Origin of the sequence: Thermosipho globiformans (assembly GCF_003990895.1) — a bacterium.
Classification (GTDB): Bacteria; Thermotogota; Thermotogae; order Thermotogales; family Fervidobacteriaceae; genus Thermosipho; species Thermosipho japonicus.
Map to the genome: position 1 here is coordinate 1 of NZ_BHXD01000007.1, position 57671 is coordinate 57671.

A 57671-nucleotide genomic window follows, 5' to 3' on the forward strand; every position below is an offset into this window, starting at 1 on the left:
AGGCTAAAGCAGAGGATAAAGATGAGAGGAATGAATGAAAGGACGCTAAAGGCACAGATTACATATATGTTACTAGGGCAGCAGTTAACAATGTTAATAGACACACTCTCTGCTCATCCTAAAATGATTAGATTGATTGAAAAATAATTTTTACATTGGCCAGGGTGATTATATCATATATTTTTAAATATTGCCTTGACAAACAAAAATTATTTGTTAAAATTTCATCAAAAGGAGGAAGAAAATTGCAAGAAATTGTCTTCAAGAATAACACTTCAAGGCATAATAAATTTTTCTTAAATGTAAATATGATGATAATGTGCGGCATGTGGAAAAGCTGGCCGCCATTATCTTTTGCTGTATAACTTTTAATTAGTAGAAATTAACTAATAGCAAAAAGGCGGTCAGTAAAAACTGGCCGCCTTTTTTATTTTAAATAAGGGGGTGTTATTTTGAAAGTTATTAAACTTGGTGGTTCCATATTTAAAGAAAAGGACTCCTTTTTAAAAGTACCACCATTACTCGATCAAGACAACCTAGTAATAGTTGTCTCGGCACCATACGGGGTAACAGATTTACTTTTAAACAATCAAATTAACAAAAAGCTCCTTGAAAATATCTATCAAAAACTTGCCGAACAAATGGGGTTTGAATCAGAAAAATTAAAAGAAAGAGTATATGAAATCATAAATGAAACAGACTATGAAAAAATAATATCTCACGGTGAAAGATGTAATTCTCTAGCACTTAAATTATTTTTAGAAAAGGAAGGTTTCAACGTTGAAGAAAAGCTACCTGAAGAAATAGAACTTAATCTAACAAAAAATGGTGAAAAAATAGAACTAAAAAGAAGTATAAAATCATATTTTAAAGAGAAAAAAATTTACATTGTTCCAGGTTTTTATGCTATACACAATGGAAAAATAAAAACTCTTGGGCGAGGTGGAAGTGATTATACAGCAACAGCTTTGGCAAACATATTAGACGCAGAAAATGTAACTCTATATAAAGATGTAAGTCAATTATTCACTTGTGATCCTAAGCTTGTTAAAAATCCTTTCCCGATTACAAAAATTTCATATGAAATCGCAGAACTTCTTGCATATTTTGGGGCAAAGATCATTCAATACAAAGCAATTGCCCCTGCAAAATCTAAAAATATTCCAATAATAATTAAGGGATTAGATAAAAGTGGATCTACTATTATAGGAAAAGAAACTAACGTCGGAGTTTTATCAATAAGTTTCCTAAAAGATCTTCTATTTATAAACGGAAAGTTGAAAAAAATACCAAAAAATGTAAAGTACATAGATATATTTCAAAACAATGCAAACGTAATAATTGAAAAAGAAAAGTTTGAAAGTATAAAAGATAACTTTTCATCAATAAGTATAAAAGAAAACTTGTCACTTATACTGGTTGGTGGAGATTTAGACATTGGAAGAAAACTCCTTATCTTAAATAGCCTCTACTTTCACAAATTTAACTTTTGGTTACTTAAAGATGGAAAAAATTTTTTAATTCTTCTAGTAGAAAATAAAAATCTCAAAAACATTCTAAATGTTATACACAATATCTTATTTGCAAGGGAGGGGGTTATATGAGAAGTTTTGAGGAAATCAACGAAAAAATTAAAAAAGGGAAAGTGGTAGTTTTAGCAGCAGAAGAAGCTGTAAACCTTTCTAAAGAAAAAGGTGTAAAGTACGTATATGAAAACGTTGATGTGGTAACTACTGGGACCTTTTCACCAATGTGTTCATCCGGTGTTTTCTTCAACTTTGGACACACAACACCTCCAATGAGAATGGAAGAAATAAAGTTAGATGGAGTCACTGTTCATGGAGGCCTTGCAGCTGTTGATGGATTCTTAGGTGCAACTCAAGAAGATGGAATTGGTGGTTCTTACGTCATTGAAAAACTGATCTCCGGTCAGGATGTATTTTTATCTGCCAATGCAAAAGGAACAGATTGCTATCCCAGGAAAAAAATAGAAGGTTACATAAATAAAGACATAATAAATGAATTCTATTTTTTTAATCCACGAAACGTATATCAAAACTACTCGGCTGCTACAAATGGTTCTAATAAAACTATATATACATATATGGGAAAATTGCTCCCAAATTATTCAAATGTCACTTATGCTACTTCAGGAGAGTTAAGCCCACTTTTAAAAGATCCAAAGTTAAAAACAATAGGAATAGGCACTAGAATATTCTTTGGAGGAACTCAAGGATACGTTGTCTGGCAAGGAACTCAGTACAATCCAAACACAGAAGACATCCCCAAAAAACCCTCTAGAACTCTTGCAGTAATTGGAAATGCAAAAGAAATGTCAAGAGAATATATTAGAGCAGCAAAATTTAAAGGATATGGAGTTACTATATTTATAGGAATTGGTATACCTATCCCTATACTAGATGAAGAGATAGCTTATTATGTAACCCGCTCAAACTCAGAACTTATAACAACGGTAAGAGATTACTCAAAACATGATAAACCTATAGTAAGAGAGGTAACTTATCAAGAATTAAAAAGTGGTAAAATTGAGTTAAACGGTAAATATGTAAAAACTGCTCCTATTACCAGCATGAATGTATCAAGAAAAATTGCAAATGAACTAAAAAAACAAATTTTAAACAAAGAATTTTTCCTTACAAAACCAGTCGCCTCTCTTCCATCAAAATCTGATTACAAAAAATTAAACATAAAAAGTAATAAGCAAGAAAAAGTAATAAAAAATAAGTGCGTAAACTGCGGTTTGTGTACAGGATACTGTAATGCTTTATACATAGAAAATGACACAGTAAAGTTTGAAAGAACAAAATGTACAAATTGCGGACTTTGTAGCGATGTGTGCCCCGTTGGAATAGAGCTTCCATGGGGGCTGATAAATTGAAAAGGTTTTATAGAAATTTTATGGGAAACAATCTTTTTTCGTTTACCGTAAAGTACAAAGAAAGCGATCTTTGGATTGCATTAGACAAAAAAGAAACAGGACTTTCAGTTCTAGCTTACAACTATCTTGTTTTCTTGAGAAAAGAACTGGAAGAATATGCAACAAATACTTTTCTTACATCTTTAAAACCAATTGCATTTGATGAGAATGCTCCCAAAGTAGCAAAAGATATGCTTAAAGCTTCAAAAAAGGCAAATGTTGGACCAATGGCGGCTGTTGCAGGTGCTTTTGCAAAACATATTGGACAATATATTAAAAAGCTAGTAAATCCAAAAAAACTTTTAGTAGAAAATGGTGGAGATTTATATATTTATTCACATGAGCCAACAACTATACTGATACTTTCAACTAATACTAATTTATACCTAGAACTACCACCTGGAGAGTTTGGGGTTGCAACATCTTCGAAAAAAATTGGACATTCAAAAAATTTTGGCAAAACAGATACAACTACAGTTGTATGCAGTGACCCTGTCCTTGCTGATGCATATGCTACAGCAATATCTAATAAAATTAAAAATGTACATGATGCAAAAAATTTACTTTCAAGAAATTTTGAAGAGATCCAAGATATAGTCGTTACAATAGATAATAATATAATCATAAAGGCTATACATAAAGTAAGGGGATGAAAAAATGAAAATATCTCAAATCAAAGACTTTTTTATCTCAATTGAAGTAATACCGCCACTTAGAGGGCATAGCGCAGATAATTTATATAAAGCAATAGACAAAATAATGCCGTACAATCCAGCATTTATAAGTGTAACCAAACATCCTCCAGAACTTGAATACTATGAAATAGATGGCCAAATTCTTAAACTTCCAAAGGTTAAAAGGCCAGGAACAATGGGAATTGTTGCTGCATTAAAGATGAGATACAATGTAGATGTAGTTCCGCATCTTACCTGTATTGGAAACAGCAAATTTGAGCTTGAGGAATTATTAATTGATCTAGATTTTCTTGGAATAGATAATGTATTTGTTATTCGTGGAGATAAAAAGAAAAACGTAATAAAAAAAGAATGGCAGTATGATTATGCTTACCAGCTTGTTCAACAAATTTCTGATATGAATAAAGGAAATTACTTGTATCAAACTGCTAAAAAAACAAACTTTTGCATTGGGGTTGCAGGCTATCCAGAAAAACACTATGAATCTCCAAATCTAAAAACTGATATAAAGTATTTAAAGAAAAAGATAGAAGCAGGAGCACAGTTTGTAATAACTCAAATGTTCTTTGACGTAGAAAAGTATTTCAACTTTGTCAAACTTCTAAGGAATGAAGGAATAACCGTAAAAGTTATACCTGGCCTTAAACCTATTCTAAGCTACAAAAGTGCGTTAAAAATACCCGGAACTTTTTATGTAGATATTCCTGAAGAATTGATTGAAAAACTAGATAATGCAAGAACTCCAAAAGAGCAGTTCTGGACAGGTGTAAAATATACCATAAAATTAATTGAAAAACTAAAAGAAAAAAATGTTCCAGGAATCCACTTTTTTACAATGAGCAATACCGATGCAATTGTAGAAATATTAAAGCACATATAGGAGGAATTAATGTGATTTATATCCCCGAAAAATTTGAATATATGCCTAAAAAGAAAATAGTCCTTGCAAGAGCATCTACAAGATATGAAAAACTTGATGAAGAATTAATCAAAAAGATAAACGATCTTTACCTTGAAGGTCTTTTTTTATCAACTCCAATGATCTGGTATAAAACATTTAACATAGAAGAATTACCAAAAAGTATAATTCCAGGAAAATTTAAAGGTGTTAAAAAAATGACACTTTTTATCTCCACACTCGGAGAAGAAATAGATAAAAAAATAGAACATTACACAGAAAACGGAGAAGTATTTTCTGGAATGATTCTCGATGCATGGGGTTCAGAAGCTCTTGAAACATTAAATGATAATTTTGATAAAAAGCTAAGGCAAAAATACAAAGATGGGACAATGAGATTTTCTCCAGGATATGAGGATGTAGACATTAGAGAAAATAAAACTATCATTAATTTATTAAAAGTAAACAAAATAAAGGTTTTAGAAAGTGGCATTATGCTCCCAAGAAAAACAACAACATGTATGATAGGGTGGTGGTAAAAGTTGAATAGAAAAGAATTTTTACAAATGCTTAATGAAAGAATTTACTTTCTCGATGGTGCATACGGCACAGAATTCTTCAAAAAGGGATTTAAAGGTGTTATTGAAACTCTAAACATTACAGATAAAGAAATGGTCTTTGACCTTCAAAAAGCATATGTTGATGCAGGTGTGGATTTTCTACTTACTAACACTTTCAGTGCAAATAGGCTAAAACTAAAATCTTTAAAAGTTAGTTATGACATAAAAGACATAAATTATAACGCGGTAAAAATTGCAAAAAAAGCAGTGGGACAAAAAAATGTTTATGTTTTAGGTGATATTTCATCTACTGGATTTTTAATAGAACCATTAGGTGAGATTTCATTTGATGATGCATATGATGTTTTCAGAGAACAAGGTGAAATCCTATTAAATGCAGGCGTTGATGGCTTTATAATAGAAACAATGTCTGATTTAAAAGAGCTAAAAGCTGCAATTCTTGCACTAAGGGATCTTTCACAAGATATACCAATAATTGCTCAAATGACTTTTGAAGAAAATTCAAAGGCTGTTACAGGAACAAGTGTTGAGATTTATGCAAACTTACTAAATGATTTAGATGTAGATGTCATTGGAATAAACTGTACATTAGAACCCGAAAAATTATTATCAGTTTTTAAAAAACTAGCTCAATACTCCAAAAAACCAATCAGTGTAGAACCAAACGCAGGAAAACCCAAACTTCAAAGGGATGGAAGTATTGTATACAAAACCTCTCCAGAAAAGTTTGCAATTTACATGGAAGATTTTGTTGAGGAAGGTGCAAATATTGTTGGAGGATGCTGTGGAACTTCTCCAGATCACATAAGATTAATGGTTGAATTTTTAAAGAATAGAAAACCAAAAAAAAGAAAAATTATAGTTGAAGAATTTGTCTCAAGTAGAACAAAATTGCAAAAGATCTCCCCATTTTTAATCATCGGTGAAAGAATTAATGCAGCAGGTAAAAAGAAATTCCAGGAAAAAATAAAGAACAAAGATTTTAGTAAAATTGTTGAACTTGCGCCCATGCAAGAACAAGAAGGTGCTCATGTTTTAGATGTAAATCTTGGAATAGAAAAACTGCTTGATAAATCACATTTTAGTCTTGTTGTAAATACTCTTGACAAAATTGGAAGTCTTCCTCTATCACTTGATATTCAGGAATTTGAATTTATGGAAGAAGCTTTAAAAGAATACGTTGGAAGACCAATAATAAATTCTTCTACTGCTAAAAAGGAAAAACTAGATAATGCAATATATCTACTCAAAAGATACGGAGGAATACTTGTTCTTCTCACAATGAAAGATAAAATTCCTGAAACTGCAAAAGAAAGATTTGAAATTGCAAAAGAAGCTGTAGAATATCTTGAAAAAAATGGAATAGAACGCAATCGCATCTTAGTTGACCCACTTGTTCTTCCAGTTGGTGCAAAAAAAGATCCAAAAGTCACAGTTGAAACAATTGAATTATTATCAAAGGAAGGTTTAATGACATCCATTGGACTTTCAAATTTAAGCTTTGGAATGCCAAATAGAGAAGCTTTAAACGCTTCATTTCTTACACTATGCTTAGACAAAGGACTTAATGCAGCTATATTAAATACAAGTGAAAAATGTACAATGAACGCTATTTTTGGAACACTTATACTAAAGGGAAAAAAACTTGCAAAACAAGAAATTCTAAAAGAAGATCCTCTTGTTGAAATGATCCTTAAAAAGAAAGAAAAAGAACTAAAACAAGAAATTGAAAGATTACTTGAAGAATATTCTCCTCTTCAAATAAGTCAAAATATCCTTTCAAAAGCTATGGAACACATTGGAGAGCTATATTCAAAAGGTGTTATATACCTTCCACACCTTATACTTGCAGCTGAAACAGTAACTCCTATCTTTGAATACTTAAACTCACTCCTTGAAAAGAGTGACAAGCAAAAAATAGGCACAATAATTGTTGCAACAGTTGAAGGCGATGTTCACGATATTGGCAAAAAGATTGTTGCAACATTATTCAAAAGTTCTGGATTCAACGTAATTGATCTTGGAAAAGACGTACCAGCTTCAAAAATATTAGAAGAAGTAAAAAAACACAAACCAGATATACTAGGACTTTCTGCTATGATGACAACAACTATAGGAAGGATAAAAGAAGTAAAGGACTTACTCGAAAAGGAAGGTATAAAAATTCCGATAATTGCTGGTGGAGCATCATTGAATAAGGAAATTGCTGAGAATTTTGGTGTATACTACGCAAAAAATGCAAGTGAAGGGCTTAAACTTTCCAAAAAAATATTAAAGAGGTGATAAAGATGATTTTTGAACTTGCAAAGAAAAGAAAAACTACAAGAATATTTTTAAATAAAAAGGTAAATATTGAAGATATAAAATATGCTATAAACGTAGCAAAAGAAGCTCCATCAGGTATGAACAGTCAACCGTGGCATTTTGTGATAGTAGATGATAAAAAACTAAAAGAAAAAATTAGAAGAACTGTAGAAGAAAAAGAAAAAATATTCTACGAAAAATCAAAAGGAAAACTAAAAGATTTTCTTAATAAATACAATATAACTTGGCAAAAAAGATTTCTAACAGAGGCTCCTTATTTAATTTTAGTCTATTCAGACAAAAGATTTCCATTTTCAAAAGAGTCTACTTGGATATCTGTGGGATACCTACTTTTAGCACTTGAAGAAAAAGGACTCTCAAGTCTTACATATACGCCACCAAATCCTCAAGATTTTAACTTTTCAACTTATAAACTGGAAGTAATTATACCAGTAGGATATGGAAATGATCCAAAACCAAAGCTAAAAAGAAAAGACCTAAACGAAATAATATCATATAACAAAATTTAATATTAGAAATCCCCCCAAAGAATTTCAACGGGGGGGATTTATTTAGATATAGTCTTTATTTTTCTTGTATGATATAATTTGCTTGTCGGGGGGTGAACAAATGAAAATTGCAAAATATATACTATTAACTATTATTTCTATCATTGCAATTGTTATTATACAGCTTTTTATTAGCGGATATATACAATGGTATTTCAATGGAATGTATGAAATTACTTCTGCTAAAATAGAGCAAATAATGGATGAAGATGGTATAGTCCATGTACATGAAGTAATTAATTATAAAATGAGAAAACCCTTTAGAGGAGTATACAGATACGTTGAACAAAGTAGAGCTGTAAAAATAGAAAACGTAAAACTGTGGATTGAGAATGTCGATGGCGAAAGAGTTGAATTTTTAAGAAAAAATAACAGAGAATTTGAAGCAAGAGTATGGGTATCTAATACTCCCATATCACCGCAAGAGATTGAAAACATTGAACTTCACGTTGTATATGATGCAAAGTACGTGCTTGAAAATGGAAGTGATATTTCACAAGTCTTTAGACAATTTTGGGGGCCAAAATGGGATGCTCCAGCCAACAACATAACCGCAAAATTTGTCTTCCCTGAAGATTTAACTGTAGAAAAAATATACACCCACCCAAAAATAAATTATTCAAGAAATGGTAATACATTCACCTTAAACATTAAAAAATTTCCACCCTATACGTTTGCAGAAGCAAGATTTATATTTCTTCCAAAAAAGCTGAAATACTCATATGAAAATCCCACTCTTAATTTAAGAGAAATAGAAGAAATTGAAAAAAGTTATTCTACAAAAGTTTTTTTAAGTAGAATATTACCCCCTATACTTACAATTTTATCAATCACTCTTTTGATTCTTATATTCAACTTTTTTGGAAGAGAAAAGGAAATTCCATACAGTGGAATATATGAAAGAGAAATACCGTATAACGATTCTCCAGATATTGTTAACACAATTGTCGTAAATCAATTAAGTAAAATTGATTCCGATGGAATTAGCGCGGTAATCATGGATCTTTACAAAAAGAAATACGTGGAACTTGATAAAGAAGGAAAATACATAAAAATCCTTGACAGAGACGGCAATGATTTAAGTGAAACTGAAAAATTTTTCTATCAGCTATTAAAAAAATACTCAAACGAAAATATCTTTTCTTTCTCGCAGCTAAAAAAAACTTTATCAAAGGATAAAAAACTTGCTAAAGACTTTCTTGACGAATTTAATGCATATAAGTCTCTTGTTCTAGATATTGCAAAATCAAGAAAGTACTTATCAGTTGTTGGTACTTACCTTTCCTATTTAATTGGAATATTTTCTATAATTTCTTCAATTTTAATATTCTTTTCTTTTTCAAAAATAAACTTTTTATATCAAAGTGTTTTTTCAAGCCTGATTTTTGCAATAGGTGCAGAGGTATTCATTTTACCAAAGGATGTATTTGGTAGTTGGTCAAAAGAAGGAAGAGAATATTATCTTAAGTGGAAAAATTTTGAAAAGTTTTTAACTGATTATTCCCTTCTTTCACAGTATCCTCCAGAATCTATAATCTTGTGGGAAGATTATCTTGTGTATGCAACAGCACTTTCTATAGCCGATAAGGTTGAAAAACACTTGAAAAAATTGATACCTAAAGACATCAACACAAACGAAACAGTGTATTATTATCCATATAGAAGATTTGGAAGACAGTTTTATGTCGTTTCTACAGTTGCACATTCAACAGTCTATGGAAACCCCTCAGGAAAAGGAGGATTTTCAGGCGGAGCCGGTGGTATTGGTGGAGGCTCCGGCGGTGGCGGCGGCGGAGCTTTTTAATACAATAAGGAGGTGAGTTCTTTGATTTGGATTATTCTAGGTATTATATTATTAATTCTTTTCTGGATTATTGGCACATACAACTCTCTAGTAAAACTTAGAAAGATGATAGAAAACGCTTGGAGTCAAATTGACGTTCAACTTAAAAGAAGGCATGATTTAATCCCAAACCTTGTTAACAGTGTAAAAGGGTATATGAAATTTGAACAGGAAACACTTGAAAAAGTTTTGCAAGCAAGAGCTTCTGCTATTTCAAGCAAAGATATTAGTAAAAAAATAGAAGCAGAAAATCAACTTACTGGCGCACTATCAAAACTTCTAGCTGTTGTAGAAAATTATCCTGACCTAAAAGCTAACGAAAATGTAAGCTCTTTAATGGAAGAACTAAGAAAAACAGAAGACAAAATATCATACGCAAGACAATTTTACAACGATATAGTAATGAAATACAACACAAAGATTTCAGTTTTTCCTTCAAACATAATTGCTTCCATGTTTAAATTTAAGGAAGCTCCATTTTTTAAAGTTGAAGAAGCAGAAAAAGAAGTCCCAAATGTTGACTTATCTTTTTAACATATAATTTATATCATTTTTACCTTTTTCAATCTCTTTAATGATAAAATTTTTGAAAAAGTTTGGGGGGTGTTTTTTTGAATACTGTTGTTGTCCTTGATTATGGATCCCAGTACACTCAACTTATTGTAAGGCGTGTTAGAGAAAAAGGCTATTATGCTGAACTGCTTCCTTGGGACGCTTCAAAAGAAGAAGTTCAAAACTTAAATCCTGCGGCAATAATCCTCTCCGGTGGTCCAGCAAGTGTTTTTGAAAAAGATGCACCATTCGTTCCTGACTATATCCTAGAATTGAACATTCCTATCCTTGGAATATGTTATGGCCTTCAATCACTAGTCCACAAATTTGGGGGGATAGTGGAAAAATCTCCAAAAAGAGAGTTTGGACATGCTGTATTAAAAGTAAAAGATGATCCTCTATTTGAAGGCTTACCTAAAGAGTTTGACGTATGGATGAGCCATTCAGACAGAGTCGAAAAATTACCAGAAGGATTTTTTGTTATTGGAGAGAGCGAAAATTCACCTTATGCTGCAATACGGAACAAAGATGGAACCATATACGGTGTCCAATTTCACCCAGAAGTTACTCATACAAGTTTTGGAGACAAAATATTGGAAAATTTTGTCTCTAAAGTTGCAAATATGAAAAAAAATTGGAAAATGTCAGACTTTATTGAGGAAAAGATAAGTGAAATTCGAAAAGTAGTAGGCAATGACAAAGTAATTTTGGGACTTTCTGGTGGAGTTGATTCATCAGTTGTTGCATTGCTCCTTGACAAAGCAATTGGAAAAAATTCAATTCCAATATTTGTTGATACTGGTCTTCTAAGACTAAACGAAAGACAAGAGGTGGAAGAAAATTTTAGAAAATTGGGAATAGATATAGTCGTTGTTGATGCAAAAGAAAGGTTTTTAAATAACCTAAAAGGAGTTGAAGATCCCGAAGAAAAAAGAAAAATAATAGGTCATACCTTTATAGATGTATTTTATGAAACTTCAATGAAACTTCTTGAAAAGCATGGAAATATAAAGTATCTTGCTCAAGGTACACTCTATCCAGACATTATTGAAAGTAAAGTTAACGAACGAAAAGCTGCTGCAAAGATAAAAACACACCACAATGTAGGTGGACTTCCCGAAAAGTTACCTTTTAAAATTATAGAACCTTTTAGATATCTCTTTAAGGATGAGGTAAGAAAAATTGGAAAGATTCTTGGACTTCCTGATGAAATGATAAATAGGCATCCATTTCCTGGACCAGGACTTGCAGTAAGGATTATAGGAGAGGTAACAAATGAAGCTATAAAAATACTACAACATGCAGATCATATCTTCATTGAAGAGCTAAAGAAAAATGATCTATATGATAAAGTATGGCAAGCATTTGCTGTATTTTTGCCTATTAGATCCGTTGGAGTTATGGGAGACTATAGAACATATGATAACGTTATTGCTTTAAGGGCTGTTAATAGCTTCGATGGTATGACAGCAGATTGGTCAAAACTTCCATATGAATTTTTAAACAAAGTTGCAAAAAGAATAGTCAACGAAGTAGAGGGTGTAAACAGGGTAGTATATGACATAACTTCTAAACCACCTGCAACAATTGAATGGGAATAAATAAAGGCGGCCTTGAGGTCGCCTTTATTTTACCTCAAAATGTTTAACTTCAATTCCACTTTTTTCTAAACGCTTTAAAAAGCTTGTAACTTGCTCAATCATAGAAATATTATGATTTTTTTCAAGTAATACTAAAAACGTATTATTATCTTTCTTTGATAGCACATCACCTTTTCTCAAAAATCTAGAAATATCAACGCTGTTTTCAAGAGTAATATATATTGGGATGTAAATTGGATCTCTTAACTCAAAATTTTTTTCTAATAAAAATCTTGCAAAATCATATGAAACAATTATATTTTCTTTATTATCAAAAACTTTAGCATTCTTTATTAATTCAAGCATTTTCTCATGAGAACTTACATAGGTTAAATAAAGTAAATATTTGGATTTTTTCAAATAATCACTTGTAAGAGATATTAAATAATATATCACATCAAAAAATAATACTTCATACGTGTTTCTAAAATTTTCCACCCATACATTATACACTCCCTCAAGAAAGTTACCTTTGTAAATACTAATAGCTTTTTCCCCATATTTATAGTCTTTATTTTCTAAAAAATTTAAAGCATTTTTTTCAAAATCTTTAGCATCACATTCTATCTTTTCTCCAGAAAACTTTATTTTTGAATCCTTACAAAATATTCTCCCCAACTTTTTTATTTTTTTATTTATTTTTGTAAGATAAACAGACAACCTCTTATTTGAGACATATTTGTCATCAAAATACCATATGTCTTCCAAAAGCCTTTCTCTTGACAAATATCCTTCATGATTTTTTATTGCAATATAACTAATTATTTCCTTTTCTTTATCAGAAAATTTAATACCCTCTAACCCTAAAATGGCAAATTCCCCAAGTGTTTTTATATACAATTTAAATCACCTCGCACACATATATTATATTATCAAATTGTTAATAAATAATTAAATATTCTAATTTTATCAAAATTTTGATAGTATTCACTTTTTTAATTAAACTTCAAAATCAACAAAAAAGAGTTAAAGGTGATGCTTTATAAAAAATTATTTTTATTATTAATTTTATTGCCCGTTAGTAAATTTTTTAAATTTCATCTTTTAGAATTTTCACGAAAGATTATGGAACGAAACTATGTACATGTAAAATTGGTCTTTGAAAATTGAATGAATTTACAAAGAAAGGGGGGCAAAAGTGCTAAGAAAATTATTTTTTATACTTTCATTTTTACCATTTGTAATTGTTTTTTCGATAAATGGACCTCCTATTCACAAAAGCAACCAAGCAATTTCCTTGTCAAAAGAAATAAAAGTAGATGTCTATCAATGGATTGATATTAGTCTTGAATCAACACCTATCATAATTACTGATAAAGACTATTCATCTTCATACATAACTGATAATGCTGAAGAAAATGGTTCTCCTTTTTTTGAAATGAGTTTTTCTTCAAATGCTAATGTAAACATTACTCTTGAGTTTCTAGATGAATATTTTAAAGATTTTCTTGGAAACATTATAGATGAATTTAATATATCATTCATAATGAAAAATTGTAATGCTAATGACGAAGATAGCAACTTACAGGTAAACAACTATTCAAACAATAATTCAGGATTTTTCCATATTTATGTTACGGGAGATTATATCAAAGAAAACAATTATACTGTTATTTTCCCAAGTGCAAGCTCAGGTAAAGTTATTATGAAACTACTAAATTTAGATGCATCTTGGACTGGAAAAACAAAAGCTGGAGTATATAAATTACCAATAAGGTTTACATTTAATCCAACAGTTACTTTTTAAAAGAAAAAACTATAAAAACTTAGAGGAGGGGGATTTATTATGAGGAAACTTATGGTAATTTTATTGGTGGCATTGGCGAGTATGTTTATTTTTGCAGATACTATACATGTAACCAATAACAATGCAGTAATCAATCAAAATATTGTTGTTAAGGTTTATCAATGGATAGATCTTACCTATGAATGGTTATTAACAGATTATAACATTGAAGATTACCAAAATTATCCTGCCACAATTGACGTTCTTAATTTCACTGTTACCTCAAATAATGACGTAGAAATAACAGCTAATGTTAACATTCCAGAAGATTTACAAGCTATAGATGCCAATGTTTTATTTGATGGTGCAGAACCTGAAGGAAATACAATTCCAGCAAATGACTCAACTGAACACACTTTAAGTGTCCAAATTAATAGTATCCCTCAAAATTTACCTGCAGGCACATATGAAATACAAATTGAATTAACCTTCTCTCCAACAGTTACATTCTAAAATGATTAAATAACTAAAATAACTTTTTCTCAAAGCCAGGCCACCAAGCCTGGCTTTATTTAAAATAAATAGAAAGGGGCGAATCATTTGAAACAGCTAAAATATTTAACTTTCATCTTTCTTTTGTTATCATTTTCAATAGCTTTGTCTCAGAACGCCCCAAAATCAATTCATACAAGCTCATTAAATGGACTAAAAATAGAGGAAAATATTAAAATTAGAGTTTTTCAATGGATTGATATAAATATAGAATCCACACCCATAGTTATATCCCAAAAAAACTTTTCTAAATTCTATTGTAATTTTAATTTCTTAGAAATGAATTTTCATTCAAATGCAGATGTTAAAGTAGAAGTGCAATTTTTATCTAAGAGTTTTAACAACGAATTAGGTGAATTTTTAAATAACTTCATAATATTTTTCTCAAGAGGAAATTTTTGCAAATCGTATTATTATATTACACTTGAAGACTTTGGAGTTTCAAATATTAATCCCTATAAAATAATACGACTTCCAAAAGCAAAATCCGGAAAATTTGTTTTATCACTAAAATTTGTCGAATCTGATTTTTTAGGTCAAACAAAGGCAGGAATTTATAAATTACCAATAAAGTTTACTTTTTCACCTACCGTTAAATGGTAAAGTCGGGATTTTATCCCGACTTTCTTATTTTCTTTATTTTGCAAAAAATGTTATACTTTAGTTAGGAGGATTGATAGCATTAGAATAATTAATAATCCAAGAATAAAAGATATAAATATAGAATATTTTGGAAAAGATACTTCCGGCTTTGAAAGTTTTTATTCCATAATACCAAGTGAATTTGAAATTATTTCTATAAAAAAGCATAAATTTCAACATATATGTTACTTAAAAAAGAATGATAAAATCTTAAAACTCCAAGTGTTTTTTAGTAAAAAACGTGAAGCTACAACAATAAAAATTTTAGCTGCAACTAGCAAAGAAGTTGCAAATGAGTTTGTCGAAAATATCCTTTGTATAAAGGTTTATATAGACGGTAGCTATTCTTCAGAAACCAAAAAAATTGGATTTTCAATAGTAATACTTTCACAAAAAATTGAAAAATTCTACAAAAGTATAGAAAATGAGGAACTTGCAAAACACAGAAATGTAAGTGGAGAAATCCTTGCTGTTTTATACGCTCTAGAAATTGCAAAGCAAAAAGGATTTAAATGCATAACCTTATATTACGACTATGAAGGCCTCGAAAAATGGATAACTGGCGAATGGAGGACAAAAACACCTCTTACGAAAGCTTACAAAGAAAAATTTTACAATTATTCAAAAGATATAAAGGTAAAATTTGAAAAGGTAAAATCCCATACAGGTGTAAAATACAATGAACTTGCAGATAAGCTTGCAAAGCAAGCAGTAGAAGCAAATAAATCTAATATAGATTTTGAGGTGGTTATATGAAAAAAGTCTTGCTTATTAACGGCAGCGGAAGAAAGGGAAGAACCTTTGAACTTTTAAAAAACGTTGCAGAAAAGCTTCCGTATGATTAGAGTATATACACTTAAAAGAGTATGATATTAAAGACTGTCTTGGATGCTACAGGAAGTTCACTAAAAAAGTTCTCCAATATCTTGAAGATGTTGTAACAACATGGGGAATGATCCCAACTAGGAAAATAGGTAAACGAGTCTCCGAAAAAAGAGTAGTAAGCAAAAAGCAAATAAAAAAATTTATACCACTGAAAAGATACATTGGATTAACTAAGTTAATAAGATTTCAGCTACAAAAACAATGACAACAAATCTACTTGATATAGATTAAAATTACTGGATTGAAAAAGGATTAATTAAAAAAATTATCACTATAGCTTCTTTACAGATCCCTTTTCATATTCATTTTCAATTTTATTTGGAAAATTTATTTCAAATAAAATCTCTAAAAATGCAAAAAAGGTTAAAGAGCAAAGACTAGACAAAATCAAGGAATAATAGAGGAATTCCACGTGGGAATTCCTCTATTCAAGTTCTAATACAATATTTCTTTCTTTTTGAACTGTCCCTTTTACTTTAAAATCAACTGGATGTTTAAATATAGGGCCATCATATACAAAGGTATGAAATTCTCCATTTTCCCCACATGCATCTATTCCGATTTTTTCAAATTCATCTGCAAGATCAAACGTTAAATCTTTTCCAAGGTACTTTTCAATACCCAAATCTTTTTTAACCGCAATAATTTTTGCCTTAAAACCAAGCGAAAGAAATTCATTTACGACATCTTTTCTTTTTTTTAACCATAGCGGTTCAAAAACTTCCACATCCTTTTTTGAACATACATTTTCCACCCAATCAAGATGTTCTTGGAGATCAATATCTCCAAATATGCCAACTCCACCTTTGACATACTCATCAAGAAAACTCAAAAAATTGTTTTCATATTCCTTCCAACTGCTACATTTTGTAATTAATCTAATGCCAATACTTTGCGCTTGTTTTTCTAGTAAACTTTTTGGAAGGCCATGAGCTCTTGAGTGAATACAATCTTCTGAAAGCATAGTAAAAAGATAATCCACCTTTTTGTACTTTTTTAGACCATAGTAAAGTGCAAGCATCGAATCTTTTCCACCACTAAATGAACAAAATACCTTCATCCTATACCTCCAATCTTTTTACATATGGAACTTTCAACCCTATCTTTTGTAAAACTTTTACCTGTGAAAATACATAATCCGGTGTTCCATGCAAAGCAACTGTTTTGTTGTCAATAATGTAAATATAATCTGCCCAGTCAAAGGCAAAATCACTATCATGAGTAGAAATAATAACACTTTTTCCTTCCTTTGGAAGTTCTGAAATAATTTCTTGGACCTTCAAAAATGATTTGTAATCAAGGTAAGCTTCTGGCTCATCTAGAAAGATATATTCTGGCTCCATTACAAGAATGTCTGCAATACTAACTAATCTTTTCTGCCCATAACTCAAAAATTGTGTTGGCTTATTTTTTAAGTGTTCTATTCCAAGGCGTTTAATAATTTCTTCAACCTTTTTCTTTACTATGTCTTCTTCAAAGCCTAGATTAAAAAGTCCAAAAGAAATATCTTGATAAACCTTTGCAGCTAATAGCTGTGTGTCTGGATTTTGAAACACAATACCTACATGTTTTTTTAAAAGCCCTGGATTTTTAACTTCCACGTTATCAATAAACACTTTTCCTTTTTTTGGTTTCAAAATACCTGAACATAAAAGCATCAAAGTTGTTTTACCACAACCATTCCTGCCAAGTATTGCTATTTTTAAACCCTTTTTAAACTCTAAACTTATATCTTCAAGGATGTAATTTTTTGATTCATACGAAAAATACACATTTTCAAGCCTTAACATAAAAAACCTCCAAAACAATAAGTGCAATTTCAATTACAAAAAGAATCAAGATATACATATTTATTCTATATTCCTTCAGGATCCTTATAGTACCGTTATAATTCCTACTTGTAAGTCCTATATAGCTTTCCTCAGAATATTTAATAGACCTAGAAAAAGCTCCGTACATAAGGTATTTCATACTGTTAATTGTATTTCTAAAACTTGAATAACCAAACCTTGCTGTTTGTGCAGTAATCATCTGCTCAACTACTTTGAGAAGTATATAAATTGCACGGTATATAAGAAATATTAGATCTTTTAACATTCTAAAATGTATAAAAGAAATAATATCAACAACTGGAGTTGTAAATATTAGAAAAAGTATACATGATGTTCCTGCAACACTTCTAACAAAAACCTTTAAACCTCTATGAATTGTAAGAGATGAGAAATCAAAAAAAAGAGTTAAACTTGAAAGAAAAATAAACAAAACAATCACAAGGAAAAATTTCAAAAAATCTGTTATCTTAATTTTCCCCAAAAAACACAGTAAAAATATAGAAACAACAACCAAAAGATTTACAAGATTGCTAAACCAAAAAGTGAGAAAAAGCAAAGAAAAAGAAAATAAAATTTTAGGTAACGGATGAACATTTGAAAATCTATTATTGTACGATATTTTTTCTGCTATCATTTTTTACCTGCCTTTTTCCTTTTAAAAATCCAAAATAGTATCCTATTATTAAAGCTCCAATTGCTGCCTGCAAGGAAAATAATAGACTTTCAATTTCTCCACTTGGTGGCTCCCAAATCGGTGAAAACCATGGCGAATAATCTTGATTAATTTGAGATATTGCCTCTTCTGCCATACCATCTGCACCTGCAAATTCAGCACCACTGTTAATAATCAAAGAAACTACTACTATGACTAAACTTACCACTAACATGTATATGTGCTTTTTTTCCATTATTTTTCACCTCCAAGAGCAAGCTCCTCGTTGTATTTTAGAATCATATCTAAAACTACAACGGTCAAAAATCCTTCAATTATTGCAAGTGGAACCTGAGTTACAGCAAAAATTCCAAGAAATTTTGCAAACGAATACCACATACCATATGCCTTATCTGGGAATGCTAATGCAAGTTGGAACGAAGTTGTTACATAGGTTAACAAATCCCCCAAAAATGCTGCTAAAAACACTGCAAGTGTTCTTTTACCTGTTTTCATAATTAGTTTATACACAAAATAACTTACAAGTGGTCCAACAATTGCCATTGAAAACACATTAGCCCCAAGAGTTGTTATACCACCATGAGCTAGAAGAAGAGCCTGGAACAGTAGAACAATAGCACCAAGCACGGTCATGGTAGTAGGACCAAATATTATCGCACCAAGGCCTACACCAGTAGGATGTGAACAACTTCCTGTAACAGAGGGTATTTTCATTGCAGAAAGCACGAACGCAAATGCCGCAACAAAAGCAAGTAACATCTTTTGTTTGGGATTTTCTTTTAATATCCTTCTAATAGCAAAAAGTCCGTATGCAAAAAATGGTATAGAAAGTATGTACCAGAAAGTGGCATGGGCTGGTGGCAAAAAACCCTCCATAATGTGCATGCTAAATCCAAATGATGGAACTACAAAAACAAGTAATAAAACCATCAAAAACCTCATACCTTTCCCTCCTTAAGTTTTTTTGAAAATTTTTCAAAGTAATGTACCGTTTTTTCTATGTCTTCCTTTGTATGAGAAGCTGAAATAAATAAACTTTCAAAAGGTGAAGGGGGTAATAAAATACCGTTTTCGTACAAATACTTGAAAAGCTTTTTGTAAATTTCAACATCAGAATTCATTACCTTTTCATACGAATCAACCTCTTGACTATTAAAAAAGAAAGAAAGCATACTTTTTATTCTATTAACCTTAACATCAAAATCACTTAATGCACTGACAATCCCTTCTTCAAAATACTTTCCTAATTCGTCTAATTTAGAATAAAAATCTGGATCATTTTCAATGATTTTAATAGTTTTAATTCCAGCTGCAAGTGTTAGAGGGTTTCCAGATAATGTACCTGCTTGATAAACTGGCCCTTGTGGAGATATTAACTCCATTATTTCCCTTCTTCCACCGTATGCTCCAACTGGAAGTCCTCCGCCTATAATCTTTCCAAGGGTTGTAATATCTGGAAGAACATTGTAATAACCTTGTGCCCCATTAATGGATACTCTAAATCCAGTTATAACCTCATCAAATATCAATAGAGACCCATATTCTTTGGTTATCTCCCTAAGACCTTCTAAAAATCCTTGCTTTGGAAGTACAACTCCCATATTCCCTGCAACAGGTTCAACAATAACGCATGCTATATCTTCTCCGTATTTATCAAATAATTCTTTTACACTTTCTATATCGTTGTACCTTGCAACTAACGTATTTGAAACTATCTTCTCAGTAACACCTTTTGAGCTTGGAGTCCCAAATGTCAATGCACCAGATCCTGCTTTTACTAAAAGTCCATCTGAATGTCCGTGATAACATCCCTCAAACTTTACTATGAGTTCTCGATTCGTATACGCCCTTGCAAGCCTTATAGCACTCATAACTGCTTCTGTTCCAGAATTCACCATTCGTACCATTTCAATAGATGGAATATGCTTTACAATTAATCTTGCCATTTCTACTTCAAGTTCATGACATAACCCATAACTGGTTCCTAGCTCTGCTTGTTTTTTTATTTCTTCAACAACTTTTTCGTGTGCATGACCTAAAATAAGCGCACCCCAGGATTGTATGTAATCTATGTACTCTTTGTTATTTATGTCTATCAATTTACTTTTTTTAGCACTCTTAACAAAAATTGGTTCCATTTCCACAGATTTAAACGCCCTCACTGGACTGTTTACGCCACCTGGCATATATTTTTTTGCTACCTCAAACATCCAACCCCTCCAAATATTTTTTTATCTTTTCTTTTAAACTTTTTGATCCTTTTGGAGAATTCCCAAAGCTTGAAATTGAAACTATAAAGTTTTTGTATTTGAAAAAAGCTGGCATTAAAAAGTCACAATATTCTTTACTTGTTGCATTATTTACAAGAATATTTTTATTTCTTGCATCTAGAAAAATTTGCTTATTTGTTTTCTCATCATTTGTTGCAGCAATAACTATGTCAAAGCCATCTAAATCTGAAGATTCATATGCTTTTCTCACAAGCTTTATACCTTCCATCTCTTTTATCTCTCTACAAAAATCCTTTGAAATTACTGTTATTTCAACTCTTCCAAGAAGATATTTTATTTTTCTTGCTGCAACCTTTCCTCCACCTACAATCAAGCATCTCTTACCTGTTATGTTTAAAATTACTGGCAAGTAATCCATCTTGCAACATCCTTTGCATGATAAGTTATGATTATATCCGCTCCTGCCCTCTTCATACTAGTTAAAATCTCCATCACTATATCTTTTTCATTTATCCATCCCATCTTTGATGCAGCCTTTACCATCGAATATTCTCCACTCACATTGTATGCTGCAACTGGAAGATTAAACTGTTCTTTTGCAAGATGTATTATATCTAGATAAGAAAGTGCAGGTTTTACCATTACTATATCTGCACCTTCTTCAATATCAAGCTCTATTTCCCTTAAAGCTTCTCTTTTGTTTGCATAATCCATCTGGTAGGTTTTTCTATCTCCAAAGGATGGTGCAGAGTGAGCCGCATCCCTGAATGGACCATAAAAAGAAGATGCGTATTTTACACTGTAGGACATTATAAGAGTATCTGTAAATTTATGTTCATCAAGCTTTTTTCTAATTTCATAAACTCTTCCATCCATCATATCAGATGGTGCTACAATGTCAGCTCCAGCTTCTGCATAATTCAGTGCAATATCAGCCAGTATAGTCAAACTCTCATCGTTTAAAATCACACCATCTTTTACAAGTCCACAATGACCTTCTTTTGTATATCCACACATACAAACATCTGCAATCAATATAATATCCTCAATTTCTCTTTTTATTTGCCTAAGTGCCTTTGGAATTATCCCGGAAAATGCACACTCTAAACTCTTTTCCTCTGGCACTCCAAAGAGTATAAAACTTTTTATACCATATGATCTTGCTTCTTTTATCTCTTCAATTGCTGTATCAATAGAATATCTAAAAACACCTGGCATCGAATCTATTTCCTCTTTTAACTTGTAACCATCTTTAATGAATAGAGGATAAACTAGATCATCCACACAAACCTTATACTCTCTTACAAGACTGCGTATAATTTCATTTTTTCTCAATCTTCTCGGCCTCTTTATCAAGATCTATCCCCCTTTTTCAATATTTCCTTGCAAAGTTCTTCATAAGTGTATTTTTGTGGCATTATTTCAACTTTGTATCCATGATCTTCTATGCACTTTTTAGTGACAGGACCAATCGCGCATATCTTTTCTTTATTAAGTTTTGCCATTTTAAGAAAGAATAAAAATGATGATGGGCTTGTAAAAACAACATAATCCATTTCCTTTTTCAGTACTTCGTTTAAAATACTATTCATTCTATAGTTCTCAATTGTTTGATAAACCTCAATCTTTTCTATGTTTTCCTCATTTATATCCTTTCCCAAATTCGACGTTATATATGCTGCCTTTTTTGTTTTATCAATCATTTCAAATAATTTCTCAGAAAGTTCTTTTTCTGGAATAATATCAGCAAATATACCAACTTTTTCAAATTCTTTTGCAGTCTTTTCACCAATTACTGCTATCTCTGCTTTTAAACTTCTTAAGTCAATTCTGAATTTCTTTAGCCACTTTAAAAACAACCGCACACCGTTTTTACTTGTAAATATCAATGTCTCATATTTACCCAAATTTTTTGCAAGATATTCAAGTTTTTCTACATTTTCTTTAATATAAAAGGTTGGAACAAAATAAAGTTGTGCACCACTTTTTTCTAAAATTTCAAAATCCTTACTATACTGAGTTGTAATTAATATTTTCTTTCCAAATAACTTCCCATCTTCAAACCAATTTTTTCTCTTCTTTACCACATCGCCAACAACCAAAAGCGAAGGTGATTCAAATAACTTTTCGTTAAGATCCTTAATCGATGTCAGATAAGTTTTTTGTAGATTTGTCGTCCCATTATTTATAACCGCACAAGGTGTGTCAGGTAAAAACTTTTCAAGGAGTTTTTCTTTTACAAAATCTATGTTTTTTGAAACCATTAGAAACACTGTGGTGCCACTATCTTCGTAAATTTTTGTATTTTTGCTATGTCCTGTATAAACATGAAAGTGTGAAGAAATACCCCTTTGTGTAACAGGTATACCTGCGTAAGCTGGTGCTGCAACTGCTGAAGTTATACCTGGAATTATTTCTACTTTAATTCCTCTTTGCGTTAAATAGTCAAATTCCTCCCCGCCTCTTCCAAATACAAATGGATCTCCACCCTTTAACCTAACAACTATACTTGCCTTTCTTGCTTCATCCTCTAAAATTTTGTTTATCTGCTCCTGAGTTTTGGAATGATTTCCTGCAACTTTACCAACATATATAAGCTTTGCATCATCTTTTGTAAAATTTAAAAGATTAGGATTTATCAGTTGATCATAAACCACACAATCAGCCTCTTTTAAGACTTCTAGCCCCTTTAAAGTTATTAATTTCAAATCTCCAGGTCCTGCACCAACAAGATAAACTACTGCCATCTTATCTCCCCTAACACTTCGTATGCTCTATCTTTATCAACTACCAGTCTTTCTCTTTTCTCATTTTTAAATATGTCAAAAATCAATTGATCATCATTTTTTTCACAGTAAAAACCAAACGGCGTGTTACAATCAAAACCTGATATAGAAAGAACTTTCCTTTCTATTTTTGAAACATATTCTGTATCAGAATCTACAATTTCATCTTTTACCTTTTCAAATAAAGGTAAAAACTTAGATGTAAATTCAAGTGCTAAAATTCCTTGACACGGTGCTGGAACAACTTGTTCTATCGAAAAATAATTAGTAATTTTTTTCTCAAGCCCAAGTCTTTTTAATCCCGCTGCAGCAAGTACAATTCCATCAAGCTCACCGACTCTTTTTAGCCTTGTATCAACGTTTCCACGAATGGGTACTATTTCAATATCGGGTCTTAAAATACTTAATTGAAGCATACGTCTTTTACTTGAAGTACCAACTTTTGCACCACTTTCTAACGAAAAAAAATCCTTTTCTCCAACAAACACATCCCTTGCATCTTCTCTTTTTAATACTGAAGTTAGATACAGTCCATCCGGAATCTTACTTGGCATATCCTTCATACTATGAATTGCAATATCAATTTCACCATTTAAAAGAAGCTTTTCAATATCACTTACAAAAACTCCTTTTCCTCCTATTTTCTCAACTGGCTTTTTTACAATATCCCCCTTTGTTTTGATTGGTATAACTTCAAATGAAACATTCGATAACTTACTTTTTAACTTTTCAACAACCATATTAGTTTGTATTAAAGCTAGTTTGCTTCCACGTGTTCCAACCTTTATTTTCATAACTTTTCACCCTTTAAATACTGGATATGATAACTTGCCATTCTATTTGCACATCTTCTAAGACTTTCCTTTATCTTTTCAATATTTTCTTCATTCCCCACTTTGTTAACTAGTCTTAAAAACTCTTCTTCCACAACAATGTCTCTCATCTTTATTACATCTTCTATCTTTTCTTTCAAATTTCTTGAATAATACCAATTCAAAAATTTCTCAATTCTTTGCTCCAAAATTTTTTGCATTATATCTATCTTTTCTTTTCTTAATAACCTATACTTTTCAGATATCTTTTGTAGATCATCAAGGGTGTATAGATCATGCAATTTTGAAAGCTTTGGATCTATATTTCTTGGCATTGAAAGATCAATAAATAATATTTTCTTTCTTGAATTAACTTTTTCTTTTTCAACAACATAGTGTGGAGCATTAGTAGCACTAATTACAACATCACTTTTTGAAATAAATTCATACTTTTTTGAAAAATCAACCAAATGTACTCCCGGATATTTATTTTTAATTTCTAACGCTTTGGACTTTGTTCTGTTAGATATATATATATTTGCATTTTTATCAACAAGGTATTTAACAACCTTTTGCCCCATTTGGCCTGTACCTATCACAAAAATGTCTTTTTCTGAAATTTTTCCTCTCAGTTCCTCAATCAACTTTACAGCAATATAACTTATTGAAAGTGGAAATTTTGAAACCCCAGTTTTTTCCCTAACCTCTTTTCCAACTGAAATTGCTTCATTAAATATTCGTTTCAACAATTTTCCTTCACAATAATTTTTGTACGTATTCTTTACTTGTGAAAGAATTTGATGCTCTCCAAGAACCATGGAATCAAGCCCTGATGAAACTTTAAATAGATGTCTTACAACATCAAGCCCCGTTCTTTGTATCAAATATCCCTCTACATTTTCATCTAAATCAAAAGGTAGTTTTTTTAAATCTCCAACAAAATATATCTCTCTTCTATGGCACGTTTTAAGCACGGCAACTTCATCTACTTTACTTTTTAAAAGCTCAATAATTTCCTTTTCGTCAAAATCAAACTTTTCCAAAATGTAAAGAGGAGCATTTCTCCCAATACCTATCATTTTTAGATCACTCAACATCCTTTATCACCCTCAATAGCTCGTCTATGCTTCTTACCTTTTTCCCACTAACTTCTTTAGGTCTTTTAACAATAATCAAATGTATTCCTAGTTGTTTTGCAGCTTCTACCTTTTCAAAGAGATTACTCTCCTTTGTAATAACTACCTGGGCCTTTGTTTCTTTAAACAAAATATGATTAAGCTCCTTAGAAAACGGTCCTTGCATGGCTATTATATTTTTGGGAAAAATATTTAAATCTTCACAAACCTTTATAGATTCAACCGTAGGAAGAACCCTTACAAAAACATTCTTTGAATCAATCAAATCCTTATACACTCCCAAATTCTTAGTCCCAATGGTTAAGAAAATATTGTCAAAATCATAGCATTTTTCTTTTGCCTGATTATGATTTTCTACATATACTGCATTTTCATATAAAACTTTCTCTTCTTCCTCTAAGTACCTTATATAACCCACATTTAGTTCCTTTGAAACTAAAAAGGCTATTTTACTAATAACAGTTGCAAAAGGATGAGTTGCATCGACTATAACTTTGATATTGTTTTTCAAAATTAAACTCTTTAGACTTTCACTATCAAGTTCTCCATATACAGTCTTTAAATTTTCATTTTCATTTATTAATTTTTTTCCATACTCTGTTTTTGTAGAAACTAGCACTTTATATTTTCTTGATAGTGTTTCTGCGACTTTTCTTCCTACACTTGTTCCAGATAAAACAAGTATCATTTGTACCACCTTGGTGTAATTAATTTTCCAAAATTTTCGTATGTATATTTGTTTCCAACTATTATTGTCGTATTCATGTCTATAAAATCGATGTTTTCAAATATTTGAGAAAGCTTTATTATTCTCATACTAAAATCTGTCCTGTAGCAATTTTTTACTAATGCAACTTTTGTTTTAGCTGGCTTGTTATCCATAATAACCTGAAATATTTCTTTTGTCTTTTCCAATCTAACCTTGCTTATGGGGTTATATATAACCATCACAAAATCTGCCTTGCAAGCAAGTTCAACTCTTTTCTTTATCTCTGAAATATCCACGTTATAATCTGAAAAGCTCAAGACAACAAAATCATTGCTTAAAGGCGATCCCAAAATACTAGCACAGGCATTTAAAGCAGAAATACCAGGAATAATTTCAACATCATCCGTTAAATTTAAAATTATACTCGAAAGGCTGTAAATACCAGGATCTCCCCCACAGACAAGACAGACATCTTTTCCTTCCTTTGATAACTCCACTGCCCTTTTACATCTTTCCTCTTCTTGCCCCATTTTGTATTTGTATATAACTTTTGATTTTATTAACTCTTTAATTTGCTCTACATATTTTTCATAGCCAATTACCACATCACATTTTTCTAACGCATCCTTTGCCCTAAACGTTAAATACTGCAAATCACCAGGTCCAATTCCTACAAGTTTTATCATCACATATCACCTATCCTGATAAATTGAAAGTACCATTCCATCTTTTTTTGAATAAAATAACTCTTTCCCCATATTACTTTCAAGATACCCAACTGGCTTTGCAACAGCCCCCACACCAATCACTCTTTTTACAAACTCTGAGCTTTCAAACAAACTTTCAACCTTTTTAATATCCTCAACCGAATAAATCTTAAGCGGTACATTTAAATACTCTGAAAGCTTTAGCAGTGCATCTTCTTTCTTTTTTAATTCAATAGTTGCAATTGCTCTAATGCTATTTTTTGACAAATTTGAAAATACAAGCGAGTTTTCAACAAATTGCAAAAGCTTTTTAAATTCTATATTCTTCTTGCAACCTATGCCTAATACTAGATTTTTTGGCCTTAATATTACATGTGGTTTTTTAGAAAAAACAACTTTGTTTGTAATATAAACCTGGGCTGCTGAATCATTGTAGCTCTTACTTTCAATCTCTATGTCAAGCTCAGGATCTACTATGAAATCAACAGGTGCTTTGTTTACTATAGCTGCACTAACCTTCGATAGATCTTCGCGCCTTTCTATTTCAAAACCATACCTTTTGGCTATCATATCAATTGACTCAATTTCATTTACATCTGATGCAGTAGTTATTACAGGTACAGCGTTTAAAATTTTCGAAAGCTTCTTTGCAAGTTCATTTGCCCCACCAACGTGTCCAGATAGGAGACTTATAACAAATTTTCCTTTTTCATCTATTACAACTACTGCTGGATCTTCAAATTTGTTTTTCAAACAATCTGCTATAACCCTTACAACGATACCTGTTGCCATGATAAATACAAGAGCATCGTACATATTAAAAATTTTCTTTACAAACCTTTTCAAAGGAAAATTTATAATTTTTGCTCCGTTAAATTTAAAATCTTCCTTTACATATACATCACATTCTATAGAATTAAAAAGTTTTTTGGAAAGCTCTGCACCGTTTTTAGTTATCGAAAGAATTGCTATCTTCATATTCTGACCTTCTATACATATGAGAAAATGCTTTATCATATAATTTCGATCTTGTCTTAATATCTTCCAAGAAACGCCCCACATATATCAACGCTGTACTTTCAATACCACCGGCTTTTTCAACAATATCTTCAAGTGTTCCACTTACGATCTTTTCATCTTTCCAGCTTGCCTTGTACACAATTGAAATTGGTGTATTATTTGGATAATTCCTCTTTAAAATATCAACAATCTCTTTCAGGTATTTTACACTTAAAAACAAAACCAAGGTTGCATTGTGTTTTGAAAGTTTTTCTAGATCTTCTGGAACATATGTTCTCTTACCATACCTTGTAATAATGACTGTTTGGGTAATTTCAGGAACTGTAAGTTCTCTTTTTAAGCTTGCAGCACCGGCAAATATCGAACTTACTCCAGGAATGATTTCGTATGGTATACCTTCTTTTTCCAAAAGCTCTATCTGCTCATTTATTGCTCCAAACAGCGATGGATCACCAGTATGAAGCCTTGCTATATCTTTATCTTTATATCGCCTTATAACTTCTAATATTTCTTTCAGCGTCATCTTCGAGCTATCATATACTTTTGCATTTTTATCTGCAAAGTTTAATATCTCTGGATTTACAAGAGATCCTGCATAAATAATCACCTGACAATTTTTTAATATCTTATATCCTTTTAAAGTTAAAAGCTCCGGATCACCTGGGCCTGCTCCAATAAAATAAACCATTTATTTTACCCCTCGCTTTGCAAGAATTATCGAAAGATACCCAATACCTTCAGGAAAATCTTCTACAAATACCCTTTCATTTTCAAAGCCAAGATTTTCAAAGATGTACACTTTAAAACCATTGTCTTTTAAGATCTCCAATATTTCCAAAAAATTTCTGTTGGGCTTTATAACCACTATATTGTCAAAGATGTTAACTGCTTTTTCTAAAAGTTTCAAATTAGTTCCTGGAACAACTGAAATACCTTCGTCTTTTAACGCAATTGGCAAATTAATCTTTGATGCTGCAAAAGAAAAAGAAGTAATCGTTGGAAACACTTTTACCTTTATTCCGTAATTTTTTACAGCATCCATTATTTGGAGAAATGTGCTATAAAAAAGAGGATCACCGATTGATACAAAAGAAACATCTTTATTTTCTAAAAGTGGCTTTAAAATTTTTGAAAGATCTATTTTTATGTCTTTCCTCATTGGAAAATCAATAAACTCTATATCTTTTTGAATGTATTTCTTAACCAGCTCTGCGGCAATTGACCCGCTTTCCGTTCTTGGGCAAAATATATAATCAGAACTTTTAAGTGCCTCAATAGCCGCCAATGTGATATTATCTTCTGGGAAAATTCCCACTCCAAATAGTATAAAAATTCACCTCCAAACGGTAATTATAAATATCGGGTTTCTTGCTAAAAACATTCTTTTTTTATGTAAGCTTAATTTTGTTATTCCAACCTGTATTATTTCTTTCTTCTGCTCTTTATAAAAATTATCAATCGTATACAATGTTTCAAGAGTAATAGAAGTTGCCACGATTATTCCACCATTTAAAATTCTTCTTTCTACAGCCGTTAATATTTCAAGCGTCTTATCTTCACTTCCACCTATAAATACCTTTGTTGGAGAGGAAAGAGTTTCAAGAACTTGTGGGGCTTCTCCAAAAATTACATCAATATTTTTTGCATTTGTCCGCTTTATATTTTCGTTTATTGTCTTTACCCTCTCTAAATTTTTTTCAATAGCAAAAACCTTCTTGCACAAAAAGGATGCTTCTATTGAAACTGCTCCACTTCCCGCACCTATGTCCCACAATATATCTTTTTTATTCAAGTTAAGCTTTGAATACACAATTGCCCTTATTTCAGATTTAGTAATAGGTGTATTTTCATGCAAAAAAAATTCATCTTCAAAATACATAAGATCTACTCCCCTAAAAGAAGAACAAGGTTTATTCCAAATTCATATTCATACTCTGCAAGTTCTCTCAAAGTAAATCTATAAATCTTTTCATTTTCGTACGAAAGATTTTCTCCTACAAAGATTACGTAATCTGTACAACTTGCTTTTCTCAAATCTTTTGCTATCTTTTGCGGTGTGTTTACCTTATCAGTAAAAATAAATATCTTTTTGTAGTTTAATATTTCCTCTAACTTTTCTTTTCTTCCATGAAAGCTCACAACTTTTGCATCATTAAGAGATACTTTTAATTTAGATGCCATGTATTGAACACAACTAATCCCGGGGATAATTTCTACTTTTTCTCTAAAGTTTTTAAGTAACGTGTTAGCTATTCCATATAAAAGTGGATCACCAGAGGCAAGAACTACTATACTATCTCCCAATTTATCAATATTTTTCAAATCAAAATTTTTACCATACGGTATTTTTTTTGCCTTTGTATCAAATTGTTCAAGCAATCTTTTACCGCCTACCAGCACTTTTGCTTCTTTAATTTTTTCAAGAGCATAAGAAGTTAAAAGTTTTGGATTGCCAGGTCCAACTCCAACTACTGTTATCATTTAAAATCACTCCAGGTCTTTGCAAGATGCCCTTTTTTTAGAGAAAATATCTCAACTTCTACCTCAAGACAACCTTTTACGTATTGAATACATTTTTCTTTGATCCTTAATGCAAGATTTTCAAAAAAATCTTTTCCAACTTTTCCTTCTATCAAATCTAGTATTTCTTCAGTTGTGTTTGCATTCATAACTTTTTCGAGGATGCCTTTATCAAGTCCATACAATGAAAGATAAGCTGTAAAAATTTCATTTCTTGCATCTGCAATACGACTATATGTATTGAAAATTCCACCCGCTATCTTTATCATTTTTCCAATCTGACCCACTAGATATACTTTTTTTATTTTATGTTTGCACGCAGATTCAAGAGCAAAACCAACATAATTTCCCATAGTAACAAGTGGCATCTTAGAAGAAAGAGTTGTAAAATTTTTTCCATAATTTCCAAATACAAGACAAATTTCATTACTTTCACTGCTTGCCATTGAAATTTCAAGATCTATTGTTTTTTTATACGCCTCATCTGACAACGGCTCTACTATGCCGGTAGTACCAAGTATTGAAATACCTCCAATTATTCCAAGTTTGGGATTAAGCGTTCTTTTGGCAATGTACTTCCCTTCTGGTGCAAAAATTGTAATTTTTACATTTTCTCCTTCTGGTAAAACCTTTTTTACTTCATTTTCTATCATCTTTCTTGGAACAGGATTTATTGCATAATCTCCTACTTGTAGTGGAAGACCTTTCTTTGTAACTATCCCTATCCCCTCTCCCCCGGTTATTAAAAACTCTTTCGATTTTTCTGCTTTTGCATAGATTATCATGTTGTGGGTAACGTCTGGATCATCACCTGCATCTTTTCTTACCCCACAAATAACTTCACCTTCTTTTCTTTCTATGTAAAAAATATCGAGCTCTATCTCTTTTCCAATTGGAAGAACTATTTTTACACTCTTTAAAATTTCATCGTTATAGAGCATGTAAGTTGCTGCTTTTGCTGCTGCAGTTGCGCAAGAACCTGTTGTGTAGCCATACCTTAATTCCTTTTTCATCTTACTCCTCCAACAATCTAAAGAGGGCATTAACAATTGCAACTGCTACTGTACTTCCGCCTTTTCTACCTTTTGTAGTAATAGAAGGTACATCAAGCAAATTTAAAACTTCTTTCGACTCTTGTGCTCCAACAAAACCTACAGGAACACCTATAACTAGTTTTGGTAAAAATGATGAATTTTCAATATATGAGCAAAGAGTAAATAATGCAGTTGGTGCATTTCCAATTACAAAAATATCGTTATTTTTCTCCTCAATTGCCTTTTTCATCGCAAGAATTGAACGTGTACAATTGGATATTTTTGCTTGATTTATTACATCCTCATCATCTATGTAGCATTTCACTTTTACGTTATACTTTTCCAAGAATTTTTTACTGATTCCAGCCTTAATCATCTTTGTATCAACTACTATATTGGCACCGTTTGTCACAGTTTCTTTAAAAACTGATATAGGATCATTTTTAAATCTTAAGAGTTCTTCGAATTCAAAATCGGCAGTTGCATGGATCACCCTTGTTACAATATCTAAGTAACCTTGTTTATGTTCTTTTTTCAAATTTTTTCTTATAATTAAAAAACTCTTTTTCTCTATTTCAAAAGGATCAGTATACTTCACTTTTTTCAATCCTTTCAAAAAGAATATCTGAAACCCTTTTATCGTATAAAATAGGTTTTAATATCTTGAACTTTATTGGATATTTTTCTAAAATTTCTGGAATATCTTTTTTTATATGCATTCCTTCAAATAAGAAAAGTGGAAGAACAACTATTTCTTCTACTTTTTCTTTCAAAAATTCCTTTACAGCATCTTCAATACTTGGCTCGTTAAATTCCATAAAACCTAGTTTGCAGTTTTTGTATTTTTTTTGTAAGTCTTCAAAATATCCGTATGCAACCTCTTTTGTCTCTTGAACTCTACTACCATGAGCAATCAATAATATACCCTTCATTTTACATCCTCCAAATTCTGGTCGATTCCCTTTGAAACATTGGCCGAATCAAAGGTAGCCATCTCCCTTATCATCTTTATAGCTGCCTCTATAATTGGCATTGAAAGAACCGCTCCTGTTCCTTCTCCAAGTCTCATATCAAGATCAAGAATAGGACGCAGATTTAAAGAATCCAATATAACTTTGTGTCCTTTCACATAGGATTTATGCCCACTAAATGCATAATTTATAACATCTTTGTCTAGATAATAGGAAATTAAAAATGCTGAAGTGGTAGGAAAACCATCAATTACGACAGGAACTTTAGAATGGGCTGCCTCAAGTATGAATCCTGCCATTTCACCTATACAGTATCCTCCAACCTTTGAAAGAACATCTATTGGATCTTTTGGATCAGGTTTGTTAACTTCAATTGCTCTTAATATTGCCTCTTTTTTCCTTTTAATTCCTTGGCTATCAAGTGGTGTTCCAATATCAATAATATCGTCGATACTGTATCCAAATGCAACAGCAATCGCTGAAGCTGTTGTGGTGTTTCCTATCCCCATATCTCCCACAGCAAGAAGGTCTGCTCCTGCCTCTATTGCCTCTCTTGCTATTTTTTTACCAAATTCAATACACTTTTCTGCTTCATCTCTACTCATTGCAGGGCCTTTCGTAAAATCTTTTGTACCGTAACCGACCTTCATTTTTATCAAGGAAGGGTTATCTTGAAAATCATAATCAACACCTGCATCAACTACATAAACCTTTGCACCAACATGTCTTGAAAAGACATTTATTGCGGCACCACCATTTAAAAAGTTAAAAACCATTTGATAAGTAACATCCTTAGGATATGCAGAAACTCCATTTTCTACAACACCATGATCCGATGCAAAGACATATACTCTCTTGTTATTAAACAATTCTGGAATTTCTTTGTTTTGAATAAGTGCCATCTTTAGTGCAATGTCTTCTAGATATCCAAGACTTCTAACCGGTTTTGTTAAATTATTTAGCCTATCAATAACCTTTTGTTTTAAATCCACAAAATCCCCCCTTTTGAATATATCTAAACAAAAATTTCCACAAAAAGCCCCTAGCTTTTGTGGAATTGCTACACCTTAGGCAGGTCTCCCGGCTCCCGGATCAACCTACTCTCCACGCCTTCCCAGGAAATACTCCCAGTGGCATCCTGTGGATTTCGTCCCCGGTTACGGTTGCTGGGCAGCCCCGGCCTTTCACCGGCGTTCCCTTTTAAACCGCTTTGGTACCCAAGGTGTTAACATTATATTCAATTTTCTGTATGCATTATACCACCAATTTTCACCTTTATCAACTTAGACTTCTAGCTATAAACTTTGATTATCTGCAAATCTTGATTTAAAAGCACAAATTTTGCAGGATATCCTTCCTTTATTCTTCCACCATCTATACCTATGCTCTTTAAAGCGTTATAAGAAGATACTTTTGATAAATCCTTTAATGAACAATTAGTAACTTTTTTAAAGTTTCTCAACCCATCACTAAATTTTAAAGTACTCCCAGCAAGCGTACCGTCTTCAAGCCTTGCTATGCCATCCTTGACTTTAACCAATAACCCACCAAGGTCATATAATCCATCCTTTAAACCTGTTGCAGAAATACTATCTGTTACAAGAATTATCCTATCAGGCCCAAGCAATTTATATACAAGTCTTAAGAAATCTTTTGAAAGATGTATTAAATCCGGAATAATCTCAACAAATGGTTTATAAAGAAACACGCCACCAACAACACCTATTTCTCTGTGATGAAGTTGTGGTAAAGCATTTGGAAAATGCGTTATTCTATTTACTCCAGCCTCATACGCTTTCTTGAAAATATCAAATGTTGCACTTGAATGCCCTATAGATGCTGCTACTTTATTTTCTTTTAGTATTTTCAAAAGTTCAAAAAATCCTTTAATTTCCGGTGCAACTGTCATAATTTTTACTTTTTCAAGATCTATAATTTTTCCATTAAAATCAGTGATATACTCTTTATTCTGAGCACCAGACTTCTCTTTATTTATAAATGGCCCTTCAAGATGTAAATAAAATAGTGAAGAATGCTTTGCTGAGGAAAAAGTATCAATAATCTCTTTTAACTTTTTCAAATCAGAAGAAACCGTAGTTGGAAAAAGATAGGTAACACCTTCTTTTTCAACAAGATCTGCCCATTGTTTAAATTCTTCTTTTGTACTCTGCATACAATCTATTCCCATGAATCCGTGTGTATGTGTATCAGCAAACCCGGGCATTAAAACGTATTTAGGAGTACAATCGTATCTTCTTATACTCAATATTTTATCTTCAAACTCAACACTTCCAGTAAATTCTCCATCAATAGGATCCACAATAAGGACATCATCTATTATCATATTTTCACCTTCAGATTATCACACTTTTTGAAAGTTTTTCTGGTCTATCTGGGTTTAAACCTTCAACTATTGCCTTCTTAAATGAAAGAACTTGAGAAAATATCATTTTTAAAGGTGTTTCAAGTCCATTATCATATTCTATATCAATATCACCATTTCTACCTAGAAGTATTACTTTTGTATATTTTTCGAGATCTTTCTTTAGCATATACTCGTTTTCTGTATCTTTTGAGTTTATAACAACAAGGGAATGTTCAGAAATTCTTGAAACAGGGCCATGTCTATACTCAAGTGGCTCATGATATTCTACAAATTGCTTTGCCATTTCTTGCATCTTTAATGCACCTTCTTTTGAAATACCATATTCCTCATCAAATCCCAAAAAGATAAAGTGATTATATTTTTTTAAGTCAAGATTTTCTATAAATTTCTCAGATTCCTCCAGTATTTTACTTGCCTTTTCAACAATACTATACCTTTTTACTAGAAAATGCAAAATGGAAACAAAGGAACCAGTCATAACTATGCTTTCTTCGTGTAAAAAGTCAAACACAAACGTTTCATCACAAACCTTTTCAAGAGTTGTTTCTTTTTCGCATGTTATACCAATTGTATAAACTCCCTTTTCTTTAAAAATCTCTGCTGCTTTTACAGTTTCAGTTGATTCCCCGGTGCGCGAAATAAATATACCTACATCAGCATCTGGAACATAGTTAAAAGTCATAACCTTTCCACCAGTTAAAACTTTGGTTTTGATCCCAAATTTTTCAAGGACAAATGAAGCAGTCAAAGAAAGGTTAAATGATGAACCACAACCAACAAAAATATATCTTTTATCTTTGTTAAACTCAAAAGAGTAGTCTTCAATTTTTTTTAAAAGTTCTGGAATATGTTTTATTTCAGAATATGTATAGTTCATCCTTTTAAAGCCCCCTTTGTAATTCCCGAAATTATATGTTTTTGGAATGCAAGAAAGATTATTATAACCGGTAAACCTATTATAGACGATGCAGCCATCAATCTTGGCCAATCTATCTGATTTAGTTTCTGATACAGGGCAAGTCCAACCTGTACCGTTCTCATTTCTCTTGAGTTTGTCATAACAAGTGGATAGAAAAGGTCATTCCACGTTGCAATAAATGTATTTATAGCCATCACCGCTATTGCTGGTTTTGAAAGGGGGAAAATTATTTTAAAAAGAATTTGGAATGTATTTGCACCATCTACATAAGCTGCCTGCTCCAATTCTATAGGAAGTTGTTCTATATATTGTTTTAACAAAAATATACTAAACGGTGTTACAAGCATAGGAACCGTGAGAGCAAAATATGTATCGATCCAACCTATATTTTTCATTATTATAAATATTGGAATAATAGTAACCTGAGGTGGTATCATCATCGTTGCAAGAACTATTGAAAAAAGCACATTTTTTCCAAAGAACTTTCTTCTTGCAAATGCATATGCAACCATAGTAGAAAATATTATATTTCCGATAACCACTATCGTAGAAACTATTAAACTGTTAAGAATATATCTTGAAAACATATCTTCTTTTAACACATTGATAAAATTAAGCAATGTTGGAAATTTGTATTTTACCTTTACATCGTCAAGGTAATACTGGCCATCAAAATTAAAGACCAATTTTGATACATACTTTAAGTTTATTCCCTTCAGGTCTTTATAATCAATAACATATTTTTTCCACTCACCAGTTGCCTTAAAGTTTTTTGAAACACTCTTTGAAAAAGCATCCCTTATTTCAACTGAAAAATCTCCTTTTCCTTTTACCCAGAATTCTATATACTTTGCAACACGTAAATCCAATTTATCAACAAGAAGCTCTACTGGCCCACTTGCCAGAATTGATCTAGTGCTTTGTGGAGATTCATTTACGATTGAAATTTTTCCTTTTGATTTTACTTTTCGTCTTAAATAACTCATATATTTAATTTCAAAGTCATTTATATACCTCTCTTTAATAACCCTAGTTAGATTACCACTTGGAATAACTGCCGTATAAAACATGGAAAACATAGGAAAAAGAGAGATTATAAGCAAAATAAACATTATTGTTAGCAAAATCGCCTTCTTCATATACTTTCACTCCTAAGTAATTTTCCCTGTACCAGTGTTACAAGGAAAATAATTAACACAAGAACGTATGCAATAGCAGATGCATATCCCATTTCAAAGTTTCTAAACCCAACTATGTACAAGTAATGCACAATAGTTTGAGTTGAATTCATAGGTCCTCCGCCTGTCATGGTAAAGATTTCAGAAAAGATTTGAAATGATCTAATAGTATTTAACGCAATAACAAAATATAAAGTTGGCTTTAAAAGTGGTAGTGTTATTTTAAAAAAGATCTTTGATTTACTTGCACCATCTATTGCTGCAGCTTCATATAATTGCTGCGGTATACTTTGAAGCCCTGCAAGAAAGAGTATGGTATAATAACCAATAGCTGCCCATACATCCATTATCATTATGGACAAAAGTGCAGTTTTTGTATGTGCAAGCCAGCTAGTAGGAATGGGATTCATTCCAAAAAACTCCAACATTTTATTGAAAAATCCATCTGCACTGTAAAGATACATCCATGTGGTTGAAATAACCACCATAGAAACAACTGTTGGAAGAAAAAAGCCAGCTTTAAATAAATCCTTTAACGGTAGAAATTTACTGTTTATTAAAACGGCAAGTAATAGAGAAATCACCGTTGTAAAGGGAATAGTTCCTACAACAAAGATAACCGTATTTTTAAGCGCTATTAAAAATACTTCATCGTGAAACATGCGTATATAATTTTTCAAGCCTACAAAATTAAAATTGGGACTTAAGGCAGAATAGTCTGTAAAGCTCATGAAAAATGAGTAGGCAATAGGAAAAACTCCAAAAACTGCGAATAGTATCAAAAAAGGTAGCAGAAGCAAAAACGTTTCAACATTGTACCGTGTTTTTCTCTTCAAAATAACCACCCCAAAAATCCCCTGCCTTTTGGGCAGGGGAAATTTTTATTCTTCTCCGTCTAAAATCTTTTGAATTTTCATGTTGTACTCAAAGAGTGTAGTATCAATATCTGCATCTTGGAGTATTATTTTTTCAATTGCTTCGGTTAATACTGCCTGAACTTTTGGCCATGCAGGAATGGATGGGACAGGTTTTGCATATTTGTTTTGCTCATAGAATACTTTGTGCATTGGATGGTCTTCAAACCATGGATCGTTTCCTGCATCAACGTGAGATGGGAATATTGCCGGCCAAATCATTGCAACTTCCATTGCAATATCTGGTCTTATAAGAAATTCTACAAGTTTTTGTGCTTCTTTTTTATGTTTGGAATGCTTCATTATTGCAAGAACTTCTGCTCCTGCAAATGATGCATGTGTACCATACCATGCTGCTGGCTTTGGTATAAATACAACGTTAAATGGTGTTTCTGGATAATTTGTTTCAAGATAGTCAATATCCCATGCACCGCTAACATATAACCCTATCTTTCCTTCACCAAATGCTTTTGCAAGATCTGCTTGTTTTGTCTTTAAAGAAACCTTAGATAACGCCTTATAAAATTCTGCAGTTTCTTTTACCTTACAAGAAGTAAGAAGTGCCCTCTTTCCATCTTCTGTAATAATATCTCCGCCTGTTCCCCAAACTGCTGGTAGGAACCATTGTTGCCATGGACTATAATTTTCTCCAGCTGGCATCCCAAAACCGTAGATATCGTCTGATAATTCATTTATCTTTTTTGCTGCTACATAAAGTTCTTCCCAAGTCTTTGGAGGATTGTCAGGATTAAGACCAGCTTTTTCAAAAAGTTCTAAGTTGTAAAAGAGAGCTCTTGTTCCAAGAAGCCATGGAACTGCCCAATAGCTTCCCTGATAATATACTGTGTTCCATCCGACATAGTCTTTACCATAATTTTTGTAAAAGCTATCCATACTCTCAAGTGCATTTCTTTCTGCAAAATTTGCAACCCAGGTGTTTCCTAACTCTACAACATCTAGATCTTCTCCTCCAGCTATTGCAGTCACTATCTTATCAAATCCGTTAGCCCATGAAAGTTGTACATATTCCACTTCAATATCTGGATTTTCTGCCATGAATTTTTCAAGCACCTTTTTTGCATGTTCATCGTTCATCATAAATCCCCAGAATGTTAGCTTCGTCTTTGAAAAACTAAGTAGTGCAACTACAGCCAATAAAACTACCAAAATACGCTTCATAGTAACCCCTCCCCTTTAAAAAGTTGTAAAACATGATATATTGAAATAAGCTTTGAAGAATACGGATTTACATATTCAACATCTTTTTTCAATACATCTCTTAAAAAGACATAAATAACACGCTTTGCATCAACATTTTCTACTTTGTCTAAAACAAAATATATAACTGTATCTTCATTACTAATTTCTGAGCTACTTGTATAAATTTTTGAGTTTTTAAATTCTTCGCTTATTAAAATTCGCAAGTATTTAAGATCCTTCTGGGAAGTATCTGCAAGGCTGAGATTTTTTGCCTGTGGGATTAAAAATGATGGATTTTCAACAGGAGAATCTAATTTAAAATCAATTGCTTGCTTTGCAATTTTAGATAAAAATCTTGTAGGATAAGTATCTGATATATATTTTTCTTTTATCTTCTTTATTTTTTCAACTTTTTCTTTTAAAAGTTCAATATCTAACTCTCCATTTTTAACCATGGAATTAAAGGTTTCTATCAGATAATAATGATTTTCAACATCTCCAATAAGGATTATGTCTCCATCTGCCTCAAAGAATTTTTTTATGACCTCTTTAGGTGAATAATTTTTGTAGAGAGCCTTCATTTCAAACGCATCTGAGATTATTAAGCCATTATATCCAAATCTTTCTCTTAAAATCCCCTTTAAAATCTTCTTTGAAAGAGTAGCAACTACCTCATCTAATTTTGGGTACATAACATGTGCAGTCATTATAAAATCAACATGTTTTGATAGTTCTTTAAATATCATCATATCTTCATCATTTTCATTAAAATCAAAAACTACTGGAAGAGTAAAATGGGAATCCTCTTTTGCTTTTCCATGACCTGGAAAATGTTTTAAAGTAGGGGCAATATTTTCATCTAAAAGCGATCTAATAAACTCCAGCGCACGCATATTTATAATTTCATGATCATCAGAATATGCTCTAAACCCTGTAACATGGCTCGAATTTTCATGTTTTACATCAACAACAGGTGCAAAGACCATATTGAATCCGTGCAGCTTTAACATATGAGCAAGATAGTTTCCATATTCGGATGCTCCTCCCGCCTTTCCAATTGCCATATTCCCAGGTGATGGAAATATATTTGGAACTGTTTCAAGTTGCCCTCCCTCATGGTCACTTGAGATAAAAAATCGATATCCTTTATCAAAGAGTGAATATATTCTTTCCATGTTAATTTGTAGTTTATACACATCATTCATATTCTCAGGATACAAAATTACACCACATGGATTAATTCTTTCAAGCAAATCTTTATCAAACTGATTTTGAAAGCCTATAAAGAATAAATTACCAAAATCATTCATTTAAAATCACCTTCTTACAAAAATATTCAATTCCTTCTTCTTTTAAAAACATATTTTTTAACACATTTATTGCCGCACCCTCCGCATTTACAAATTCCTTTGCATCTTCAATAATTATTTTCATCTTTCTGTTCTCATACATATATACTTGCTCTACTACAAAATCTCTTAATTTTTCTATACCTGAAATTAAAGTAATATTTCCACCTACAACCACAACTTCTGGATCCAAAATACTGGAAAGTTGACCTATCTTTTTTGAAATATCCTCAAAAAATTCATCTAAAGAAACCGATTTTTTCAAAAATTCTTCATATGAAATCTTTTTATTATAAATACTTTTATTAAGCTTGTATTCACCAGAAAAATTGCTGTGACCATAGTACGGTTTTCCATCAATAACAATTCCAACGCCAAGACCAACAGGTTCATTAACATAATATGGAACAGACAATTGGAAATAAACTATATTTTTACCTTCAAGACTATACCTTGTTGCCCCACAAATAGAATCCTTTTCTACAAAAATTGGTATGTCCAATAAAAGAGTCTTTTCAAGGTCAAAATTTTTTAGAGAAAGAGCCTCAGAAAAAACAACCATATTATTTTCAATAATACCTGGAATAGAAATTCCAACCCCCAGAATACCTTCATTTTCTTTAATAATTTTTCCTAAAATCAAATCTATATTTTTTTCATTAATTTTTTGCACAATCTTTTTTTTCTCTAGAACATTAGAAAACAAATCAGTTTTTACATATTCAATGCCATCTTGCTCCACAGAAATTCCCAAAATATGTCCCAACTTTTTATTAAATGAGTAAACAATCGTTTTTCTTCCTCCCAAATTTGATGGAGATAGCTCATCCGTTTTAATCAAAATATTTTTTCCTCTAAGTTTTGAAATATTTCTCGACACAGTGGATTTTTCTAAACCCAAATCCAAAGAAATATTTTTTGCAGTAATAACTTTATTTTTCCAGCTATAACTTATTATTCTTTTCAAAGAATCTGTAATCATTCTACCTACCCCTTTATGTTAGTTGGTTGTTTCAATCAACTAACCTAATTATACAAAAAAGACCCCCATATCTGTAAAGTCTTATTTTCGAGAATAAAATTCTTCCTAAATTAATTAAAAAGAAAATTCTCTCATTTTCTTTCATATTCAAAGAAAAAAGCCCTCATTTAAGAGGGCTTTCGTCAAAACAACTTCTTATTACCACCACTTTTGAAGATCAAATGTTAATTTAAGATTATTTCCATCTTGTGTAACTTCAGGCATTCCGCTTTTTTGAACATCTGCAAGTGCAATATCATTTTTTGTATATTCAATAGTTACAGTGTACACTCCACTTCCACTATCAGCTACAGTTACCGTAAATCCATCTGGAATTGAGTTAAGATATTTTCCTTTTAAATCATTATCCACATCCAAACTTGTTGGGTCATCAGGATTATTAGTATTAAACCAATTTTCTACCGCAGACTTTATAGCCCTAAAGTTTTGTGCTACTTGACTTGCTTTTGCTTTCTTTACCGCGTTTAACGCAAGTGGTGTTGCAACTGAAAGTAATGCGGCAATAACTGCCAAAACGATCAAAAGTTCAACTAAAGTAAAACCTTTTTTCATCTTCATATGTTCCCCTCCCTTTAAATTTAGTAAATAACTTTCTGAAAATATTTTACCAAAAAACTTTATTATCATCAAATTTAATAAAAGATTTATATTTTAATTCATTTTGTTTAAATTGTACATTTTTATTTACTTCTAAACCTTATATATACTAAATAAATAAAAATGGATGTTTATTATCTATTTATTATATTATCGACCAACAAATTAAAATTTTGATTGAAATTTATATTTAGATTTTATCATAAATCTTTTGAAAATCGAAATACAAGTTGTCTTAAAACGATTTTTTGTGTTTTTTGTTTTTAATCAATGTTTTTTATAGTTTTTAAAGTATATTATTAATGTTAGAATATTAATGACTAATACAAAATAAACAGGAGGGATATCTCATGTGGGAAAATGTTAAAAAGACTGACCCTGAAATATATGATGTTATATTAAAAGAATGGGAAAGACAAGAATACGGACTCGAACTTATTGCTTCAGAAAATTTTGCATCACTTGCGGTAATTGAAGCAATGGGAAGTATTTTAACTAATAAATATGCAGAAGGATATCCTGGAAGAAGATATTACGGTGGCTGTGAATGGGTAGATGTTGCAGAAAAACTTGCAAGAGATAGAGCAAAAGAGCTATTTAATGTAAAATACGCAAATGTTCAACCACATTCAGGATCACAAGCAAATATGGGAGCATACTTTGCCGTTTCCGAACCTGGAGATACTATAATGGGAATGTCGTTAAGCCATGGAGGCCACCTCACCCATGGTGCTTCTGTAAACTTTTCTGGAAGAATATATAACGTCGTTCCATACGGTGTAAATCCTGAAACAGAAGTAATCGACTATGATGAGGTTAGAGATCTTGCCTTAAAACACAAACCAAAGATTATAATCGCTGGCGGAAGTGCATACTCAAGAATAATTGACTTTAAAAAATTCAGAGAAATTGCAGATGAAGTTGGAGCATATCTCATAGTAGATATGGCACACTTTGCAGGTCTTGTTGCAGCAGGAATATATCCAAATCCTGCAGAATATGCTCATATAGTAACAAGTACTACTCACAAAACATTGAGGGGTCCAAGAGGTGGTATGATATTAACCAATGATAAAGAATTGTACAAAGCAATAAACAAGTCAATATTCCCAGGAATTCAGGGTGGGCCATTAATGCATGTAATTGCTGCAAAAGCCGTTTGTTTCAAAGAAGCATTAACAGATGAATTTAAAGAGTACCAAAAACAAGTTGTGAAGAACACAAAAACACTTGCAGCAGAACTTGAAAAAAGAGGCTTGAGGATTGTTTCAGGTGGAACAGACACTCACTTAATGCTCGTTGATCTTAACCCACTAAATGTTACTGGAAAAGCTGCAGAAATTGCACTTGGAAAATGTCACATTACAGTAAACAAAAACACTATTCCAAATGAAACAAGATCTCCATTTATCGCAAGTGGTATAAGACTTGGAACACCTGCACTTACCACAAGAGGAATGAAGGAATCAGAAATGGAAGAAATAGCAGAACTTATTGTAGATGTACTAAAACATGTAAAAGACGAAGAAGGAAATGTAGATGAAGAAATCATCGAAAAAACACAGAAAAAAGTAAAAGATCTTTGCACCAGATTCCCACTTTATGAAGGAAAAATCAAGTTATAATAAATAGATGCGTCCCAGCTGGGACGCATTCTTATTTTTTACCTTTTAAGAAATCTTTATCTGGATAATACTCAGATTTTTCTGTTTCAAGACAAATTCTAAACTTAACTTCTCCAACTTTTTCATTTTTTGTATAAATAGTAAATGCCTTGTCCATAACACCTTCTACAAAATATTCTCCACCTTTTAATTTTAAAGCAGTTGGAATAAGAAAATCATCTAGTTCAAGTTCTAGATCATCACTTACGAATATCATGTTATCAAGCATTCCTGCCGTTATTGCAAACATCTTTTTTTGATTTGTTGTAAGACTCGTTTCTGTTTTTCTAAGAAGCAAACAATCTGGATCATTCCACCAAAGCTTTTTGTTCATAAAATACCTTGTTATTGTATTACGAAGCGCGCTATATGCATTTGGCCCCAAGTTATCTGGAATTTTTGGATCATAATAAGGTGCTGTATCAGGACCAATTCTCATTCCATCAACATAACCCATTGACGGAAGAAGAGGGGCTCCACACCCAAGGATAAAATTATCATTTACCGTTTCCCTTATTTTTTCCATTCCAAGTCTATATGCACGAACGGGAGATATATTTTTATATCTCTTTCCAGGAATTGCACCTGCAAATAAGAAATCTATTTTAAAATATTCAAATCCTGAATCTTTCAGACCTTTAAAAAGAGTTTTAATAAAATCTAAAACTTCTGGATTACTTAGATCAAGTGCATAGATATTTTTCCCCCAATTTTGATATGCTACCTTTGGATTTCCATCATCATCTTTTACAAGCCAATCTTTGTGCTCTTTAAAAATGCTGGAAGTTTCAGATACACTAAATGGAGCAAGCCATATTCCAGGAACAAATCCAAATTTCTTTATAGCCCCTGCCATTTCTTTTAATGATGGAAAACTTTCTTTTGGCTGCCAATCTCCTATGTCTTTTTGCCAAGAGTCATCTATTTGAAAAACTTCAAATGGAAATTTTTTAGCAAGTTTAAGATTTTTCAAAACATCATTCCAAGTAAGTTTTTCAAAATAATAATACCAACTTGACCAACCTACAGGATCCCAATCCTTAAATTGTGGTTTGTTATAATCTCTAAGTAGTTCTCCATATTCTCTCAAAAGCATATCAATATTTCCACTCAAAACAACTAGTGGTTCTGTTTCAATATAATCTTCAAATTCTTCTTCAAAATAATCGATATATCCTTCTATTTTTCCATCCTTTATTAAAAAATAAGGATGGCCGATTTTTGAAGACAAAAAACCGTATAATTTATCTTTTGTAGCTATAAAATAATCACTAACAATATAATCTAGTAATAACTTTGGATTTGGATTTAGTGAAAACCTCGCTTTTTCAAGAAAATCTTTTGAAATATTAAGCTTTAAATCCTTCGGTATAACTTTTGTCGGTCCCCAACTTTGCCAATTATTGATCAAAATATAATTATCACTTAATACTTTTTCAAATACTTTAACTTTTCCAGGCTTTCCTTTAATTTTCTTTGATATCACTTTTCCATTCTCAAGTTCTTTAATTATTTCCATACAATCCCTCCAAATATAATTTAATTATATTCTACCATTTTTGGCTGTTGAATTGTAACACAATGTATCATACTACCATAACAGGCTTTCTATAAAAAAAGAGAGGATAATACTTTTTGTATTTCCTCTCGAATTTTTTGGTATCATCTCTGAGATATCCATAAAATGGAAAAAATTTCATGTTTTAAGTGCTTTTTCCCCCAAAATTCTCAACGAATTTAAGAAAATTCTACGATACTATCACATAAATTTTCTAAGAAATTCCGGGAGTGCGAAACAATCAGAATTATAGACTCACTTGATTTACTTTTTATCAGTTTTTTTAATGTTCTAATCTTTGCTCCATCCAAATAAGTTGTTGGTTCATCTAAAAGATACAGATCTTTATCACATTTTGCAAATGTTCTTACTATCAATATCCTCTGTCGTTCTCCCCCGGAAAGGTTGCGACCGCCTTCTTCCACTTCTTTTTCAAGTGAGAGATCATCAAGAAATTCCAGTAGCTTATTATCAAGAGATTTCTCTTCTCCAAGAAGTATGTTTTCTTTAACCGTTCCCTTGAATAAAATCGAATGTTGAGGAAGATAACCAATTCTGCTATAATACGAATTTATCTCGATTTTACTCAGAGGCACGTCGTTGACAAAAACATAGTTCTTTTCTATACCTAAAAGCCCCAGAATAATCTTTATTACCGTGCTCTTTCCTATTAAATTTTGTTATAGAAAATTTTTGCTTCAAAAACACCCTAAACATCTCCATATCCTGGATGTATTCCTTCAACCTACTTACAAACTCTGTCTACGATTCAAGAGCTTTGTATGTTAAGATTCTGATCTTAGGATTCACATAGCGAGCCAAGATTAAAAAATCACCAAAGGAAGGATTGATACAACAATGGTCAAGAAATTAAAAAAGCCTAACAGTTGTGGACAAATAAAAAAGTTAATAATTTACTTTTCAAACAGCATGGCTCCAGTATTCCACCAGAGCCATGTTCTTTTAATCTTACTTGATATCTTTCTTCGTTACAGAATTTTATGTATTCTTCTATTAACTTTTTGTATTCTTCTTTTGTTTTTTCTTTGTTTATTTTTACCATTTCTTCTTTAATATGAAAATCTTTTGCTAGTTTATTTATTATCTTAAGTTTTCTTTTTTTACTTCTCTTTCTTCAAGTATCTTTCCTATCAAAAGTTTTAAGTAAACACACCCAGCTATTAATCTCTCCACAATCGAACTCTACTTTCATGGACATTTAAGAGAGAAGCATAATCTTCTTAGGAAGTTTTTCATCCATGTAAAGTCTAATGACTTCCTGTTTTATATCCAAGGAATACAATGCTTTTGACCTTTCTTAGCTAAAGACCCCCCCTTGTTGGTTATATTGTACCACTTAGGGGGGTTTTCATTCCTTTTTATCTTGTCTTTTTTCTTGAGTTCAGTGCAAAAGCTAGTATATAAGTGAAAGAATTCAAGAAAATACTCAAAAATCCTTGAGATTAGAGAAAGATCTTCCATTAAATAAAATCTATTTCACCTACATTGAAAAAATTCCAGCGATGTTATAGAAACTCACTTCATTTCCCTGTGGTTTATGCCAGTAAGAGTGTCAGATATTTCTATCAGAGATCTTTTTCGATTCACTTACATACGTTTCTATTATTTTTCTGAACGTTTTGTTGTTTTGCATTAAATCCTCGAATTCCCCAATCGCAGAAATCCTACCATTTTCAAGGAAGACTATTTTGCTGGCAATGCCGATGATGTTTGGTTTGTGCGAGATCATGACAGCCGTTCTTTCCTTCAGAAATTCAGATAGCTTTTCCAGCAAAAACTTCTCGGTTATTGTATCGAGGTTTGTGAGAGGTTCGTCCAGAACAACAACGGATTTATCTGCGTAAAAAAGTCTGGCAAGTTGGATTCTTTGTTTTTCTCCCCCTGAAACGAAGCTTCCGCCTTCCCCTAACTTTCTTCCTTTCAAGTGTTCTATTCCAAGTTCTTTTATCACTCTATTTAGTTTATCTTCATCATACTTCCTTCCAAGAATTATGTTGCTTTCCAGTGTATCGTTGAATATACCAACATTTTGAGAGTAAAAAGCTACATGTTCAAAAACGGCTGAAGGCGGCAATCGTTTCAAATCATTTCCAAGAAGTTTTACCACTCCCCCGTAGTTCTCTTCCAGACCGAGCAATATGTTTAGCAAGGTAGATTTCCCTTCTCCGGAAAGTCCCACTATGGCAACGATCTCACGGGGTTGTATCTTGAAACTGATCTGTTTTAAAATGGGTTTCTCCGGGTCGAAACCGAAAGCGACATCTATCAGTTCATATATGGGACTTCCAGGAATGGGTTTTATTTTAGAGCTCTTGAAGGTTTCCTCGGCTTGCTTCACCTCATCGAAATAAGCAAGTACAGCATCCAAGTTTGCTGATACTCGCGTGGTAACACGAGCCAGCTCCCGGAACATGTACAGAGGCGCCGCTACAAAAGAAAAGTAGCTCCACAACGCCCATATCGTTCCCACGGTCATCTTTCCACCTATCACCAGATAAGCTCCGTAGACCAGAATGAATAGTCGTGTGAAATATTCAGGTAGATTCACCATCAGTTTGTCGAATCTTGAGCGGGGAAGCTCTGCCCTCAAAACAGTGTCTGCTATCTCCTGGTACATCCCTTCGCACTCTTTCTGAAACTTTTTCTGAGCTCCCCCTGCAAGAACTTCGTGGATATTTTCAAAGGTTTCGGTTATGAAACTAGTCACGCGCCGAATCATCTCGTATGTCTTCGCATACGGTTGCTCTGTTACCTTACCAATGATGTTCAAATAAATTCCAACTATCACAGCGTTGGACACAAATAAAATAAAGAAGGTCTTGCTCCACACGAAAACCGTCGCTAGAATGAATATGCTCCGGATTATCACTAAGGCGTTTTCGAAAAAACCGTAATCTAACAGAATGAAAGCGTCGTTGAGTTGATGATTGATCAAAGTGGCATAATAGGCAGAACCCTTTTGCTTGAGCTTCTTCCAGGGAAAGAAGAACGATAGGTTAAAGATACGACTGGAAAGATCCGCAACGGCTCTGTATTTTGCCCTCAAGTAGATCTGATCTCCAACGTATGTCAAAACGAATGATGTAGCGTAGACCAAGCCGAGAAGGTAGAGCGTGTTCAGTTTCAGTTCCAGTTTTGTTAACCCATCGATAACATCCCGCACAAGAAGAGGAACAAAGAAATCAAAAGCAACAGAAGATGTCGCAAGAATCCCCCCAATAACTATGAGTACCAGAAATCGTTTTCTGACCAAAGAATAAAAGCGAAAGATTTTTCGGATGCTCTTAAGATTCATGCTTTTCCTCCTCCAGCATGTTATTAATAATGATAACTAACTGACGATGAGAGTGAGGAGGAAGAAGTTCTTCCTCCTCATTCTATGCTTATCCCGTTAGCTTTGAGTCTTTACAGCAGGCACCGCTCAAACAGCAAAAACCTGCAAACTGAGCACACTCCCATTCGTGGATACCAGAATCACTGTTAGTTTTTAAGGCCCTTCGTAAGATTTTCATCTTGCTCACCTCCTTTCCCAAAGTCATCTCCAAAAATTTCAATGTATTTGTGCATAACAAAAGATATATCTTTTTCCCTAAAAAAACAAGCACCTTTGCCAGACAACAATCTAACTCGTTTACAACCACCCATACAAATTGGAAGAAGTTTACAATTTAAACAATCAGAGTATTTCTCAGGGTCATCAAATATGGAGGACTTCCATTTTTGGAGGTTTTCTTCATTATAAATTATCTCACCATTGGGTTGTAGATAACCTATACTATGGTTTTCGTCACCAACAAAAGTGTCACATGGAAACAACCATCCATCCGCTCCTATTATGTAGCTATATCGTCGTTCTGCCTGACACCAGCAAGGGGTAGGAGCCGGTAGCAATTCAAGTACCTTTCCATATGGTGAGAGCCAATCTACTTCCTGTCGCATAGATGCCAACATTTCCAAAGCTTTTAATGAGAGTTGTGTTTGCTGTTTTAAACCCTCTTCAAAATTAAAAATGTCGCTCACCATACATTGGATATCATTCCTGGTAGTTTCAAAATTGTATACTGGACGAAAATACATGAAAAATCGAGGATCGTTTCCAAAATCCTTTACAAACTTTTGAAGCAAATTATTAACAGATTTGAGATTCGTTTTGGTGAAATTCACTCTGATCGCCATTTTGAAATTCAAATCTGTATTCGAAATCTCGACCAAATTTCGATAGATCGTTCGAAAAGTAGGGCTACCATTTTTAAGTACACGAATTTTGTCATGACTCATTTCGTCTCCATCAAGAGTTACTTGAAAATCCGTTACCCCCAATTCAACGAGATTTTTGGTCACATCTTTGTTTAGAAAATATCCGTTAGTTACAATCGAGCTACTCACTTTGATGGGAAACCTTCGACATAACACTTTCAACTTTTCATGAAAATCTTTGATTCCTTGAACTGCAAGAAGAGGTTCTCCTCCGAACCATGAGATTCTCAAGAAAGTCTCATCTCCGGATTTGCTGTTCTCCATAACATGCTTCTTTATCAGATTCAATATTGCTTCATAGATCTCTGGCTTCATAATTTTGTTTCGCTTCCGATATTGAAAACAATAAGGACATGCAAAATTACAAGCTTCAGCAGGAAGTATTGTCAAATAAACAAAACGGGGATCATTTATATGTTTCAAATTCCAAGAGCGAATATCAGAGATTTCGTCATCGTCTTTAGAAACAAGAAATCCCTCGTCTTTCAAAGACGAGAAAAGTTCACTATTCAAATCTCGTGTTTCATTTAAAAGTTTGAAGAATTCATGTGTTGATTTTTTATCCAATATCGCAACTGCACCTGTTCTTGCATTGTATAAAAGTAATCCACCATCCTTTGTCCTAATTTTGAAATTGTAATAACTCTCTTTGATCATTGCTTGCACCTCCTCATTATTTTTTATGTATCATCTAAAATGCCAACAATCAATTTATCTCATGATCAAAACATAACGTTGAATACTGTTAAATGTCTCAAACATCTCGTTCTTAATATTCATGGAATCTAAACATCCTACCCTCTTCGCTTGACTATCAATTCCTATCAAGACTCCCATCCTTTCCCCACCAACTCCTTCACACCAACGCTGTGCTTACTCGAGGGAGACGGTAGGCTGTCCGTCGCATCATTTGTCCCCGTCTCAACAGCAAAGATCAATCCACATGCAAAGATAAGAATGATCATAATCGCAAAAATCTTTCTTATTCTCCCGCCCCATCGGCAAACACTAACACAACCTATATGGTTTTCAAGTTCAACATCAAATATGTTAGTGTTCTGAATTTAGATTTTAAAGACTTTTCCGGTGTGTAATATTTTTTGTAACCTGAAGCACTTGATTTTTTTCGCGTATAACAGAAACATTCAATTAAAACCTCCTCTCTAACAATAGAGTATGAATACCTGCTTCCTTCTTTGACATTGCTTGATAACAACCACAACTACATCTGCAGGCAACAGTACCTTAAGGCACATCTGTGATAATTCCGCAATCCTCATTTAGCAGGAATGTGTCTCGTTATCCGCATTTGTCTTATCACTGAAGATGAATGCAGGTAAAAGTAAGAGTATTAGAAATCCAGATAAAAGAATTCTCATGACTTCCCTCTTGACTCATTACCGGAAATCTTTTTTCTCTCTTAAACTTTTATCAGATCTTATATGGTTTTCAACTTTTGCCTGTTCTGAAATCCTCTTTAGAAGGCCATTTCTAGCACAAAATTTTTATGGGGTTTGAACAATTCGATTTTTTGAGGTATAACTATAAAGAGATGATTAAAAATGAAAGGCGTGGAGAGCCTGAAAGAAACTTTAAAGTACGGTGCGTTTTCTCTTTCAGTGATAAATTATCTATTAAGAAAATTCTACGATACTATCACATAAATTTTCTAAGAAATCTCGAGAGTGCGAAACAATCAGAATTATAGACTCGCTAGATTTACTTTTTATCAGTTTTTTTAATGTTCTAATCTTTGCTCCATCCAAATAAGTTGTTGGTTCATCTAAAAGATACAGATCTTTATCACATTTTGCAAATGTTCTTACTATCAATATCCTCTGTCGTTCTCCCCCGGAAAGGTTGCGACCGCCTTCTTCCACTTCTTTTTCAAGTGAGAGATCATCAAGAAATTCCAGTAGCTTATTATCAAGAGATTTCTCTTCTCCAAGAAGTATGTTTTCTTTAACCGTTCCCTTGAATAAAATCGAATGTTGAGGAAGATAACCAATTCTGCTATAATACGAATTTATCTCGATTTTACTCAGAGGCACGTTGTTAACAAAAACATAGTTCTTTTCTATACCTAAAAGCCCCGGAATAATCTCTATTACCGTGCTTTTTCCTATTCCGCTTTTTCCAAAAAGCCCAACAATTTCACCTTTTTGGGCATGCAGTTTGAAGTTTTCAAGCAGCAAAGTCCCACTTTTGTAAGAAAAACTTGGTATGTATATCTTCAGCGATTCGATTTTTCCATTCAAGTGTTGTTGCCCGGCAGTAATATCGCATCTTTTTGTAAACGGTGTTTCCAAAATTTCTGAAAGTCTTTTGGATACAACTTTTATCTCTTGGCGATGTATGTTGAAATCCCAGAAGTTTCTAGCAGAATCGTAAATGTAGTTTACCACCATCAATACCGCCACCAAACCACCAGCTTGCATAGTACCTATTTTCATTTGATAAACTCCTACGATAATTGCTATGACATAGCCACTATTAAAGAGTATAGCAAGTGGTATGTTAAATAGAATAATTGACTTTACTCGTCTGATATCATTCTTTGTATACTCCTCATTGAACTCCTTAAATTTTGTTATAGAAAATTTTTGCTTCAAAAACACCCTGAACATCTCCATACCTTGGATGTATTCCTTCAGCCTGCTTACAAACTCTGTCTGTGACTCAAGAGCTTTGTGTGTTAAAACTCTAATCTTAGGATTCACGTAGTGATCCAATACGAAAAAAAAATCACCAAAGGAAGGATCGATACAACAACAGTTAAGGAATTTAAAAAAAGCCCGACAGTTAAGGCAAATGAAAGCGTGAGTAAATCTTTCATGAAAAAAACAAGACTGGGATAAAATAATTTTCGAATTGCTTCCGTATCTGAACTAATGTAAGTTAACAATCTACCTGTTTCTAAAGAAGAAATTTGATTAAAATTATTCTGAGCCACTTCAAATATCTTTTTCCTAAGCGATGAAGAAAAAAGTCTCATCCTACTTTCAAAGATGTAATACGAAATGTACATTAAGAATTCCTTCGATAGACTTACTATTAAAAGCAGCATTATTTGAATTTTAAACAAATTGTTCGAAATACTCTTAGTCAATATGGAGTTAATGATATTTTTAGAAAGCAACGGAATGGGAATTGTCATCCCTGTTGCACAAACAAGCAACAAAAGGACAAAAAGCAGGTATAAAAAATGTTCTTTAAACAACTGCAATATCTGCTTTTTAGTGTATTTTTTCACATTCATATACCTCCTTTAAAATTCTGTCGGAATAAAACAAATTTATTGAAAATCTTTGTATTTAATTTATAATCAGTAGGCTTCCACAAAACATTAAAAATACTTAATAAAAATATATTACAAATTAAACCATTAGCCGGTGCCTTAAAGTAATTTTCCCCAGAAAATAAATCGACTGTTCTGCATCCACCATTACATAAATATTTTATGGGGCAATTTGGGCAAATCTCTTGAATAATAGGCAATCCAAAACCTGTTTGAGCTCGAAACTGATGAACAATCTCCTTTAATTTTTCCTGTTCAGTAATGTGACAAATTTTAAATCTATCATTTACTAATTCACTACAAGGATACAAATAACCATCTGGACCAAGAGACAATTGACTGTAAAGCACAGAACAGTTATATCTTTTAAGTTGATTAAACAATCTAAATTTAATCTCCTCAGCAAAATAAATTTTAATTTTATTACAATAAAATAAACATTACATACTTCTTATTTTATATCTTACCATATATTATATGGTTTTCAAGTTTTGCCTTTTCTGAAATCCTCTTTAGAATGGCATTCTCAAAACCAAATTTTATGAGATTTTGACTAATTGTATTTTTTTATGTATAAATATAAACAGGGGGGATTAGTAATGAAAATCATAGAGAGCTTGAACGATATTTTCAACTATGGTGCGTTTTCTTTGCCGGCGGTGAATTATCTATCTCGTGAAGGAAATATTCCAAAAGATTGCAGGGGATTTTTCTGTATCTTGAAGCTTGCATGGGAAGGCAATTTCAAGGAAGCACTCCAGAAAATAAACAAAACTTTAAAAAACTACAAGTCTGAAACAGTGAAGTATATTCTTTTAGCAAACAAACTTGTGTTTTTAAAAAATACAGGTCAACTGAATCTGGATTTATACAGGTATTTGAAAAGAAAACTTCCTAAAATGTCAAAATCTATAAGAGACACTGTTATCGTTACTTTGATAAGTTTTGAAGCAGATGAAGTTAATTCTCCGCGAAAAGTACGGATGTGGAAAAAAGAGTACAGAAAATCCACACTCTCATTTTTATATCTTTCTCTGGCGAGAAGAGCGGCAAGTTCTGGAAGATTCTCTGAAGCTGTACATAATTACATACAAGCCTATAAACAGGCCAGAGAAATTCCTCATCCTACCTGTATTGTTTCCTCCTTGAACGATCTTGCATGGGATATTAAAGAAAAACATCCAAGGCTCGCCTATAAAATTTCTCAAGGAGCCGCTTTTTGGCTTGGATATTACCGTGAATCGCCTGGTAACCTGTTCGGTGTAATAGATACCCTGTTCGTGACCGAAAAAATAATCAACGCGTTTTCCATTTACAAAACATCGAAGATCATAAAATCACTGGAAGTTCCAAAAAGATACGAGAAGCTTTTGAAAGAAGCGGAGAAATACATTCCAAAATTTGACATGTCTATCTATGTGAACACAAAAAGTTTGAAAAAGTCCATAAGAGAGATTATAGAACCGTACAGAAAAGAGAAGGTATCAACCGGAAGAATATCGGAGATAATAACCGCAAAGGAAAAAAGGATCCGGGGCAACACGTTGAGAAAAATATTGGACGGAAAGAGAGTGGAAAATTTAAAACTTCCTTACCCCTTGTACAACGAATATATAAAGATATTGATAAAAAAGCAATTTGAAGAGGCACTGAAAAAATTAAAACAGATTCCACTTTCTGAAAGAGAGCGACTTTTTATATGCACATACACAGCGCAGGTTGAAAGAACAAAGTTTTATCTGTCAAGAAAAGACAAATTTAAAGAAACCTACAAACTGCTTGGGGATATCGAGAAATTTGGAAAGCACATGGCAAGAAGATACAAAACGATGAATTTTGTGGTAGAAATGATAAAAGCGCCCCCTTATGTAGAAGGGCGAAAAGCGGTAGTTAAGAAAGCACTAGATAAGATAGAGATAAAGAAATTAAGGAAAATCATTCAGAAATATATAGAACTTGACGAACCAGACAGAAAACTAATAGACAGCTTTTTGAGAAACTATGGCAGATATGATGGGATAGAGTTTGGGATAAGCTTGAAGGCACCAGAAGTGGTAAGGGAATTTGCGAAGAAATACCAACTAAAGATACAACCAATGATTTTGGCATTCTGGTGTGTGGATGATAAAAGGACAAGAGGAAGATTGGAGAGAGTTTTAAGAAAAATATCTGTTTGAAACATGAAAAAGTTAGAAGGCTATAATTAGTATGTTATTATAATGTTTTTGAGAAAAGGGAATGAAAATCGCATTGACTTTGCTAAGAAAATAAAGCTTTTTTCCAACAAGGAAAATTATAGTAAGATAGTTAATGATATAGACCACAATTGAATTTACTGGCAACACGAGATGCTAGAATAAAGAAAAAAGATGTTTTGATCGATACTAACTTATTCATCGAGTCACTCGCTTCGATGGGCTTTGGAATTTTATCATCACCATTGGCATAATTAACATGATAATTACGGATTTTTCACTGCACAATATAGATGCGTTCTTGTCGAAGAACAGGTTAGAAGATCTTTACCCTATATTTCTTAAAGAGTTCCAAGATGAATAAATCTTTACGGTAAGCGTAGGTATCAATTACCTCATAGATAAAAAATAGGAAAACTGAAACTCAAGTCAAAAGACGTATATCAGTACATCACATCTGCAAAGTACGATTTTATTGTTGTGAGTTATGATAATGATTTCGATAAGATTCCAAATGAAAACATCCACAATTTGGAAATCATAGCAAGACAGCATTATCACTTGCTTTTGGTATTATTGATGTAAAGATATCCAGAAGGAAAAGTGGCGAATGGAAAAGGTTTGGATTTTTAAACTTGTTCAATTAATTAAACGCAGAGAAATTTAAATAATAACTAATAACTTTCGAAGAAATAAAAGAGTTATAGAGTTCTATGTGACAATTGAAAAAGATAAATATGGTTTTTACTCAGGAGAAGATGTGAAAATCTCTGAATGCTATTTCCAAAGTAAAATCATCCAAAAATTAATAGATATAATATAAGTAGAAAAAGTATTGTAAAAGAACCTGTCGTTACTTTTTTAGAAGTCAGAAAATCGTTTTTGTGAGTTCAAAACTTTAAAATAGTAACTGGCATGAAGGTAAAAGAATGAAAACACTTGAGGATATAAAGAAAAATCTGAAAAAACAAATAAAGAATATCAAGCGAATTCAAGTCGAGATAGTTGTCTCCTTTGATTCTTGGTTCGAGAGGTTTTATACTAACAAATCTTCCCTTATCACACAAAAAATCAGTTCAGTACTTTTCTATAGCTTTTATAATACATATCCCTGTGTAGCCAAGCTTCCCACTATCTTCATTTTTTTAAAAATAAATAAAATTTGTTTAAAACTCAACTTCAACCCAACTTTTATATTTTAAAATTTTGAAAAATATATTTTTTTCATGACATAAAAAGTATACTCGGAAGGGTTGATATGACACTAGAGGAAAAAATTAAGCATTCTTTATATAGTTTAATTATGTTCTACCATTTTTGGTTGTTGAATTGTAACACAATGTATCATACCTCCATATTTATATAATTCTCTAACATCGATACCTACAACTCTTCTTTCAGGAAAAATATTTTCAAGTATTCTTAAAGCTATACTATCATTTGGATCATTATATACTGGTACTAAAACAACTTTATTTGCAATATAAAAATTTACATATGTTCCTTTATACCTCAAGTTTTTTCCATTTTTCAAAGTCACATTATTTTTTGTAAGCGGCAAAAAAACAAAATCAAATTTCTTTCCTTTACTATTTTTCGCAGAATATAAAATTTCTATATCACCTTCTGAAAGACCCCATTCTATTAAATCTTCCCTTTTCATCGTTATTATCTTATCCTTATAAACTTTTGCAAAACCATCAATGTGAAAATCAGTGATGTCAATTCCTTTAACTCCTTCTAAAATTACAAACTTACTTGCTCCAAGATATTTATTTAAATAAAACTTTAACTCTTCAACTGACAAATCCGGATTTCTATTTTTATTTAAAATAGCACTTTTAGTTAATAAACATGTACCATCATCTTCTAATTCCACAGCACCCCCTTCAAGAACAATATCTTTAAGATTAATTATTTCCAAATTTAATAATTTTCCTATAAAATTTTTTAAGTTTTTATCTCTATTGTATGGTACTTTCCCTCCCCAACCATTAAATCCAAAATTTAATACCATTAAATTTTTATTTTCATCGTATACAAAAAGAGGCCCAGTATCCCTTATCCACACATCATCCGTTTTATATACAAAAAACCTTACGTTTTCCATATTTGCTTTAGACTTTTCTAAAATCTTTGATACTCTATACTTTTCATTTCTATCGTATACAATAATGCATACCTTCTCTGAAAAACTTAAATACTTTGCCATCTCAATCCATATCGGTTCAAGTTCATCTCTATACTTTTCTCCATATGTATGTTCATGAGGCCAAACAAGCCATGTAGCTTCATGTTTAAAATATTCTGCTGGAAATTTGTAAATCCCTCCAGCATAAGTTAACAAAAAATTGAAATACAAAAGAAATAATAAAATCTTTTTCATAAAAATCCCTCCCATAGTCATTTTTGACTATTTAACTCTAAGGGAAAAACACCTAAAATTCAACTCTTATACAATTTTTATATATTTTTATATAAAAAAACAAAATTTTATATAACTTTATACCTTAAGATTACTCAAAATTTTGAAAAATATATTTTTTCATGATATAATATATACAAACGTATACTCGGAGGGGTTAGTATGACACTTGAGGAAAAACTAAGCATTCTTTCAGCTGCGGCAAAATACGATGTTTCATGTTCTTTTGGAGAGAGAAAAAAAGATTTTGTGTATTACAGCGTCGCAAATGGTAGGTATGTTCCTATCTTAAAAATATTATTTTCAAATGCATGTATATACGATTGTGCATACTGTATAAACAGAAAATCAAATAACATAAAACGTGCAAGTTTTACAGTAGATGAAGTTGTAAAACTAACTGTGGATTTTT

At 32.1% G+C, this 57671-nt stretch carries 57 protein-coding genes and 1 riboswitch (1 of these 58 running past the window's edge); of the genes, 17 read left to right on the top strand and 40 right to left on the bottom strand.

Annotated elements, in window-relative coordinates; translation table 11 throughout:
* The first annotated feature begins 452 nt into the window (after positions 1 to 452).
* The 10 genes from EO083_RS05905 (at position 453) to guaA (ending at position 11981) form a co-directional block, all read left to right on the top strand.
* On the top strand, positions 453 to 1604 hold the full coding sequence (locus tag EO083_RS05905; RefSeq protein ID WP_126993251.1) for an amino acid kinase family protein: 1152 nt from the start codon (positions 453 to 455) through the stop codon (positions 1602 to 1604).
* Positions 1601 to 2899 (top strand): homocysteine biosynthesis protein, encoded by a 1299-nt coding sequence (locus EO083_RS05910; protein ID WP_126993252.1) that lies wholly within the window; start codon positions 1601 to 1603, stop codon positions 2897 to 2899. Before EO083_RS05905 ends, EO083_RS05910 begins: the two co-directional genes overlap by 4 nt.
* Positions 2896 to 3591 carry a UPF0280 family protein gene (locus EO083_RS05915; RefSeq protein ID WP_126993253.1) on the top strand — a complete coding sequence of 232 codons (696 nt, stop codon included), beginning with the start codon at positions 2896 to 2898 and terminating at the stop codon, positions 3589 to 3591. Before EO083_RS05910 ends, EO083_RS05915 begins: the two co-directional genes overlap by 4 nt.
* Before the next feature lie 4 nt (positions 3592 to 3595).
* Positions 3596 to 4513: a methylenetetrahydrofolate reductase gene (locus EO083_RS05920; protein ID WP_126993254.1), complete on the top strand. Its 918-nt coding sequence runs from the start codon at positions 3596 to 3598 to the stop codon at positions 4511 to 4513.
* 11 nt (positions 4514 to 4524) lie between these two features.
* Positions 4525 to 5070, top strand: a complete 546-nt coding sequence (locus tag EO083_RS05925) for a methionine synthase (protein ID WP_126993255.1) — start codon at positions 4525 to 4527, stop codon at positions 5068 to 5070.
* 3 nt (positions 5071 to 5073) lie between these two features.
* On the top strand, positions 5074 to 7395 hold the full coding sequence (locus tag EO083_RS05930) for a homocysteine S-methyltransferase family protein (RefSeq protein ID WP_126993256.1): 2322 nt from the start codon (positions 5074 to 5076) through the stop codon (positions 7393 to 7395).
* 5 nt (positions 7396 to 7400) lie between these two features.
* The gene (locus EO083_RS05935; protein ID WP_126993257.1) at positions 7401 to 7946 is read left to right on the top strand and encodes a nitroreductase family protein; all 546 of its coding nucleotides are present in this window, start codon (positions 7401 to 7403) and stop codon (positions 7944 to 7946) included.
* A gap of 100 nt (positions 7947 to 8046) precedes the next feature.
* A complete protein-coding gene (locus EO083_RS05940; protein ID WP_126993258.1) occupies positions 8047 to 9789 on the top strand; it encodes a DUF2207 domain-containing protein in 1743 nt (580 codons plus the stop codon).
* A gap of 12 nt (positions 9790 to 9801) precedes the next feature.
* On the top strand, positions 9802 to 10362 hold the full coding sequence (locus EO083_RS05945; RefSeq protein ID WP_241229989.1) for a LemA family protein: 561 nt from the start codon (positions 9802 to 9804) through the stop codon (positions 10360 to 10362).
* A 77-nt stretch (positions 10363 to 10439) separates the two neighbouring features.
* The gene (gene guaA / locus EO083_RS05950; RefSeq protein WP_126993260.1) at positions 10440 to 11981 is read left to right on the top strand and encodes a glutamine-hydrolyzing GMP synthase; all 1542 of its coding nucleotides are present in this window, start codon (positions 10440 to 10442) and stop codon (positions 11979 to 11981) included.
* A 24-nt stretch (positions 11982 to 12005) separates the two neighbouring features.
* Here guaA and EO083_RS10015 read toward each other — a convergent pair whose 3' ends face one another.
* On the bottom strand, positions 12006 to 12860 hold the full coding sequence (locus tag EO083_RS10015; RefSeq protein ID WP_241229990.1) for a helix-turn-helix domain-containing protein: 855 nt from the start codon (positions 12858 to 12860) through the stop codon (positions 12006 to 12008).
* Positions 12861 to 13158: 298 nt separating this feature from the next.
* On the opposite strand from EO083_RS10015, the gene EO083_RS05965 reads away from it, so the two are divergent.
* The 4 genes from EO083_RS05965 (at position 13159) to EO083_RS05980 (ending at position 15696) form a co-directional block, all read left to right on the top strand.
* A complete protein-coding gene (locus EO083_RS05965) occupies positions 13159 to 13767 on the top strand; it encodes a hypothetical protein (protein WP_126993261.1) in 609 nt (202 codons plus the stop codon).
* Positions 13768 to 13839: 72 nt separating this feature from the next.
* Positions 13840 to 14259, top strand: coding sequence for a hypothetical protein (locus EO083_RS05970; RefSeq protein ID WP_126993262.1), 420 nt, complete (start codon positions 13840 to 13842; stop codon positions 14257 to 14259).
* An 87-nt stretch (positions 14260 to 14346) separates the two neighbouring features.
* On the top strand, positions 14347 to 14901 hold the full coding sequence (locus EO083_RS05975) for a hypothetical protein (RefSeq protein ID WP_126993263.1): 555 nt from the start codon (positions 14347 to 14349) through the stop codon (positions 14899 to 14901).
* A 261-nt stretch (positions 14902 to 15162) separates the two neighbouring features.
* Positions 15163 to 15696 (top strand): RNase H family protein, encoded by a 534-nt coding sequence (locus tag EO083_RS05980; RefSeq protein WP_126993264.1) that lies wholly within the window; start codon positions 15163 to 15165, stop codon positions 15694 to 15696.
* 553 nt (positions 15697 to 16249) lie between these two features.
* Here the strand turns inward: EO083_RS05980 and EO083_RS05985 are convergent.
* From EO083_RS05985 to EO083_RS06130, 30 genes are all read right to left on the bottom strand, one after another.
* Complete coding sequence (locus tag EO083_RS05985; protein ID WP_126993265.1) at positions 16250 to 16885, bottom strand: Dph6-related ATP pyrophosphatase; 636 nt, start codon at positions 16883 to 16885, stop codon at positions 16250 to 16252.
* Position 16886: 1 nt separating this feature from the next.
* Complete coding sequence (locus tag EO083_RS05990; protein ID WP_126993266.1) at positions 16887 to 17615, bottom strand: energy-coupling factor ABC transporter ATP-binding protein; 729 nt, start codon at positions 17613 to 17615, stop codon at positions 16887 to 16889.
* Positions 17602 to 18291, bottom strand: coding sequence for a CbiQ family ECF transporter T component (locus EO083_RS05995; protein WP_126993267.1), 690 nt, complete (start codon positions 18289 to 18291; stop codon positions 17602 to 17604). The genes EO083_RS05990 and EO083_RS05995 overlap by 14 nt, the downstream gene beginning before the upstream one ends.
* A complete protein-coding gene (locus tag EO083_RS06000) occupies positions 18263 to 18565 on the bottom strand; it encodes an energy-coupling factor ABC transporter substrate-binding protein (protein WP_126993268.1) in 303 nt (100 codons plus the stop codon). The genes EO083_RS05995 and EO083_RS06000 overlap by 29 nt, the downstream gene beginning before the upstream one ends.
* On the bottom strand, positions 18565 to 19272 hold the full coding sequence (locus tag EO083_RS06005) for an energy-coupling factor ABC transporter permease (protein WP_126993269.1): 708 nt from the start codon (positions 19270 to 19272) through the stop codon (positions 18565 to 18567). Before EO083_RS06005 ends, EO083_RS06000 begins: the two co-directional genes overlap by 1 nt.
* A complete protein-coding gene (hemL, locus tag EO083_RS06010; RefSeq protein ID WP_126993270.1) occupies positions 19269 to 20540 on the bottom strand; it encodes a glutamate-1-semialdehyde 2,1-aminomutase in 1272 nt (423 codons plus the stop codon). Before hemL ends, EO083_RS06005 begins: the two co-directional genes overlap by 4 nt.
* The gene (locus EO083_RS06015) at positions 20533 to 20979 is read right to left on the bottom strand and encodes a precorrin-2 dehydrogenase/sirohydrochlorin ferrochelatase family protein (protein ID WP_126993271.1); all 447 of its coding nucleotides are present in this window, start codon (positions 20977 to 20979) and stop codon (positions 20533 to 20535) included. The genes hemL and EO083_RS06015 overlap by 8 nt, the downstream gene beginning before the upstream one ends.
* Entirely contained in the window at positions 20961 to 21917 is a 957-nt protein-coding gene (hemB, locus tag EO083_RS06020) for a porphobilinogen synthase (protein ID WP_126993272.1), read from the bottom strand. Before hemB ends, EO083_RS06015 begins: the two co-directional genes overlap by 19 nt.
* Positions 21914 to 23308: a uroporphyrinogen-III C-methyltransferase gene (gene cobA, locus EO083_RS06025; protein ID WP_126993273.1), complete on the bottom strand. Its 1395-nt coding sequence runs from the start codon at positions 23306 to 23308 to the stop codon at positions 21914 to 21916. The genes hemB and cobA overlap by 4 nt, the downstream gene beginning before the upstream one ends.
* Entirely contained in the window at positions 23299 to 24141 is an 843-nt protein-coding gene (gene hemC, locus EO083_RS06030) for a hydroxymethylbilane synthase (protein ID WP_126993274.1), read from the bottom strand. The genes cobA and hemC overlap by 10 nt, the downstream gene beginning before the upstream one ends.
* Entirely contained in the window at positions 24138 to 25256 is a 1119-nt protein-coding gene (gene hemA, locus EO083_RS06035) for a glutamyl-tRNA reductase (RefSeq protein ID WP_126993275.1), read from the bottom strand. The genes hemC and hemA overlap by 4 nt, the downstream gene beginning before the upstream one ends.
* Positions 25246 to 25983 carry a precorrin-6A reductase gene (cobK, locus tag EO083_RS06040; protein ID WP_126993276.1) on the bottom strand — a complete coding sequence of 246 codons (738 nt, stop codon included), beginning with the start codon at positions 25981 to 25983 and terminating at the stop codon, positions 25246 to 25248. Before cobK ends, hemA begins: the two co-directional genes overlap by 11 nt.
* A complete protein-coding gene (gene cobJ, locus EO083_RS06045; protein ID WP_126993277.1) occupies positions 25980 to 26690 on the bottom strand; it encodes a precorrin-3B C(17)-methyltransferase in 711 nt (236 codons plus the stop codon). The genes cobK and cobJ overlap by 4 nt, the downstream gene beginning before the upstream one ends.
* A 6-nt stretch (positions 26691 to 26696) precedes the next feature.
* Positions 26697 to 27689, bottom strand: a complete 993-nt coding sequence (gene cbiG / locus EO083_RS06050; protein ID WP_126993278.1) for a cobalt-precorrin 5A hydrolase — start codon at positions 27687 to 27689, stop codon at positions 26697 to 26699.
* Positions 27661 to 28419, bottom strand: a complete 759-nt coding sequence (gene cobM, locus EO083_RS06055; RefSeq protein ID WP_126993279.1) for a precorrin-4 C(11)-methyltransferase — start codon at positions 28417 to 28419, stop codon at positions 27661 to 27663. Before cobM ends, cbiG begins: the two co-directional genes overlap by 29 nt.
* Complete coding sequence (locus EO083_RS06060) at positions 28420 to 29046, bottom strand: precorrin-2 C(20)-methyltransferase (RefSeq protein ID WP_126993280.1); 627 nt, start codon at positions 29044 to 29046, stop codon at positions 28420 to 28422. It abuts the gene before it with no gap.
* Positions 29047 to 29064: 18 nt separating this feature from the next.
* Positions 29065 to 29610 carry a precorrin-6Y C5,15-methyltransferase (decarboxylating) subunit CbiT gene (gene cbiT / locus EO083_RS06065; protein ID WP_126993281.1) on the bottom strand — a complete coding sequence of 182 codons (546 nt, stop codon included), beginning with the start codon at positions 29608 to 29610 and terminating at the stop codon, positions 29065 to 29067.
* A 5-nt stretch (positions 29611 to 29615) separates the two neighbouring features.
* Positions 29616 to 30212 (bottom strand): precorrin-6y C5,15-methyltransferase (decarboxylating) subunit CbiE, encoded by a 597-nt coding sequence (cbiE, locus tag EO083_RS06070; RefSeq protein ID WP_126993282.1) that lies wholly within the window; start codon positions 30210 to 30212, stop codon positions 29616 to 29618.
* Positions 30209 to 31264, bottom strand: a complete 1056-nt coding sequence (gene cbiD, locus EO083_RS06075; protein ID WP_126993283.1) for a cobalt-precorrin-5B (C(1))-methyltransferase CbiD — start codon at positions 31262 to 31264, stop codon at positions 30209 to 30211. Before cbiD ends, cbiE begins: the two co-directional genes overlap by 4 nt.
* 1 nt (position 31265) lies before the next feature.
* Complete coding sequence (locus EO083_RS06080; RefSeq protein WP_126993284.1) at positions 31266 to 31883, bottom strand: precorrin-8X methylmutase; 618 nt, start codon at positions 31881 to 31883, stop codon at positions 31266 to 31268.
* Positions 31870 to 32217 carry a sirohydrochlorin chelatase gene (locus tag EO083_RS06085; protein ID WP_126993285.1) on the bottom strand — a complete coding sequence of 116 codons (348 nt, stop codon included), beginning with the start codon at positions 32215 to 32217 and terminating at the stop codon, positions 31870 to 31872. The genes EO083_RS06080 and EO083_RS06085 overlap by 14 nt, the downstream gene beginning before the upstream one ends.
* Complete coding sequence (gene cobT, locus EO083_RS06090) at positions 32214 to 33248, bottom strand: nicotinate-nucleotide--dimethylbenzimidazole phosphoribosyltransferase (protein WP_126993286.1); 1035 nt, start codon at positions 33246 to 33248, stop codon at positions 32214 to 32216. Before cobT ends, EO083_RS06085 begins: the two co-directional genes overlap by 4 nt.
* Before the next feature lie 61 nt (positions 33249 to 33309).
* Positions 33310 to 33492, bottom strand: a riboswitch (cobalamin riboswitch).
* Positions 33493 to 33547: 55 nt separating this feature from the next.
* The gene (gene nagA / locus EO083_RS06095; RefSeq protein ID WP_126993287.1) at positions 33548 to 34600 is read right to left on the bottom strand and encodes an N-acetylglucosamine-6-phosphate deacetylase; all 1053 of its coding nucleotides are present in this window, start codon (positions 34598 to 34600) and stop codon (positions 33548 to 33550) included.
* Positions 34601 to 34610: 10 nt separating this feature from the next.
* Complete coding sequence (locus EO083_RS06100; RefSeq protein WP_126993288.1) at positions 34611 to 35519, bottom strand: SIS domain-containing protein; 909 nt, start codon at positions 35517 to 35519, stop codon at positions 34611 to 34613.
* Positions 35516 to 36700, bottom strand: a complete 1185-nt coding sequence (locus EO083_RS06105) for a carbohydrate ABC transporter permease (RefSeq protein ID WP_126993289.1) — start codon at positions 36698 to 36700, stop codon at positions 35516 to 35518. The genes EO083_RS06100 and EO083_RS06105 overlap by 4 nt, the downstream gene beginning before the upstream one ends.
* Positions 36697 to 37584 (bottom strand): carbohydrate ABC transporter permease, encoded by an 888-nt coding sequence (locus EO083_RS06110; RefSeq protein WP_126993290.1) that lies wholly within the window; start codon positions 37582 to 37584, stop codon positions 36697 to 36699. Before EO083_RS06110 ends, EO083_RS06105 begins: the two co-directional genes overlap by 4 nt.
* Before the next feature lie 36 nt (positions 37585 to 37620).
* Positions 37621 to 38832, bottom strand: coding sequence for an extracellular solute-binding protein (locus EO083_RS06115; RefSeq protein WP_126993291.1), 1212 nt, complete (start codon positions 38830 to 38832; stop codon positions 37621 to 37623).
* A complete protein-coding gene (locus tag EO083_RS06120) occupies positions 38829 to 40163 on the bottom strand; it encodes a glycoside hydrolase family 3 N-terminal domain-containing protein (RefSeq protein ID WP_126993292.1) in 1335 nt (444 codons plus the stop codon). The genes EO083_RS06115 and EO083_RS06120 overlap by 4 nt, the downstream gene beginning before the upstream one ends.
* The gene (locus EO083_RS06125; protein ID WP_126993293.1) at positions 40156 to 41184 is read right to left on the bottom strand and encodes an ROK family transcriptional regulator; all 1029 of its coding nucleotides are present in this window, start codon (positions 41182 to 41184) and stop codon (positions 40156 to 40158) included. The genes EO083_RS06120 and EO083_RS06125 overlap by 8 nt, the downstream gene beginning before the upstream one ends.
* A 198-nt stretch (positions 41185 to 41382) precedes the next feature.
* The gene (locus tag EO083_RS06130; protein ID WP_306307838.1) at positions 41383 to 41802 is read right to left on the bottom strand and encodes a type IV pilin protein; all 420 of its coding nucleotides are present in this window, start codon (positions 41800 to 41802) and stop codon (positions 41383 to 41385) included.
* 389 nt (positions 41803 to 42191) lie between these two features.
* Between EO083_RS06130 and glyA the strand changes: the two genes are divergently transcribed.
* Complete coding sequence (gene glyA / locus EO083_RS06135; protein WP_126993294.1) at positions 42192 to 43466, top strand: serine hydroxymethyltransferase; 1275 nt, start codon at positions 42192 to 42194, stop codon at positions 43464 to 43466.
* Between the two features lie 31 nt (positions 43467 to 43497).
* Here glyA and EO083_RS06140 read toward each other — a convergent pair whose 3' ends face one another.
* From EO083_RS06140 to EO083_RS06170, 8 genes are all read right to left on the bottom strand, one after another.
* On the bottom strand, positions 43498 to 45024 hold the full coding sequence (locus tag EO083_RS06140) for a glycoside hydrolase family 36 protein (RefSeq protein WP_126993295.1): 1527 nt from the start codon (positions 45022 to 45024) through the stop codon (positions 43498 to 43500).
* 218 nt (positions 45025 to 45242) lie between these two features.
* Entirely contained in the window at positions 45243 to 45734 is a 492-nt protein-coding gene (locus tag EO083_RS10020; protein ID WP_277600365.1) for an ATP-binding cassette domain-containing protein, read from the bottom strand.
* Between the two features lie 209 nt (positions 45735 to 45943).
* Positions 45944 to 46126 (bottom strand): IS3 family transposase, encoded by a 183-nt coding sequence (locus EO083_RS06150; RefSeq protein WP_241229993.1) that lies wholly within the window; start codon positions 46124 to 46126, stop codon positions 45944 to 45946.
* 510 nt (positions 46127 to 46636) lie between these two features.
* Complete coding sequence (locus tag EO083_RS06155) at positions 46637 to 48379, bottom strand: ABC transporter ATP-binding protein (RefSeq protein WP_126993296.1); 1743 nt, start codon at positions 48377 to 48379, stop codon at positions 46637 to 46639.
* A gap of 185 nt (positions 48380 to 48564) precedes the next feature.
* A complete protein-coding gene (locus EO083_RS06160; protein ID WP_126993297.1) occupies positions 48565 to 49998 on the bottom strand; it encodes a radical SAM/SPASM domain-containing protein in 1434 nt (477 codons plus the stop codon).
* A gap of 977 nt (positions 49999 to 50975) precedes the next feature.
* A complete protein-coding gene (locus tag EO083_RS06165) occupies positions 50976 to 52061 on the bottom strand; it encodes an ATP-binding cassette domain-containing protein (protein WP_241229998.1) in 1086 nt (361 codons plus the stop codon).
* Complete coding sequence (locus EO083_RS10025) at positions 52058 to 52594, bottom strand: ABC transporter transmembrane domain-containing protein (protein ID WP_241229994.1); 537 nt, start codon at positions 52592 to 52594, stop codon at positions 52058 to 52060. Before EO083_RS10025 ends, EO083_RS06165 begins: the two co-directional genes overlap by 4 nt.
* Positions 52595 to 52596: 2 nt before the next feature.
* Entirely contained in the window at positions 52597 to 53022 is a 426-nt protein-coding gene (locus EO083_RS06170; RefSeq protein ID WP_164723700.1) for an SPASM domain-containing protein, read from the bottom strand.
* Positions 53023 to 53238: 216 nt separating this feature from the next.
* Here EO083_RS06170 and EO083_RS06175 point away from each other — a divergent pair, with 216 nt between their 5' ends.
* Positions 53239 to 54816 carry a hypothetical protein gene (locus EO083_RS06175; RefSeq protein WP_126993299.1) on the top strand — a complete coding sequence of 526 codons (1578 nt, stop codon included), beginning with the start codon at positions 53239 to 53241 and terminating at the stop codon, positions 54814 to 54816.
* Positions 54817 to 56131: 1315 nt separating this feature from the next.
* Here EO083_RS06175 and EO083_RS06180 read toward each other — a convergent pair.
* Positions 56132 to 57220, bottom strand: a complete 1089-nt coding sequence (locus EO083_RS06180; RefSeq protein ID WP_164723701.1) for an agmatine deiminase family protein — start codon at positions 57218 to 57220, stop codon at positions 56132 to 56134.
* A gap of 201 nt (positions 57221 to 57421) precedes the next feature.
* Between EO083_RS06180 and EO083_RS06185 the strand changes: the two genes are divergently transcribed.
* Positions 57422 to 57671: the 5' end (the start) of a putative DNA modification/repair radical SAM protein gene (locus tag EO083_RS06185; protein WP_126993301.1), read on the top strand. 911 nt of this gene lie beyond the right edge of the window; only the first 250 of its 1161 coding nucleotides appear in the window; it begins with the start codon at positions 57422 to 57424; the stop codon falls past the right edge of the window.

What these genes read in the sequence shown, in the direction of transcription:
- EO083_RS05910 (WP_126993252.1), top strand. Translation starts at nt 1,601, where the DNA reads ATGAGAAGTTTTGAGGAAATCAACGAAAAAATTAAAAAAGGGAAAGTG.
- EO083_RS05920 (WP_126993254.1), top strand. Translation starts at nt 3,596, where the DNA reads ATGAAAATATCTCAAATCAAAGACTTTTTTATCTCAATTGAAGTAATA.
- EO083_RS05935 (WP_126993257.1), top strand. Translation starts at nt 7,401, where the DNA reads ATGATTTTTGAACTTGCAAAGAAAAGAAAAACTACAAGAATATTTTTA.
- EO083_RS05940 (WP_126993258.1), top strand. Translation starts at nt 8,047, where the DNA reads ATGAAAATTGCAAAATATATACTATTAACTATTATTTCTATCATTGCA.
- EO083_RS05985 (WP_126993265.1), bottom strand. Translation starts at nt 16,885, where the DNA reads ATGAAGGTATTTTGTTCATTTAGTGGTGGAAAAGATTCGATGCTTGCA.
- EO083_RS05990 (WP_126993266.1), bottom strand. Translation starts at nt 17,615, where the DNA reads ATGTTAAGGCTTGAAAATGTGTATTTTTCGTATGAATCAAAAAATTAC.
- EO083_RS05995 (WP_126993267.1), bottom strand. Translation starts at nt 18,291, where the DNA reads ATGATAGCAGAAAAAATATCGTACAATAATAGATTTTCAAATGTTCAT.
- EO083_RS06000 (WP_126993268.1), bottom strand. Translation starts at nt 18,565, where the DNA reads ATGGAAAAAAAGCACATATACATGTTAGTGGTAAGTTTAGTCATAGTA.
- EO083_RS06005 (WP_126993269.1), bottom strand. Translation starts at nt 19,272, where the DNA reads ATGAGGTTTTTGATGGTTTTATTACTTGTTTTTGTAGTTCCATCATTT.
- hemL (WP_126993270.1), bottom strand. Translation starts at nt 20,540, where the DNA reads ATGTTTGAGGTAGCAAAAAAATATATGCCAGGTGGCGTAAACAGTCCA.
- EO083_RS06015 (WP_126993271.1), bottom strand. Translation starts at nt 20,979, where the DNA reads ATGGATTACTTGCCAGTAATTTTAAACATAACAGGTAAGAGATGCTTG.
- cobA (WP_126993273.1), bottom strand. Translation starts at nt 23,308, where the DNA reads ATGGCAGTAGTTTATCTTGTTGGTGCAGGACCTGGAGATTTGAAATTA.
- hemC (WP_126993274.1), bottom strand. Translation starts at nt 24,141, where the DNA reads ATGAAAATAAAGGTTGGAACACGTGGAAGCAAACTAGCTTTAATACAA.
- hemA (WP_126993275.1), bottom strand. Translation starts at nt 25,256, where the DNA reads ATGTTGAGTGATCTAAAAATGATAGGTATTGGGAGAAATGCTCCTCTT.
- cobK (WP_126993276.1), bottom strand. Translation starts at nt 25,983, where the DNA reads ATGATACTTGTTTTATCTGGAACAAGTGTAGGAAGAAAAGTCGCAGAA.
- cobJ (WP_126993277.1), bottom strand. Translation starts at nt 26,690, where the DNA reads ATGATAAAACTTGTAGGAATTGGACCTGGTGATTTGCAGTATTTAACG.
- cbiG (WP_126993278.1), bottom strand. Translation starts at nt 27,689, where the DNA reads ATGAAGATAGCAATTCTTTCGATAACTAAAAACGGTGCAGAGCTTTCC.
- cobM (WP_126993279.1), bottom strand. Translation starts at nt 28,419, where the DNA reads ATGGTTTATTTTATTGGAGCAGGCCCAGGTGATCCGGAGCTTTTAACT.
- cbiT (WP_126993281.1), bottom strand. Translation starts at nt 29,610, where the DNA reads ATGTATTTTGAAGATGAATTTTTTTTGCATGAAAATACACCTATTACT.
- cbiE (WP_126993282.1), bottom strand. Translation starts at nt 30,212, where the DNA reads ATGATAACAGTAGTTGGAGTTGGACCTGGCAATCCAAAACTTTTAACT.
- cbiD (WP_126993283.1), bottom strand. Translation starts at nt 31,264, where the DNA reads ATGAAAAAGGAATTAAGGTATGGCTACACAACAGGTTCTTGCGCAACT.
- EO083_RS06085 (WP_126993285.1), bottom strand. Translation starts at nt 32,217, where the DNA reads ATGAAGGGTATATTATTGATTGCTCATGGTAGTAGAGTTCAAGAGACA.
- nagA (WP_126993287.1), bottom strand. Translation starts at nt 34,600, where the DNA reads ATGATAATAGATGATGTCCTTATTGTGGATCCTATTGATGGAGAATTT.
- EO083_RS06100 (WP_126993288.1), bottom strand. Translation starts at nt 35,519, where the DNA reads ATGAACTATACATATTCTGAAATAAAACATATTCCAGAACTTTTAAAA.
- EO083_RS06105 (WP_126993289.1), bottom strand. Translation starts at nt 36,700, where the DNA reads ATGAAGAAGGCGATTTTGCTAACAATAATGTTTATTTTGCTTATAATC.
- EO083_RS06115 (WP_126993291.1), bottom strand. Translation starts at nt 38,832, where the DNA reads ATGAAGCGTATTTTGGTAGTTTTATTGGCTGTAGTTGCACTACTTAGT.
- EO083_RS06120 (WP_126993292.1), bottom strand. Translation starts at nt 40,163, where the DNA reads ATGAATGATTTTGGTAATTTATTCTTTATAGGCTTTCAAAATCAGTTT.
- EO083_RS06125 (WP_126993293.1), bottom strand. Translation starts at nt 41,184, where the DNA reads ATGATTACAGATTCTTTGAAAAGAATAATAAGTTATAGCTGGAAAAAT.
- EO083_RS06130 (WP_306307838.1), bottom strand. Translation starts at nt 41,802, where the DNA reads ATGAAGATGAAAAAAGGTTTTACTTTAGTTGAACTTTTGATCGTTTTG.
- glyA (WP_126993294.1), top strand. Translation starts at nt 42,192, where the DNA reads ATGTGGGAAAATGTTAAAAAGACTGACCCTGAAATATATGATGTTATA.
- EO083_RS06140 (WP_126993295.1), bottom strand. Translation starts at nt 45,024, where the DNA reads ATGGAAATAATTAAAGAACTTGAGAATGGAAAAGTGATATCAAAGAAA.
- EO083_RS06150 (WP_241229993.1), bottom strand. Translation starts at nt 46,126, where the DNA reads ATGGTAAAAATAAACAAAGAAAAAACAAAAGAAGAATACAAAAAGTTA.
- EO083_RS06155 (WP_126993296.1), bottom strand. Translation starts at nt 48,379, where the DNA reads ATGAATCTTAAGAGCATCCGAAAAATCTTTCGCTTTTATTCTTTGGTC.
- EO083_RS06160 (WP_126993297.1), bottom strand. Translation starts at nt 49,998, where the DNA reads ATGATCAAAGAGAGTTATTACAATTTCAAAATTAGGACAAAGGATGGT.
- EO083_RS06175 (WP_126993299.1), top strand. Translation starts at nt 53,239, where the DNA reads ATGAAAATCATAGAGAGCTTGAACGATATTTTCAACTATGGTGCGTTT.
- EO083_RS06180 (WP_164723701.1), bottom strand. Translation starts at nt 57,220, where the DNA reads ATGAAAAAGATTTTATTATTTCTTTTGTATTTCAATTTTTTGTTAACT.